The 56964-nt window shown below is 73.6% G+C and carries 54 protein-coding genes (1 of these 54 only partly in view); 24 read left to right on the top strand and 30 right to left on the bottom strand.

Translation table 11 applies throughout. The features are described from left to right. From M8C11_RS25015 to M8C11_RS25005, 3 genes are all read right to left on the bottom strand, one after another. On the bottom strand, nucleotides 1–44 hold the 5' end (the start) of the coding sequence (locus tag M8C11_RS25015; protein ID WP_252453693.1) for an SRPBCC domain-containing protein. Its footprint begins 1021 nt before the window's first position; 44 of the gene's 1065 nt are visible here — the first part of the coding sequence; it begins with the start codon at nucleotides 42–44; the stop codon falls past the left edge of the window. Nucleotides 45–65: 21 nt separating this feature from the next. Further along, nucleotides 66–1397: a low temperature requirement protein A gene (locus M8C11_RS25010; protein WP_252453691.1), complete on the bottom strand. Its 1332-nt coding sequence runs from the start codon at nucleotides 1395–1397 to the stop codon at nucleotides 66–68. Between the two features lie 90 nt (nucleotides 1398–1487). Further along, nucleotides 1488–2078, bottom strand: coding sequence for a TetR/AcrR family transcriptional regulator (locus M8C11_RS25005; protein WP_252453689.1), 591 nt, complete (start codon nucleotides 2076–2078; stop codon nucleotides 1488–1490). A gap of 122 nt (nucleotides 2079–2200) precedes the next feature. Here M8C11_RS25005 and M8C11_RS25000 point away from each other — a divergent pair, with 122 nt between their 5' ends. Both M8C11_RS25000 and M8C11_RS24995 read left to right on the top strand, forming a co-directional pair. After that, nucleotides 2201–3841 carry an MDR family MFS transporter gene (locus tag M8C11_RS25000; protein ID WP_252453687.1) on the top strand — a complete coding sequence of 547 codons (1641 nt, stop codon included), beginning with the start codon at nucleotides 2201–2203 and terminating at the stop codon, nucleotides 3839–3841. A gap of 74 nt (nucleotides 3842–3915) precedes the next feature. Next, entirely contained in the window at nucleotides 3916–4779 is an 864-nt protein-coding gene (locus M8C11_RS24995; protein ID WP_252453685.1) for a phosphatase PAP2 family protein, read from the top strand. Between the two features lie 7 nt (nucleotides 4780–4786). On the opposite strand, the gene M8C11_RS24990 is transcribed toward M8C11_RS24995, so the two are convergent. Further along, on the bottom strand, nucleotides 4787–6844 hold the full coding sequence (locus M8C11_RS24990) for a cellulose binding domain-containing protein (protein ID WP_252453682.1): 2058 nt from the start codon (nucleotides 6842–6844) through the stop codon (nucleotides 4787–4789). Nucleotides 6845–7088: 244 nt separating this feature from the next. Here M8C11_RS24990 and M8C11_RS24985 point away from each other — a divergent pair, with 244 nt between their 5' ends. The 5 genes from M8C11_RS24985 to M8C11_RS24965 all read left to right on the top strand — a co-directional run bounded on the left by M8C11_RS24985 (nucleotide 7089) and on the right by M8C11_RS24965 (nucleotide 11844). Then, a complete protein-coding gene (locus M8C11_RS24985) occupies nucleotides 7089–7856 on the top strand; it encodes a lytic polysaccharide monooxygenase (protein ID WP_252453679.1) in 768 nt (255 codons plus the stop codon). After that, the gene (locus M8C11_RS24980) at nucleotides 7841–8488 is read left to right on the top strand and encodes a DUF305 domain-containing protein (protein WP_252453677.1); all 648 of its coding nucleotides are present in this window, start codon (nucleotides 7841–7843) and stop codon (nucleotides 8486–8488) included. The genes M8C11_RS24985 and M8C11_RS24980 overlap by 16 nt, the downstream gene beginning before the upstream one ends. A gap of 318 nt (nucleotides 8489–8806) precedes the next feature. Further along, complete coding sequence (locus tag M8C11_RS24975; protein ID WP_120570030.1) at nucleotides 8807–10396, top strand: DHA2 family efflux MFS transporter permease subunit; 1590 nt, start codon at nucleotides 8807–8809, stop codon at nucleotides 10394–10396. Nucleotides 10397–10513: 117 nt separating this feature from the next. Further along, the gene (locus tag M8C11_RS24970) at nucleotides 10514–10738 is read left to right on the top strand and encodes a hypothetical protein (RefSeq protein WP_013286169.1); all 225 of its coding nucleotides are present in this window, start codon (nucleotides 10514–10516) and stop codon (nucleotides 10736–10738) included. Nucleotides 10739–10773: 35 nt separating this feature from the next. Beyond that, nucleotides 10774–11844, top strand: a complete 1071-nt coding sequence (locus M8C11_RS24965) for a PIN domain-containing protein (protein ID WP_252453675.1) — start codon at nucleotides 10774–10776, stop codon at nucleotides 11842–11844. 165 nt (nucleotides 11845–12009) lie between these two features. On the opposite strand, the gene M8C11_RS24960 is transcribed toward M8C11_RS24965, so the two are convergent. Further along, complete coding sequence (locus M8C11_RS24960; protein WP_252453672.1) at nucleotides 12010–13230, bottom strand: hypothetical protein; 1221 nt, start codon at nucleotides 13228–13230, stop codon at nucleotides 12010–12012. 90 nt (nucleotides 13231–13320) lie between these two features. On the opposite strand from M8C11_RS24960, the gene M8C11_RS24955 reads away from it, so the two are divergent. Further along, entirely contained in the window at nucleotides 13321–13794 is a 474-nt protein-coding gene (locus M8C11_RS24955) for a molybdenum cofactor biosysynthesis protein (protein WP_252453670.1), read from the top strand. Nucleotides 13795–13945: 151 nt separating this feature from the next. Beyond that, on the top strand, nucleotides 13946–14512 hold the full coding sequence (locus M8C11_RS24950; RefSeq protein ID WP_120570026.1) for a sigma-70 family RNA polymerase sigma factor: 567 nt from the start codon (nucleotides 13946–13948) through the stop codon (nucleotides 14510–14512). 49 nt (nucleotides 14513–14561) lie between these two features. On the opposite strand, the gene M8C11_RS24945 is transcribed toward M8C11_RS24950, so the two are convergent. Continuing rightward, complete coding sequence (locus M8C11_RS24945) at nucleotides 14562–15296, bottom strand: zf-HC2 domain-containing protein (RefSeq protein WP_252453667.1); 735 nt, start codon at nucleotides 15294–15296, stop codon at nucleotides 14562–14564. 49 nt (nucleotides 15297–15345) lie between these two features. Continuing rightward, nucleotides 15346–17172, bottom strand: coding sequence for a glycoside hydrolase family 15 protein (locus M8C11_RS30650; protein ID WP_252453664.1), 1827 nt, complete (start codon nucleotides 17170–17172; stop codon nucleotides 15346–15348). 51 nt (nucleotides 17173–17223) lie between these two features. Here M8C11_RS30650 and M8C11_RS30645 point away from each other — a divergent pair, with 51 nt between their 5' ends. The 3 genes from M8C11_RS30645 to M8C11_RS24925 are packed head-to-tail and all read left to right on the top strand — an operon-like array spanning nucleotide 17224 to nucleotide 19934. After that, nucleotides 17224–18426 carry a D-arabinono-1,4-lactone oxidase gene (locus tag M8C11_RS30645; RefSeq protein WP_252453661.1) on the top strand — a complete coding sequence of 401 codons (1203 nt, stop codon included), beginning with the start codon at nucleotides 17224–17226 and terminating at the stop codon, nucleotides 18424–18426. Continuing rightward, complete coding sequence (locus tag M8C11_RS24930) at nucleotides 18423–18800, top strand: sensory rhodopsin transducer (protein ID WP_120570023.1); 378 nt, start codon at nucleotides 18423–18425, stop codon at nucleotides 18798–18800. Before M8C11_RS30645 ends, M8C11_RS24930 begins: the two co-directional genes overlap by 4 nt. 33 nt (nucleotides 18801–18833) lie before the next feature. Further along, complete coding sequence (locus tag M8C11_RS24925) at nucleotides 18834–19934, top strand: FUSC family protein (RefSeq protein ID WP_252453658.1); 1101 nt, start codon at nucleotides 18834–18836, stop codon at nucleotides 19932–19934. Nucleotides 19935–19943: 9 nt separating this feature from the next. On the opposite strand, the gene M8C11_RS24920 is transcribed toward M8C11_RS24925, so the two are convergent. Continuing rightward, the gene (locus M8C11_RS24920; protein WP_252453655.1) at nucleotides 19944–21344 is read right to left on the bottom strand and encodes an acyl-CoA synthetase; all 1401 of its coding nucleotides are present in this window, start codon (nucleotides 21342–21344) and stop codon (nucleotides 19944–19946) included. 132 nt (nucleotides 21345–21476) lie between these two features. Here M8C11_RS24920 and M8C11_RS24915 point away from each other — a divergent pair, with 132 nt between their 5' ends. Further along, nucleotides 21477–22604, top strand: coding sequence for a CaiB/BaiF CoA-transferase family protein (locus tag M8C11_RS24915; protein WP_252453652.1), 1128 nt, complete (start codon nucleotides 21477–21479; stop codon nucleotides 22602–22604). Between the two features lie 25 nt (nucleotides 22605–22629). Here M8C11_RS24915 and M8C11_RS24910 read toward each other — a convergent pair whose 3' ends face one another. Beyond that, the gene (locus tag M8C11_RS24910) at nucleotides 22630–23046 is read right to left on the bottom strand and encodes an ASCH domain-containing protein (RefSeq protein ID WP_120573794.1); all 417 of its coding nucleotides are present in this window, start codon (nucleotides 23044–23046) and stop codon (nucleotides 22630–22632) included. A gap of 122 nt (nucleotides 23047–23168) precedes the next feature. Next, on the bottom strand, nucleotides 23169–24047 hold the full coding sequence (locus M8C11_RS24905) for a S9 family peptidase (protein WP_252453649.1): 879 nt from the start codon (nucleotides 24045–24047) through the stop codon (nucleotides 23169–23171). A gap of 108 nt (nucleotides 24048–24155) precedes the next feature. Between M8C11_RS24905 and M8C11_RS24900 the strand changes: the two genes are divergently transcribed. Continuing rightward, entirely contained in the window at nucleotides 24156–24692 is a 537-nt protein-coding gene (locus M8C11_RS24900) for a GNAT family N-acetyltransferase (RefSeq protein ID WP_252453646.1), read from the top strand. 1 nt (nucleotide 24693) lies between these two features. On the opposite strand, the gene M8C11_RS24895 is transcribed toward M8C11_RS24900, so the two are convergent. The 3 genes from M8C11_RS24895 to M8C11_RS24885 form a co-directional block, all read right to left on the bottom strand. Next, nucleotides 24694–26286: a hypothetical protein gene (locus M8C11_RS24895; RefSeq protein WP_252453643.1), complete on the bottom strand. Its 1593-nt coding sequence runs from the start codon at nucleotides 26284–26286 to the stop codon at nucleotides 24694–24696. After that, nucleotides 26283–27167, bottom strand: coding sequence for an ABC transporter ATP-binding protein (locus M8C11_RS24890; protein ID WP_252453640.1), 885 nt, complete (start codon nucleotides 27165–27167; stop codon nucleotides 26283–26285). Before M8C11_RS24890 ends, M8C11_RS24895 begins: the two co-directional genes overlap by 4 nt. Nucleotides 27168–27275: 108 nt before the next feature. Continuing rightward, nucleotides 27276–27692, bottom strand: coding sequence for an MmcQ/YjbR family DNA-binding protein (locus tag M8C11_RS24885; RefSeq protein ID WP_252453637.1), 417 nt, complete (start codon nucleotides 27690–27692; stop codon nucleotides 27276–27278). 165 nt (nucleotides 27693–27857) lie between these two features. Between M8C11_RS24885 and M8C11_RS24880 the strand changes: the two genes are divergently transcribed. The 4 genes from M8C11_RS24880 (at nucleotide 27858) to M8C11_RS24865 (ending at nucleotide 31812) form a co-directional block, all read left to right on the top strand. Then, complete coding sequence (locus M8C11_RS24880) at nucleotides 27858–28973, top strand: exo-alpha-sialidase (RefSeq protein WP_252453634.1); 1116 nt, start codon at nucleotides 27858–27860, stop codon at nucleotides 28971–28973. Beyond that, complete coding sequence (locus M8C11_RS24875) at nucleotides 28970–29266, top strand: MoaD/ThiS family protein (protein WP_018784437.1); 297 nt, start codon at nucleotides 28970–28972, stop codon at nucleotides 29264–29266. The genes M8C11_RS24880 and M8C11_RS24875 overlap by 4 nt, the downstream gene beginning before the upstream one ends. An 86-nt stretch (nucleotides 29267–29352) precedes the next feature. Further along, nucleotides 29353–31305, top strand: a complete 1953-nt coding sequence (locus M8C11_RS24870) for a beta-propeller domain-containing protein (protein ID WP_252453631.1) — start codon at nucleotides 29353–29355, stop codon at nucleotides 31303–31305. A gap of 81 nt (nucleotides 31306–31386) precedes the next feature. Beyond that, a complete protein-coding gene (locus tag M8C11_RS24865) occupies nucleotides 31387–31812 on the top strand; it encodes an integrase (protein ID WP_252453628.1) in 426 nt (141 codons plus the stop codon). Nucleotides 31813–31857: 45 nt separating this feature from the next. On the opposite strand, the gene M8C11_RS24860 is transcribed toward M8C11_RS24865, so the two are convergent. The 9 genes from M8C11_RS24860 to M8C11_RS24820 all read right to left on the bottom strand — a co-directional run bounded on the left by M8C11_RS24860 (nucleotide 31858) and on the right by M8C11_RS24820 (nucleotide 40530). Next, nucleotides 31858–32472 (bottom strand): hypothetical protein, encoded by a 615-nt coding sequence (locus M8C11_RS24860; protein WP_252453625.1) that lies wholly within the window; start codon nucleotides 32470–32472, stop codon nucleotides 31858–31860. Then, nucleotides 32469–33818, bottom strand: a complete 1350-nt coding sequence (locus tag M8C11_RS24855) for a hypothetical protein (RefSeq protein ID WP_252453622.1) — start codon at nucleotides 33816–33818, stop codon at nucleotides 32469–32471. Before M8C11_RS24855 ends, M8C11_RS24860 begins: the two co-directional genes overlap by 4 nt. Next, a complete protein-coding gene (locus M8C11_RS24850; protein ID WP_120570014.1) occupies nucleotides 33818–34612 on the bottom strand; it encodes an ABC transporter ATP-binding protein in 795 nt (264 codons plus the stop codon). The genes M8C11_RS24855 and M8C11_RS24850 overlap by 1 nt, the downstream gene beginning before the upstream one ends. A gap of 74 nt (nucleotides 34613–34686) precedes the next feature. Further along, complete coding sequence (locus tag M8C11_RS24845; RefSeq protein WP_252453618.1) at nucleotides 34687–35499, bottom strand: zf-HC2 domain-containing protein; 813 nt, start codon at nucleotides 35497–35499, stop codon at nucleotides 34687–34689. Next, complete coding sequence (locus M8C11_RS24840; protein ID WP_252453616.1) at nucleotides 35496–36080, bottom strand: RNA polymerase sigma factor; 585 nt, start codon at nucleotides 36078–36080, stop codon at nucleotides 35496–35498. Before M8C11_RS24840 ends, M8C11_RS24845 begins: the two co-directional genes overlap by 4 nt. Before the next feature lie 64 nt (nucleotides 36081–36144). After that, entirely contained in the window at nucleotides 36145–37308 is a 1164-nt protein-coding gene (locus M8C11_RS24835; RefSeq protein ID WP_252453614.1) for a GDSL-type esterase/lipase family protein, read from the bottom strand. A 74-nt stretch (nucleotides 37309–37382) separates the two neighbouring features. After that, nucleotides 37383–38222, bottom strand: a complete 840-nt coding sequence (locus M8C11_RS24830) for a sugar phosphate isomerase/epimerase (RefSeq protein WP_252453612.1) — start codon at nucleotides 38220–38222, stop codon at nucleotides 37383–37385. Further along, nucleotides 38219–39382 (bottom strand): dihydrodipicolinate synthase family protein, encoded by a 1164-nt coding sequence (locus M8C11_RS24825; RefSeq protein ID WP_252453610.1) that lies wholly within the window; start codon nucleotides 39380–39382, stop codon nucleotides 38219–38221. Before M8C11_RS24825 ends, M8C11_RS24830 begins: the two co-directional genes overlap by 4 nt. Next, nucleotides 39379–40530, bottom strand: coding sequence for a Gfo/Idh/MocA family protein (locus M8C11_RS24820; protein ID WP_252453608.1), 1152 nt, complete (start codon nucleotides 40528–40530; stop codon nucleotides 39379–39381). The genes M8C11_RS24825 and M8C11_RS24820 overlap by 4 nt, the downstream gene beginning before the upstream one ends. A gap of 103 nt (nucleotides 40531–40633) precedes the next feature. On the opposite strand from M8C11_RS24820, the gene M8C11_RS24815 reads away from it, so the two are divergent. After that, the gene (locus M8C11_RS24815; protein WP_252453606.1) at nucleotides 40634–41653 is read left to right on the top strand and encodes a LacI family DNA-binding transcriptional regulator; all 1020 of its coding nucleotides are present in this window, start codon (nucleotides 40634–40636) and stop codon (nucleotides 41651–41653) included. A 39-nt stretch (nucleotides 41654–41692) separates the two neighbouring features. Continuing rightward, nucleotides 41693–42202, top strand: coding sequence for a pyridoxamine 5'-phosphate oxidase family protein (locus M8C11_RS24810; RefSeq protein WP_091427041.1), 510 nt, complete (start codon nucleotides 41693–41695; stop codon nucleotides 42200–42202). 71 nt (nucleotides 42203–42273) lie between these two features. Here the strand turns inward: M8C11_RS24810 and M8C11_RS24805 are convergent, their stop codons facing one another. Further along, entirely contained in the window at nucleotides 42274–42894 is a 621-nt protein-coding gene (locus tag M8C11_RS24805) for a bifunctional 2-polyprenyl-6-hydroxyphenol methylase/3-demethylubiquinol 3-O-methyltransferase UbiG (protein WP_252453604.1), read from the bottom strand. A 75-nt stretch (nucleotides 42895–42969) separates the two neighbouring features. Beyond that, complete coding sequence (locus M8C11_RS24800) at nucleotides 42970–43914, bottom strand: sugar phosphate isomerase/epimerase (protein WP_252453602.1); 945 nt, start codon at nucleotides 43912–43914, stop codon at nucleotides 42970–42972. Nucleotides 43915–44060: 146 nt separating this feature from the next. Here M8C11_RS24800 and M8C11_RS24795 point away from each other — a divergent pair, with 146 nt between their 5' ends. After that, complete coding sequence (locus M8C11_RS24795; RefSeq protein ID WP_252453599.1) at nucleotides 44061–44474, top strand: NUDIX domain-containing protein; 414 nt, start codon at nucleotides 44061–44063, stop codon at nucleotides 44472–44474. Here M8C11_RS24795 and M8C11_RS24790 read toward each other — a convergent pair. Together M8C11_RS24790 and M8C11_RS24785 are read right to left on the bottom strand one after the other, a co-directional pair. Next, nucleotides 44471–45361: an arginase family protein gene (locus M8C11_RS24790; protein WP_252453596.1), complete on the bottom strand. Its 891-nt coding sequence runs from the start codon at nucleotides 45359–45361 to the stop codon at nucleotides 44471–44473. The genes M8C11_RS24795 and M8C11_RS24790 overlap by 4 nt on opposite strands. Before the next feature lie 38 nt (nucleotides 45362–45399). After that, the gene (locus tag M8C11_RS24785; RefSeq protein ID WP_252453594.1) at nucleotides 45400–46131 is read right to left on the bottom strand and encodes a class I SAM-dependent methyltransferase; all 732 of its coding nucleotides are present in this window, start codon (nucleotides 46129–46131) and stop codon (nucleotides 45400–45402) included. Between the two features lie 80 nt (nucleotides 46132–46211). On the opposite strand from M8C11_RS24785, the gene M8C11_RS24780 reads away from it, so the two are divergent. Then, nucleotides 46212–46679, top strand: coding sequence for a hypothetical protein (locus tag M8C11_RS24780; RefSeq protein WP_252453592.1), 468 nt, complete (start codon nucleotides 46212–46214; stop codon nucleotides 46677–46679). On the opposite strand, the gene M8C11_RS30745 is transcribed toward M8C11_RS24780, so the two are convergent. Continuing rightward, the gene (locus M8C11_RS30745) at nucleotides 46621–47286 is read right to left on the bottom strand and encodes a DUF6119 family protein (protein ID WP_350816621.1); all 666 of its coding nucleotides are present in this window, start codon (nucleotides 47284–47286) and stop codon (nucleotides 46621–46623) included. The two genes, M8C11_RS24780 and M8C11_RS30745, sit on opposite strands and share 59 nt — an antisense overlap. Before the next feature lie 227 nt (nucleotides 47287–47513). On the opposite strand from M8C11_RS30745, the gene M8C11_RS24775 reads away from it, so the two are divergent. Then, nucleotides 47514–48290 (top strand): inositol monophosphatase family protein, encoded by a 777-nt coding sequence (locus M8C11_RS24775; protein WP_252453589.1) that lies wholly within the window; start codon nucleotides 47514–47516, stop codon nucleotides 48288–48290. Here the strand turns inward: M8C11_RS24775 and M8C11_RS24770 are convergent. The 3 genes from M8C11_RS24770 to M8C11_RS24760 form a co-directional block, all read right to left on the bottom strand. Then, complete coding sequence (locus tag M8C11_RS24770; RefSeq protein ID WP_252453587.1) at nucleotides 48274–48759, bottom strand: GNAT family N-acetyltransferase; 486 nt, start codon at nucleotides 48757–48759, stop codon at nucleotides 48274–48276. The two genes, M8C11_RS24775 and M8C11_RS24770, sit on opposite strands and share 17 nt — an antisense overlap. Further along, a complete protein-coding gene (locus tag M8C11_RS30640; protein WP_252453584.1) occupies nucleotides 48756–52073 on the bottom strand; it encodes an orotidine 5'-phosphate decarboxylase / HUMPS family protein in 3318 nt (1105 codons plus the stop codon). The genes M8C11_RS24770 and M8C11_RS30640 overlap by 4 nt, the downstream gene beginning before the upstream one ends. A gap of 106 nt (nucleotides 52074–52179) precedes the next feature. Next, the gene (locus M8C11_RS24760) at nucleotides 52180–53598 is read right to left on the bottom strand and encodes a hypothetical protein (protein ID WP_252453581.1); all 1419 of its coding nucleotides are present in this window, start codon (nucleotides 53596–53598) and stop codon (nucleotides 52180–52182) included. Between the two features lie 574 nt (nucleotides 53599–54172). Here M8C11_RS24760 and M8C11_RS24755 point away from each other — a divergent pair. Next, nucleotides 54173–56692, top strand: a complete 2520-nt coding sequence (locus M8C11_RS24755) for a DUF262 domain-containing protein (protein WP_252453578.1) — start codon at nucleotides 54173–54175, stop codon at nucleotides 56690–56692. Nucleotides 56693–56964: the final 272 nt, after the last annotated feature.

Genomic DNA, 56964 nt, shown 5'->3' with positions numbered 1-56964 from the left:
GCGGGCGGGTGGAACAGGTCGACCTCGGTGACGATCTCGATCACGCGGAGACTCTAGGGCCTGTGTCAAGGTCGGTGCGGGGCGCCGTCGCCGCCGTCGCGCCAGCGGGCCCGCCAGGCGGCCTCGCTCTCCTCGGCGCTGGCCTTCTCCTCGTGCATCAGCCGGCGCAACGCGACCCGGGAATCGGCGAAGATCACCAGCTCGGCCGCCACCAGGGCCACGCAGATCGCGGTGAGCAGTCCCAGCGCGCCGAGCGCCGGCAGGTGCCGGCCGACCGGCAGCGCCGCGGCGAGCAGGGCCAGGGCCCCGACCCGGGTCCAGGACAGCGTCCCCAGCGCCCGCCACTGGAACGCGATGTTGGCGGCGAGATAGACGAGCACGCCACCGAAGAGCAGTGGCACCGCCGGCCCGTGGCCGCGCTCCATCGGGCCGCCCGCCGGGTCGGTGACGATCCGGACCAGTTCCTCGGCGCCGATCGCGAACAGGATCACCCCGGCGATCATCGGCAGGTAGAGGTAGGCGTACGCGTCGCGGGCCAGCGTCACCCGCGCGTGGCCCTGGGCGGCGTGCAGCGCGATCCGGGCGGCCGGGCCGATCATGTCGAAGTGCGCCCACCAGAGCGCCGCGGTGAACAGGATGCCGAAGATCGCCGCCGGGATCGCCGGCCAGGTCACGGCCTGGCCGAGCAGGTTGCCGCCGACGCCGACCGAGATGACCGACTCGCCGAGCGCGATGATCAGGATCAGGTCGTACCGTTCGGTCCAGTGCTCGGCCGAGGTGATCTTCCAGCCGTCGGTGCCGGCCAGCAGGCCGCTGCTGTACTGGATGGCCACCACCGCGATCCACAGCCCGTCGCGCAGCCACGGGCCGACCTCCGGCGGTACGCGCGGCGGCAGCAGCGCCGCCACCAGCAGCAGGGTGGCGGTGACCAGCGCCTCGGGCAGGAACAGCCGCAGCTTGCGCCGGGCCGGCGGATCGTCGCCGGTGGCGTACCAGTACAGCGCGGTGTGCACGACCCGGATCACCACGTAGCTGATCGTGACCAGGATCGGCCCGGCGCTGCCCTTGTCCAGGTCGCCGAAGGTCTGCGGCAGCGCGAGCGCGAACGTGAACAGCGCGATCATGCCGACCACCATGAGGATCGGCACGAAGCCCTCGCCGAGGCGCAGCCGGGCGGCGACCGCGCTGTGCACCACCCAGCACCACCAGAGCACGGCGAGCACCAGCAGCGCGTGCAGCAGCTGCCGCGGGGTCACGTTCGCGGCGGTGGCGCGCGTGATGATGAAGAAGGACACCACGAAGACGAGGTCGAAGAAGATCTCGAACCGGTCGACCCGGGTGGCGGGGGCGACGCCGGTCGCCGGCCCGAGCCCCTTGCGCCACCGGTCGCCACCCACCGGGCGAGTGTGTCAGCCCAGGTCAGACGGGGTGCCGCTTTCGCCGGCCATTCCACCGCTCCGACGGGGGAGCGGCGAGCCGGTGCCCGCTCAGCCGGCAGTCGGTGCGGCTTGGGCGAGCACGTCGCGCAGCACGTCGCGCAGCGACCGCCCCGGGTGCTCCAGCCACTCGTGCGCCGCGATCCGCAGGGACGCGAGGAACGTCGCGGCGACGATCCGGGCCCGCAGCGCCGCGTCGGGTCCGGTCAGCCGGCGGGTCAGCTCCGCGGCCATCTCCCGCTCCAGGGCCGCGTACGCTCCGACCTGGTGGGCGGCCAGGCTCGGGTGGCCGTGCAGCCGGCGGCGCCGGTTGAGCCACGGCTCGGCCGGGTCGTCGTAGCCGTCTTCGGCCTGGACCAGGGCGGCCCGGGTCAGCGCCGCCCACGGCGACAGCTCGGCCGGTTGTTCCGCGACGAGCGTGAGGAGCCGGCGCAGCCGCACCGTGTCGCCGTGGAAGAGGGCCTCCTCCTTGCCGCCGAAGTAGTTGGAGAACGTCCGCCGGGAGACGTTCGCGGCGTCGGCGATCGCCTCGACGGTGATCCGGTCCGGGCCGTGCTCGACGGCGAGGGACAGCGCCGCCTCGTGCAGCGCCAGGCGGGTGGCCGCCTTCTTCCGCTCCCGCAGCCCGGTGCACTCCTCCATGGGCCAAGCGTAGGTGACCCATTTCTCAATGGGCAAACTTGCCGACCGGGCAAGGTTTAGTGTTGATTGCTTGAGGCAACGAAGCGGCCACCCCCGTATCGACACACCTGGAGGACGCGCGCATGAGCGCACCCACCACGACGGCTGAGGCCGCCCCCATGAGCAAGCGGAAGACGCTGGAGGCGCTCAGCGGTCTGCTGCTGGTGCTCTTCGTGGCCATGCTGAGCAGCACCGTCGTCTCGACGGCCCTGCCGAAGATCATCGGAGCGCTCAACGGCTCGCAGACGCAGTACACCTGGGTGGTCACCGCCACCCTGCTCACCGCCACCGCGACCACCCCGATCTGGGGCAAGCTGGCCGACCTGTTCAACAAGAAGCTGCTGATCCAGATCGCCATCGTGGTGTTCCTGGTCGGGTCCGTCGCGGCCGGCTTCGCGCAGAGCGCCGGGCAGCTCATCGGCGCCCGCGCGTTCCAGGGCATCGGCGTCGGCGGCCTCCAGGCGCTCGTGCAGGTCGCCATCGCGGCCATGATCCCGCCGCGTGAGCGCGGCCGCTACAACGGCTACCTGGGTGGCGTCATGGCGCTGGCCACGGTCGGCGGCCCGCTGCTGGGCGGCCTGATCGTGGACACCTCCTGGCTCGGCTGGCGCTGGTGCTTCTTCGTCGGCGTACCGGTCGCGGCCGCCGCGCTGTTCCTGCTCCAGATCACCCTGAACCTGCCCACCGTGCGCCGCGCCAACGTCAAGATCGACTACCTGGGCGCCACGCTCATCGCCGCCGGCGTCAGCGTGCTGCTGATCTGGATCTCGTTCGTCGACGACTCGTTCGCCTGGCTCTCCTGGCAGACCGGCGCCATGGTCGGCGGCTCGGTGCTGCTGCTCGCGCTCGCCGTCTGGGTGGAGGCACGGGCCGCCGAGCCGGTGGTGCCGCTGCACATCGTCCGCGAGCGCACCACCGCCCTGGCGATCCTGGGCAGCCTCGCGGTCGGCATGGCCATGTTCGGCGGCGCGGTCTTCCTCGGCCAGTACTTCCAGATCGGCCGCGGCTACAGCCCGACCGAGGCCGGCCTGCTCACCATCCCGATGATGGCCGGCGTGCTGATCTCCTCGATCGTGACCGGCCGGATGATCACCACCACCGGGAAGATCAAGCCCTACATCGTCTTCGGGGCGGTCCTGCTGGTCATCGGGTTCGCCATGCTCGGCACCATCGACCACGAGACCTCGCTGGTCTTCGTCGGCCTCGCGATGTTCATCGTCGGCGTCGGCGTCGGCATGACCATGCAGAACCTGGTGCTCGCCGTGCAGAACACGGTCGCGCTCAAGGACATCGGCGCGGCCAGCGCCAGCGTCGCGTTCTTCCGCTCGCTCGGCGGCACCATCGGCGTGTCGGTGCTCGGCGCGGTGCTGGCCCGCCGGGTCACCGACCGGATCACACACGACCTCGCCGCGGCCGGCATCCCCACCTCCGGCGGAGGCGGCGGCAGCACGCTCAACCTCGACGCGCTGCCCGAGCCGGTCCGGCAGATCGTGCGGGCCGCGTACGGGGACGCAACGGGGCACATCTTCCTGATCTCGGCCGCCATCGCGGTGGTGGGTATCGTTGCGGCGCTGCTGCTGCGCCCGGTCACCCTGCGTTCCAGCCTCGACCTGCCGGACACCGGCCGTTCGGTGGCAGTGGGGGCGGACGCCGTCGACGGCGCGCCCGCCTTCGACGAGGTGAGCGTGGACTCGGCCGGCCGGGAGGAACGCGCCCGCCGCTGAGCCCGTACCCCCAGGGCCGTCGCCGACCCCGGCGGCGGCCCTGGTCCATGCGGGGACGAACCGAAGGAGGAGCCGTGGACGCCACGCGGACCGCGCCCGCCCGCCTCGCCACATGGCAGCGGGCCGCGCGCGAGCTGGCGCTCGTCGCCGTGCTCTTCCTGGCCTACAAGGCGGGCCGGCAGGTGGTCGCCGGGCACGCCGACGTGGCACTGGCCAACGGCGAGTGGGTCTGGCGGCTGGAGCGACTGCTGCGCCTGCCCGACGAGACGCTCGTGCAGGGGCCGCTGCTGTCGCACGAGCTGCTGGTGCGGCTGGCCAACTCCTACTACGCCTACGTGCACTTCCCAGCCACCGTGCTCTGCCTGGTCTGGCTGTGGCTGCGCCGCCCGGCCCACTACGTGCGGCTGCGGCGGGCCCTGGCGGCGCTCACAGCGGTGGCGCTCGTGCTGCACGTGTGCGTCCCGCTCGCGCCGCCGCGGCTGACCGAGCTCACCGGGATGGTCGACACCGGCACCCGGTTCGGCCCGAGCGTCTACGGGCCGCCCGACACCGACCAGCTCAGCAACCAGTACGCGGCCATGCCGTCGCTGCACGTGGGCTGGGCGCTGGCGATCGCGCTGGCGCTGATGGCGGTCACCACCGGGCGGCTGCGCCGGCTCTGGCTGCTCCATCCGCTGGCGACAGCGCTCGTGGTGGTGGTCACCGGCAACCACTACTGGCTCGACGGTGCCGTCGCGGTGGCGCTGCTCGTGGCGATCCTGGCCGTGCTGCCGCGGCCCGCGCCGGACCCGCCCGCGCCGGACCCGCCCGTGCCGGTCTCGCCGGCCGGACCGGTGCGCCCGCACGTGGTGCCGGCGCCGCGCCGGGCCGGCCACCGCCGGAACCCGAAGGTCCCGGCGGCGGCCGACGTGCGGCTGCGGCCACCCGGCCGGGGCTGACCGCCGCTCAGCGCAGCGTGCAGACAGTGCCGTTGAGGCGGAACGCCGCCGGCGGCACGTTCGGCCCGCTGTACGCGCCGACGAAGCCCACTGTCGTGCTCCCGCCGTCGGCGGCGAGCCGCCGGTTGTCGGCGGTGGGCGTCACCCGGACGTCGCGGCCCTGCTGGTCCCAGCCGGCGCTCCACCCGCTGCTCACCTGCTGCCAGCCCGTCGGCCAGGTCCAGGTCAGCGTCCAGCCGTCGACGGCCTTCGCGCCCGTGTTGATCACCTCGACGTTCGCCACGTACCCGTTGCCCCAGTCGTTGTCGGCGTCGAACCGCACCGCGCAGGAACTCTCGGCCGGGCTGCCGGTGGCGAACGTCAACGGCGGGGACGACCACGAGACCCGCCCGGCGGTGTCCCGGGCGAGCACGTTGACCGTGTAGCGGGCGCCCGGTTCGAGGTTGCCGACGGTCAGCGACGTGCCGGCGGTCTCGCCGAGCTGCTCGCTCACCGCGCCGTGCTGGCGGTGCACCTCGTACTTGGCGATCGGCGCGGCACCGGGCGTGGCCGCCAGCCAGGAGATGGTCGCCGCGCGGTCGGTCACCGCGCTCGCCGCCGGCCGGCCGGGGGCGCCGGGCCGCCCGGCCGAGCTGCCGGCCGGTCGCAGCACGAGCGTGGTGAGCGAGTACGGCGGCAGCGTCCGCGCGGTCGCGTCGCCCGAGCGGGCGGTGCTGATCCCGGTCGCGCCGTTGGCGAACGTGTGCACTGTCGGCGCCTCGTCGGCCGGGGTGAACCCGGCGTAGTCGAGCGCCACCGGGTGGGCGGTGTCCGGGTCTTTGTTGAGCAACAGGACCGCGACGCTGCCGTCCGGCCGGCGGACCGCGTGCGCGGCGACCAGCGGCTCGTCCGTCCCGGCGCGGACGAGCTGGTCACCGGGGCGGGCGAACAGGTTCATCATGGACAACGCGTGGTACGGCGCGAACGGGGTGTTGAACGCCGGCTGGCACACCTCGCCGTCGCTCGTGCAGTTGCCGCTGGACAGCAGCCCGAAGTCGCCGTAGTCGGTCTGCCCGGCCACCTCGGAGACGGTGCCGATGCCGTTGTGCACGTTCCACCACTGCACAGTGAACACGCCCTGCTCCAGCAGGCCGCTGTAGGCGTCGGCGAGGAACAGCGCGCCCGGTGCTGTGGTACGGCCGGCGTCCACGTTCAGCTCGGTGAAGCTGATTCCGATCCGGTCCGCGCCGGGGCCGGCGTACCGGGCGATCTGCTGGCGCAGCAGCCAGGCCGCGTCCGGCAGGTGGTTGGTGCGGGCCAGCGAGTCGGCCGCGCTGCCGCCCGGGTACCAGTGCACGTCCACGAAGTCGATCTTCGGACCGGCGAGGGAGAGCACCGTCTGGTTCCACGGACCCGGGTCGGACCCGGCGGTGATGCCGTCCGGCCAGTTGCCGGGCATGGTGAGCACCGCGCCGACCTTGATGCTCGGGTCGACCGCCTTCATCGCGTCGGCGTACTCGATCACCAGCCGCGCGTACTGGCTCGCGCTCTTGTCCGGGTGGTCGTCGGCCTCCCAGGCCGAGCCGTAGTGGCCGTTGCCGTAGTTCTCGTTGCCGACGGTCCACCACTTCGCGCCGTAGCCCTTGGTGACGTTGGCGTAGCGGACCCAGGCCGCCGCCTCGGCGGGCGTGCCGGTGCCGTAGTTCGCGATGATCATCGGCTCCGCGCCGACGCGGCGGGCGCCGGCCATGAACGTGTCGAAGTCGGTGTTCGGCGCGACGTAGCCGCCGGGCGCGGTGTGCGTCTCCCAGTGGTAGATGTCGGCGTACGAGCCGCCGGGGTAGCGCAGCATCTTCACGCCCGCGGCCTTGAGCAGGTCGGACGTCTCGGCGCTGCCGAGCTGCGCGTCCCAGATGGCGTGGTTGACGCCGAGCGCGGTGGCCGGGACGGTGGCCAGCCCGGCTCTGGTGTTCACGGTGACGGTGACCGGGTCCGTGGGGTCGGCGGCGGCGACCGGCCCGCCGGCGGTGCCGAGCGCGGTGGCGAGCAGCAGCAGGCCGGCCGCGAACGCAGTGGGTCTTCTCATCCGGGGATGTCCTTCGGGGGAGTGGGACGACGGGAGATGCCCGGTTCTGCGTCGTCCTCCCGGCGCCCTGACGGCGGCGGGATGCCCACGAACGACGATCGGCTCCGCGCGGCGAGCCATCGATCAGGATCATACGCCCGGAGCTGGGCGTGCAGGGCTTAATTTATAGACAGGAGTCTTTACTGTTAAGAATGTTTAATTTATGTTCGTGGCACCTTCCGATCCCCCCGAAGGAGTTGCCACCATGCGCCGAAGAATCACCCTCCCGCTGCTCACCGCCGGTGCGGTCACCGGCACGCTGGCGCTCGCCGCGCCCGCGCAGGCCCACGGCTACGTCTCCTCGCCCCCCAGCCGCCAGGCGCTCTGCGCGCAGAACCGGGTGCCCGACTGCGGGCAGATCAAGTACGAGCCGCAGAGCGTCGAAGGCCCCAAGGGCCTGCGCAGCTGCCACGCCGGCATCGCCCAGTTCGCGGTGCTCAACGACGACAGCCGCAACTGGCCGGCCACCTCGGTCGGCAGCACCGTCACGTTCACCTGGGTCAACACCGCCCGGCACGCCACCGCCAACTGGGAGTACTGGATCGGCGGCACCCGGGTCGCGGTCGTCGACGGCGGCGGCCGCCAGCCCGGCGCGACCGTGTCGCACACCGTCAACCTCGGCGGCTTCTCCGGCCGGCAGAAGCTGCTCGCCATCTGGAACATCTCCGACACCGCCAACGCGTTCTACTCCTGCGTCGACCTCCAGATCGGCGGTGGAGGCGGCAACCCGACCCCGTCGCCCACCCCGACGGCTGCGCCCACCCCGACCGCGGCGCCCACCACGCCCGCGCCCTCGCCCACGCCGACCCGGACCAGCACCCCGGCGCCGGGCGGCACCTGGACGGCCGGGCGGGCGTACCAGGTCGGTGACACGGTCACCTACGACGGCCGCAGCTACCGCTGCCGCCAGGCGCACACCGCGATCGCCGGCTGGGAGCCGCCGAACGTACCGGCGCTGTGGCAGCAGATCTGAGCCGGCGTACCCGCGCGGCGGAGCCGGCCGGTCCCCGGCTCCGCCGCGCGTCCGCCGCCGCCCGGCCGGTCGCGGTGGTGCTCGCCCTGGCGCTGGCCCTGACCGGGTGCGGCGGGCCGCCGGCCGCCGATCCGCCCCCGCCGGTCCCGTCCGCCACGGCCGCGGTCCCGTCCGGCGCGGACGCCACGACCAGCGGGATCGACGCGCTGTTCCTGGCCATGATGGTGGCGCACACCGAGCAGACGCTGGAGATCGTCGCGCTCGGCCTCGACCGCGCCACCGACCCGCGGATCCGTACGCTGATCGCCGCCGTCCGGGCCACCGAGACCGACGAGCTGGCCACCATGCGCGGATGGCTGCGCGACGCCGGCCCGTCGGCCGCCGCCGCGGCCGCCCGGCACGACCACTCCGGGCACAGCGACGCCGCCGCCGGACTGGCCCGGCTGCGGGCCGCCGCGCCCGCCGACGCCGACCGGGTGCTGCTCGACGTGCTCAGCCGGCACCAGCGCACCGCGGCCGACCTGGCCCGCGCCCAGGTCGCCGCCGGTACGAGCGAGCGGGTACGCGACCTCGCCCGCCGCATCGACCGTTCGCGTACTGCCGAGATCGACCTGATGGCCGGCCTGGGCTGAGCGACCGGCCCCACGAGGCGGCGGTGTGGGGCATGACCTTCGTCACGGTCGCGCCCGCCGGCCACGCCCCGACAAGGCTGGCGAATCGGCGCGCACCAGCCCTTTCCGCGAGCCGCCGGACCACTTGCGAGCCGGTTGCGGGGCCCGCTGCCGCCCCGCCGCGGTTCTCCCGTCGGCAAAACCGGCCGCGTCTCGTCCCAGGTCATGGCTACGCTGTCGCCCGGACGCCGCCCCGCCGCGCGTTCCGCCCGCGCTCCGCAGACGGCGCGCGGCGCCGCCACCGCCTCCCAGTGCCGGACCGGATCCAGGAGACCGTCAGTGACCCAGCAACCCGTAGCGACGTCGACGAAACTCGACGCCGCCGTACTCAAGGTGGCCGGCGTCGTCGTGCTCGGTGCGATCATGTCGATCCTCGACGTGACAGTCGTCAGCGTGGCGCTGCCGACGTTCCAGAGCGAGTTCGACGCCACGTACGCCCGCGTCGCGTGGACCATGACCGGTTACACGCTCGCGCTCGCCACGGTCATTCCGCTCAGCGGCTGGGCCGCCGACCGGTTCGGCACGAAACGCCTCTACATGGTGGCGTTGGCGCTGTTCACCATCGGCTCCGGGCTGTGCGCCACGGCCGACTCGATCGGCGAGCTGATCGCCTGGCGGGTCATCCAGGGCCTCGGCGGCGGCATGCTCATGCCGCTCGGCATGACGATCATGACCCGGGCCGCCGGCCCGCACCGCATCGGCCGCCTGATGGCCGTGCTCGGCATCCCGATGCTGCTCGGCCCGATCACCGGCCCGATCCTCGGCGGCTGGCTGATCGACGTCGCGAGCTGGCACTGGATCTTCCTGATCAACCTGCCGATCGGCGTGGTCGCCCTGGTCTACGCCCAGCTGGCGCTGCCCAAGGACAACGCGGAGCCGTCCGAGTCGTTCGACTTCCTCGGCATGCTCATGCTCTCGCCGGGTCTCGCGCTGTTCCTCTACGGCATCTCCACGCTGCCGGAGACCGGCACCGTCGCCGACACCAAGGTGTGGCTGCCGATGCTCGTCGGCGGCGCGCTCGTGGTCGCCTTCGTGCTCTACTCGTTCCGGCCCCGGCACCCGCTGCTGGACCTGCGGCTGTTCCGCAACCGCAACCTGACCATCGCCACCGTGACGATGTTCGTGTTCATCATCGCGTTCATGGGCGCGGGCCTGCTGTTCCCGAGCTACTTCCTCCAGGTGCGCGGCGAGTCCACCCTGACCGCGGGCCTGCTGATCGCGCCGCAGGGCATCGGCGCGATGCTGACCATGCCGATCGCCGGCATGCTCGCCGACCGCGTGCCGGTCGGCCGGACGGTGCCGTTCGCGCTGGTGCTCATCGCGGCCGGGTTCTTCACCTTCACCCAGCTCGGCACCGACACGTCGTACTGGCTGCTCTGCGGCTCGCTGTTCGTGATGGGCCTCGGCATGGGCGGCACGATGATGCCGATCATGACCTCGGCGCTGAAGACGCTCAGCGCGGCGGAGGTGGCGCGCGGGTCCACGCTCGTCAACATCCTCCAGCAGATCGGCGGTTCGGTGGGTGCCGCGGTCATGTCGGTCATCCTCACCAGCGAGCTGAACGGCTCGCGGCCGATCCCCGGCGTCACCGACCCGGCCACCGGCGCGCCGCTGACCGAGGCCCAGCTCGCCATCGCCTCGCAGCAGCAGCCCGAGCTGATCCAGCAGTTCCCGGTGCCGCCGTCGCTGATCGAGCGCGGGCTCGACTTCGCGGCGAACTCCTTCTCCACCACGTTCTGGGTGGCCTTCGGTCTGGTGCTGCTGACCTTCATCCCCGCGGCGTTCCTGCCCCGCCGCCGGGAACCGTCGCACCTGCTCGACGGCGACGCGGGCGACGACAAGCGTCAGGTGCCGGTCCCGATCCACTGACCGCCGCCGTGACCCGGGGCCGGACGCGTGTGCGTCCGGCCCCGGCTTCTTGATCCGCCACCCCGGCGACGGCCGGCGCCTAGGATCGGAGACGGAACCGGAGGAAGGCGGGCCAGCGTGAGCGCAGACGACGCGCAGCGGTCGGCGCGACGGCGGAACCGGCTGCTGCTGGCGGGCCTGCTCGCCGTCGTCGGGCTGATCCTGCTGCTGCTCGGTCTCACCGTCGCCACCGGCACCGTCGCCGGCGTCGAGGTGGTGCTCGCGCTGTTGCTGCTGGTGACCAGCTACGCGATCCAGCGTGTGGCCCGCCGCGAGACCGTCTACCGCGACGAGCGGCGCTGACCGGCTCGGCGCCCCGGCCGGGCTAGGCTGCCGGTGTGGATCACGAAGACCGGATTGCGCTGTTCCTCGACTACGAGAACCTGGCCCTGGGCGTACGCGACCATCACGGCGGCCGGCCGTTCGACTTCCGGCCGATCGCCGACGCGCTCGCCGAGCGGGGACGCGTGGTGGTGCGGCGGGCGTACGCGGACTGGTCGTACTTCGACGAGGACCGGCGGATGCTCACCCGCTCACACGTCGAGCTGATCGAGATACCGCAGCGGATGGGCGCCTCGCGCAAGAACGCGGCCGACATCAAGATGGCGGTGGACGCGGTCGAGCTGGCGTTCGAGCGCGGCTACATCTCCACGTTCGTGATCTGCACCGGGGACAGCGACTTCACCCCGCTGGTGCACAAGCTGCGCGAACTCAACAAGCGGGTGATCGGCGTCGGGGTGGAGAAGTCCACCTCCGCGCTGCTGCCGCCGGCCTGCGACGAGTTCCTCTACTACGACCGCCTCGAAGGCGTCGACGTACCGCCACCGGCCGTCCGCCGGGCGCGCCCGGCCCGTCCCTCACCGGTGGAGCCGGCGCCCGAGCCGGCGGTGGAGACCGCGGCCGAGGAGGAGTCCGCGCGGGACGTCGACACGCTCGCCGTGCAGCTCGTGCAGACAGTCGCCGGCATGCAGGGCAGCTCCAGCGGCGAGGTGACCGCCTCCGCGCTCAAGCGCGCGCTGCTCCGTAAGGACCCGACGTTCAGCGAGTCCGACTACGGCTTCCGTACCTTCGGGGAACTGCTGCGCCACCTCGCGGCGCACAACGTGGTCGAGCTGGCCTCCGGGCCCGCCAAGGGCGATCCGGAGGTGTCGCTTCCCGAGCAGGGCGACCGGGAGGTCGCGTTCGGGCTCCTCCGCTCCGTGGTGGTGGACCTCGCCGCGGACGGCGGCGCGGTGGCGTTGTCCGGCCTGAAGGACCAGCTCCGGCGCGCCCGGCCCGACTTCAGCGAGAAGAAGCTCGGCTACCGCAGCTTCCTCCAGTTCTGCAAGGCCGCCGCGACCGGCGGCGCGGTGGAGCTGCGCTGGAGCCCCGAAGACGGCGACTACCTCCTGACCCCCAAGACCCCCTGACCCACCCCCGCCACCCGCCCTGGCCCGCCCCGGTCCCGCGATCTTGCACTTACGGACCACCCGAACCGGATGAATCCGGACGCTCGTCGGGCGGCAAGTGCAAGATCGACGGCGTGGTGGGCGGGCCTCGGAGAGGAACCCGAGGGGTGGGGTTGCGGGGAGGGGTCAGGGTGTCGTGCCGGAACGGACGGCCCGGCCGATTCGTAGGCCGACCAGGTCCAGGAGGGGCGGCTCGGATGAGGTCGTGGGGCTCGGCTCGCCGGTGGGGCCGGGCTCGCCGGTCGGCGCCGGGTCGCCCGTCGGGCTCGCGGTCGGCGCCGGGGTCGTCTCGTCGGCAGGAGGGCTGGACGGTTCGACCGGTGCCGGCGGACGGTCGGCGGCGTGCGTCGGCGACTGCCCGGCGACAGGCGGTGCGGTGGTGAGGACCCGCTCGCCCGACCACTCGGCCGGATTCGACGGACGCTCCGGTCGCGGCGCGGGCCGGGTCGGCCGGGGCGCCGGGGGAGACGACGGCCCGACCGAAGTCACCACGGGCGGCGCCGAAGGCGCAGCCGTCGTGGCGGGAACCGCGGCCGGCCGGTGCGCCGGATCGGTCTGCCCGGCGGTGGCCGTCCAGGTGCCGGCCGAGGTGACGCCCAGCAGTACGGCCACCGCCGCGACGCCCGCCGCGGCCAGCCGCTGGGGGAGTGCCCGCTCGGCCGGGGCGTCCCACGGGCCGAGCGGCCGGGGTGGGCGGGGCCGGGCGGCCCGGTGGGCGGACCGCAGCGCCTCGACGTCCTCGACGACCGCCTGCCGCGTGCCGGTGGCGTCGGCGTGGGCCAGGGCGAGGTAGAAGCGGGCGTTCGCCGCGCCCGGGGCCGGCGCACGCAGGCCCGCCGGTGTGCCGCCGTCGGCGTCGTGCAGCAGGGTGACCGGACGGTCCGGGTGATGTCCGAGGCCGCGTAGATCCCGCAGTAGCCAGTCCCGCCGGGCGTCGTGCCCGGCGAAGGCCACCCGCCGGTCGGTCACCACTGCGGCGCCGCTGTCGACCACGCGCAGTCCCGCCGGCAGCGGACCGTCGGCCGGGTCGAGACAGCCGGCGAGCGTGCGGCCCGGCGCCGGCAGTCCGGGCAGGTGCCGGGCCGTGGCCTCGACCAGGTCGACGGTGGGCAGGATGCGGTAGACCACCTCGCCGTCGTCCAGCGGCACCGGGAGCGCGGTGCCGGGCAGCGCGCAGCCACGGAAGCCCGCCGCCTCCATCGACAGCCGGTCCAGGTGTTCGGCGCGGCGCCGCCAGATCCGGGCCGCGGCCTCGTACGCCTGACGCCGGCGCTCGTTCTCGCGCCGTGCCCAGGCCAGCCGCCGTTGCGGATGAGCGCCGATCGCATCGGGTCGCCTCGCCGTCACACCTGGTACAACGCTCTCCGGAAAGCGCGGATACGTGAGCGCGGCTATCGTCCGGTTTGGCGGTGGTATGCCCGCGATTAGACTTCGGGCATGCCGCGGATCGTCCAGTTGCTGGCCTCGCCCGGGCACCGGTACGTGGGCCGCCCGGCGGACGGACCCGCCCCCGCGCCACCGGGCGAACTGGTCGACCGGGTGGAGCTACGAGCCGGGCTCGGCATCGTCGGTGACCGCTACTTCGGCCGTCCCGCGCACCGGCAGGCGAGCGTCACGCTGATCGCGCGGGAGTCGCTGCCGCCCGGCGCGGACCTCACCCAGCTGCGGCGCAACGTGCTGACTGAGGGCATCCCGGTGGACGAGCTGGTCGGCCGCGTACTCACGCTCGACTCCGGCGACGGCCCGGTCCGGCTGCGCGTGCACCGGGCCGCGCCGCCCTGCGCCTGGCTCGACGTGGTGGTCGCCCCCGGCACCTGGAAGGCGATGCGCCGACGCGGCGGCGTCCGGTGCGCCCCGCTCACCGACGGCGTCCTGCGGGTCGGGCCGGTCACCGTGTCCGTAGACGATTGACCCGGTTCGGGAACTTTCCCCACCCGAGGGCCGACCAACCGGGGGCGACCGGCACTCCGGCGCCGGCAGGAGGGACGCCAGGAATGAACCGAGCGGGGCGCGCATCCGTACCGTCCGGCATGAGCAAGCCGGACCGGCGGGCCGGCCGCGGATGAGCCCGGACGCCGACGACGAGCAGGTGACCGGGTGGGCGCGCCGCGCCGCCCGGGGAGACCAGCTGGCCGCGGCCGCGTTCGTCCGGGCCCTCCAGGCACCGGTGTGGCGGTTCCTCGCCCACCTCGCCGGGCCCGCCGAGGCCGACGACCTCGCCCAGGAGACGTTCCTGCGCGCGCTGCGCAGCCTGCCCGGCTTCGCGGGCCGGTCGTCCGCGCGTACCTGGATCTTCACCATCGCCCGCCGGGTCGCGGTGGACCACGTGCGCGCGGCGACCGCCCGGCCCCGGGTGGCCGCGCTGCCGGACTGGCAGGCCGCCGCCGAGGCGGCCGGCGCGGTGACCGGCGGCGGGGACGACGGCGTCGTGCTGCGCGGCCTCATCGCCACGCTGGCGCCGGACCGGCGGGAGGCGTTCGTGGCCACCCAGGTGCTCGGCCTGTCCTACGCCGAGGCGGCCGAGGTGTGCGGCTGCCCGGTGGGCACCATCCGCTCCCGCGTGGCCCGCGCCCGGGAGGACCTGGTCGCCGCCTGGTCCGGCGACGCCCGCGACCGCCGGGCCCGCTGAGACCGTCACCACCGGGACCACGGCGAGGCGCAGGTCCGCGGGGGGACCGTCAGGCGGCCCGCCGGTCGCGGGCCTGTGCGGGGTACGGGCCGGGCGGCACCAGCCGCAGCGTCGGCGCGGCCGGTTCCTCGGTCCGCAGCGCCCACCGGGATCCCTCCGACCGGCGCTGACCGGGCGGGGTGTCGCCGGGGCGCCGGCCGAGGCGGGACAGCACCAGCATCACGGCCCAGCCGACCAGCAGGAAGCCGTGGCTGACCAGCCGGGTCATCGCCACCTGCCCGGTGATCAGGTCGTTCACCGACAGCAGGACGAGCGTGGCGACGAACGCGCTGAGCATCGGCAGCAGGCCGGACGGGGCGGACCGGCGCGCCGCCACGTAGAGGAACCCGGCGCCGACCGCCACGTTCCAGGCCGCCGACTCGTGCCACAGGTGCTGGCCGGAGGCGTGCGCGTGCGTGACGACCGCCTCCCGGCCGATCTGGGCCAGGCCGAGTACGAGCTGCACCGCGCCGAGCAGGCCGAGCGCCCCGCGCAGCCCGAGCGTGATCCGGTGGCGGCGGCTGGGCCGGGGCGGGGGAGCGGCCGCCAGGACCGCGTCGACCAGGTCGGGCACCCGCGGGGCGAGCTGCGTACGGGCCCGCCGGGTCACCGACGCGGCCGAGTCGAACCAGCCGCGGCAGCCGGCGCAGCCGGTCAGGTGCGCCTCGGCCGCCTCGATCTCCGACTCGGACGCCTCACCGTCCAGCTGTGCCGACAGGATCTCCCGCCACTGCTCACACACCATGTAGGGATAGTCGTCGGGACACCCCGCCTGGTTCCCGGCGGGGTGCGGGTCACGTCCGCGCGGCCGGTGACCGTTCCGCCCACGCGTGCAGCGCGTCCCGGTCGCCGGCGGAGTCGAGGTTCAGCGCCGCCTCGATGAGCGCCAGATGGGTGAACGCCTGCGGGAAGTTGCCCAGGGCGGTGCCGTCGGGCGCGCGTTCCTCCGAGTGCAGGCCGAGCGGCCCGGCCCGGCCGGCGAGCCGGTCGAAGATCTCCCGCGCCTCGCCGTGCCGGCCGGCCAGCACCAGCGCGGAGACCAGCTCGAAGGAGCAGAGCAGGAACGCGCCCTCGGTGCCGGGCAGCCCGTCGTCGACCCGGTAGCGCCGGATCAGGTCGGGCGCGACGGCGAGGTCGGCCCGGATCCGCTCGACGGTGGCGACCATCCGCGGGTCGTCGCCGGGCAGGAACCCGACGAGCGGCATCCGCAGCAGCGACGCGTCCGGCTCGGTGTCGCCGTACGCCGTGACGAAGCTGCCGGCGCGCTCGTCGTACCCGCGGTCGAGCACCTCGGCGTGCAGCGCGTCACGTTCCCGGTGCCACCGGTCCACCGGGGCGGTGCGGTCACCGAGCAGCCCGGCGAGGCGGATGCCCCGGTCCAGGCAGACCCAGGTCATCACCTTCGAGTTGACGTAGTGCCGGCACGGGCCGCGGATCTCCCACACCCCGTGGTCCGGTTCCCGCCAGCGCTCCGCCATGGTCTCGACGTGACGCCGCAGCAGCGCCCACTGCGGGCCGGTCAGCTCACCGGTGAGCTGCTGGTAGGCCAGCGCCGCGTCGAGGATGTGCCCGTACGTGTCGAACTGGATCTGGTGGGCCGCCTCGTTCCCGATCCGCACCGGCGCCGAGCCGGCGTAGCCGGACAGGTGCGGCAGCTCGCGCTCCTCGGTGAGGTGGCCGTGGATGCCGACGAGTGGGGCGAGCGGATGCTGCCGGGCGCAGACGCCGAGCAGGAAACGCAGGTAGCGGCGGCCCTCCTCGGCGTGGCCCAGGCGGAACAGCGCGAGCAGCAGCAGCGCCGCGTCCCGGTGCCAGGTGAAGCGGTAGTCCCAGTTGCGTACCCCGCCGATCTCCTCGGGCAGCGACGTGGTCGGGGCGGCCAGCAGCGCGCCGGTCTCGTCGTAGGACAGGCCGCGCAGCACCAGCGCGCTGTGCCGGACCGCGCCGGCCGCGAAGCCCGCGTAGTCGCCGCGCGCCGACCACGCCCGCCAGGTGCCGGCGGTCCGCTCGGTCAGCTCGCCGGCGTCGGCGAGCGCGGGCACCGGGCCGGCGTACCCGAGCAGCAGCGTGGCGTCCTGCCCGGCGCGCAGCTCCGCCTCGGCGACGAGCGTGCCACCCTCGACGCTGACCGGCAGGTCGGTGTACAGCCGCAGCGGCGTGCCGTCGGCGTGCCAGCCGGTACCGTCGCGCCGCCAGCGCACCGGACGTGCCCCGTACCCGGGGCGGGGCGTCAGCTCGGCGCGGACCCGCAGCAGGCCGTCGGTGACCCGCAGCCGGCGCACCAGCACCCGCTCGGCGTGGATCGGCCGGTCGGCGGCACCGGGCCGGACCGCGAGCAGGTCCTCGCCGGCCGCCGTGCCGGACGGGCCGGCCCAGTCGTTCTCCAGCACCAGCGTGTCCGGCCGGTAGCGGCGCCACGGCGCCGGGCAGCCGGCGACGGTGAGCGTGAACCGGCCGCCCGCGTCCCGGTCGAGCAGCCGGGCCGCCACCGCGTCGCCCGCCGCGTCCGGTACGCAGAACCACTCGACCGCCCCGTCCGGCGCGACGAGCGCCGTGGTGTGCGTGTCGGACAGGAACGCGTACGCGTCGATCGGCGGGAACGCCGGCGGCGACTCGGGCACGGCTGTGACTACCCGGGGCGGGCACGGGTAAGCGGGCCGGGGAGGGGCGCTGTGACACGCGAGTTCGTGAACTGGTCCGGCAGCCTCCGCTTCACGCCGGCGGACCGGGCCGAGCCCGCCGACGAGGCCGAGGTGTGCGCGCTGGTACGCCGTGCCCGGGAGAGCGGCGCCACCGTCCGGCCGGTCGGCTCCGGGCACTCGTCCAGCCCGCTGGTGCGTACCGACGGGATCCTGCTGAGCCTGGACCGGCTGTCCGGCGTGATCTCCGACGACGGGCGCCTCGCGACCGCGTGGGCCGGCACCAAGCTCAGGGCGCTCGGCGAAGGGCTCTACGACGCCGGGCTGGCCATGGACAACCTGGGTGACGTCGACTACCAGTCGATCGCCGGGGCGACCGCCACCGGCACCCACGGCACCGGCATCGGCTTCGGGAACCTGAGCACGCAGGTCACCGGCGTACGCCTGGTCACCGGCACCGGCGACGTGCTGGACGTGGACGCGCGCCGCAACCCGGAACTGCTGCCCGCCGTCCGTCTCTCCCTCGGCGCGCTGGGCGTGGTCACCCGGATCACGCTCGACGTGCAGCCGACCTATCAGCTGCACCGCCGCTCCTGGTGCGCGCACCTGGACTGGACCCTCGACCACCTCGCCGAGCTGCAGCACACCAACCGCAACATGGACTTCTACTGGTACCCGCGCAGCGACCGCACGCAGGTCCGGGTGATCAACCGCATCGACACGGACGCCGCGCCGGAGCGGGCGGAGGTCCGGTTGCCGGACGGCGAGCCCCGGCAGAGCCAGGTCGGGCCGACCCACCGCACCATTCCCCGAGACCGGGAGCTGCGCTTCGAGGAGATCGAGTACATGCTGCCGTCGGAGGCGTTCCCGGCCTGCTTCGCCGAGGTGCGCCGCCGGGTACGCGACCGGCACCGCCGGGTGGCCGCCTGGCGGGTGCTCGTGCGCACCATAGCCGCCGACGACATCTGGCTCAGCAACGCCTACGGCCGCCCCACCACCACGATCGCCTGCCTGCAGAACACCTCGCTGCCGTACGAGGAGTACTTCCGGGACGTGGAGGCGGTGTTCCGGCACTACGGCGGACGCCCGCACTGGGGCAAGAAGCACTGGCTCGGCGCGCGGGACCTGCGTCCCCTCTTTCCCCGCTGGGACGACTTCCAGGCGGTGCGCCGCCGGCTCGACCCGGACGGGGTGTTCCTCACCCCCGACCTGGCCCGGCTGCTGGAGGAGCAGTGAACGGGCCGGTCGGCGCCCGGATCTGGGTGGTGCCCGGCGGGCACGTGCCGTTCCCCGCGCACGGCCCGGAACCGGCGTTCACCGCCTTCGACCAGCTCTGCGTGCTCAACGCCGGCGACGAGGACGCCGAGCTGGAGCTGGACTTCTACTACCAGGACGCCGAACCGGCCGGACCGTACCGGATACGGGTCGGTGCCCGACGCATCCGGCACGTACGGGTGAACGACCTGATCGACCCGGAGGCGGTGCGGCTGGACCGCCCGTACGGCTGCGTGCTGCGCTCCCCGGTCCCGGTGGTGGTGCAGTTCCTGCGCCAGGACACCCGGCTGCCCGGGGTGGTGGCGCTGACCGGCACGATGGCGTACCCCGGGTGAGGTTCGAGCGGGTGACCGCGGGTACCCGGGCGCATGCGGGATGCCATCGACCGGGTACGCGACGCCGGGCGGTCGAGCCGCCGGAGGCTGCGCACGTACTTCCTCGTGGCGGTCCAGGCCGGCCTGGCCGCCGCGCTGGCCTGGACGGTGGCCCGCGAGGTGCTCGGCAACCCCGACCCGACGTTCGCGCCCGCCGCGGCGGTGAGCGTCATCGCCGCCTCGCTGGGCAACCGCACCCGGCGGACCGTGGAGCTGGTGGTCGGGGTGGTCCTCGGCATCGTCGTCGGCGACCTGCTGGTGCGTCTCTTCGGCACCGGCCCGTGGCAGACCGGCGTGATCGTGTTCCTGGCGGTCTCCGCGGCGGTGCTGGTCCGCGGCACCGGCGCGCTCGTCACCCAGGCCGGCGGTACGGCTGTCCTGGTCGCCACGCTGACCCCGGTGTCGCCCGACCTGGAGCTGCCCCGGACCGTCAACGCGCTCGTCGGCGGCGTCGTCGGCCTGCTCGTGGTGCTGCTGATCGCGCCGCTGAACCCGCTGCGGGCGGTCCGCCGCGTCGCCGACCCGGCGCTCGACACGTTCGCCAGCCAGATGACCGCCTCGGCGGAGGCGCTGGCCCACGCCGACGTGCGCGCCGCCGACGAGGTGCTGGCCCGGATGCGCGCCGCCGAGACGGAACTGGACCGCATCGACGAGATGGTCGGCGCCGCCGGCGAGGTGGTCCGCTTCTCGCCGGTGCGCTGGCGGCGACGGCGGGCCCTGGCCGCGTACCGGCGCGGCGCCGAGCACCTGGACCGGGCGTTCCGCAACAGCCGGGGCATGGTCCGCCGGATCGGCACCGCGTTGCGGGACCGGGAGCCGGTGCCGCCGGAGCTGCCCGCCGCGCTGGAACACTTCAGCGAGGCGATCCGGCTGCTGCACCGGGCGTTCCTGGCCGCCGACGAGCCGGTCGCCGCCCGGGAACGGGTGCTGCGCGCGGTCCGCGCCGCGGGCGAGGCGTGCCGGCAGGACATCGGCTTCTCCGGCACCATCGTGGTGTCGCAGCTGCGGACCGTCGCCAACGACCTGCTGCGCGCCACGGGCGTACCCGCGGACGAGGCCCGCCGCCAGGTCCGCCGCGCGGCGGCGGCCCGCTGAACGGGCCGCTCACACCTCGGTCAGGCGGGACTTCTGCACCTTGCCCATCGCGTTGCGGGGCAGCGCGCCGACCAGCCGCACCTGCCGGGGCCGCTTGTGCGCGGACAGGTGCCGCGCCACGAAGTCGATCAGCTCCGCCTCGGCCACGCCGTCGCCGACCACGTACGCGGTCACCTGCTGCCCCAGGTCGGGGTGGGGCGTGCCGACCACCGCCGCCTCCCGCACCCCCGGATGGGCCAGCAACGCGTCCTCCACCTCGCCGGCCCCGATCCGGTACCCGCCGCTCTTGATCAGGTCGGTGGCGGCCCGGCCGACGATCCGGTGGGCGCCGTCCGGGCCGACAGTCGCGACGTCGCCGGTGCGGAACCAGCCGTCCGCCGTGCGGGTGGCCGCGTCGGCGTCCGGCCGGTTCAGATAGCCGTCGAACAACGTGCCGCCGCGTACCTGGAGCTCACCCATCGCCTCGGCGGGCAGCGGGCCGCCGTGCTCGTCCACCACCCGCGTCAGCACGCCGGGCAGCGGCACGCCCACCGTACCGGGCCGCCGGGGACCGTCCGCGCGGGCGCTCACCGTCACGAGCGTCTCGGTCATCCCGTACCGCTCCAGCGGCCGGTGCCCGGTCAGCCCGGCCAGCGCCGCGAAGACCGGCTCCGGCAGTGCCGCGCTGCCGGACACCAGCAGCCGGGCGCTGCGCAGCGCCCGCGCCGCCGCCGGTCGCGCCGCGATCCGCGACCAGATCGTGGGTACGCCGAAGTACATCGAGGCGCCCGCCGCCGCGTACCGCTCGGGGTGGGGCCGGCCGACGTGGCGCAGCCGGCTGCCGACGCGCAGCGGGCCGAGCACGCCGAGCACCAGTCCGTGCACGTGGAACAGCGGCAGGCCGTGTGCCAGCACGTCGTCCGGCGTCCACGCCCACGCGTCGGCGAGCCCGTCCAGGCAGGCGGCGATCGCGCGGCGGGACAGCACGGCGCCCTTCGGCGCGCCGGTGGTGCCGGAGGTGTAGAGGATCAGCGCGGTGGCCGCCGGGTCGGGCTCGGGGTGCCGGGTGTCCGAGCGCCGGGCCGGGTCCAGCGACACGACCGGCGGCGAGCCGGCGTCGGCGTCCGGTGTGCCCGGCGCCGCCAGCAGCAGTTCCGCGCCGGAGTCGCGCAGGATGTGGTCGCGTTCCATCGGGCCGGCGTCCGGCGGCACCGGCACCACCGCCGCGCCTGCCAGCAGCCCGCCGACCACGCCGACCACCGTCTCCAGGCTCGCCGTGGCGGGCACCGCCACCCGGGCCGCGCCGCGCAGGTCGTCGGCGACGGCGGTGGCCGCCCGGCGCAGCTCCACCCAGGACAGCGACCGGTCTCCCACGCGCACCGCGCCCGGGCGGTCGTCGGTGGCCTCGGCGAGCCGGCTCAGCAGCGACACGGGCACCCCTCTCACCGGTACGTCCGCCCGGTGTGCCGGCGGACCCACCGTGACCGTAGCCGGGGCGGACACCCCGGCCCGGCGCGCCGTCAGGAATGTGTCATCGTGGTCGGCGGCGAGGGAGGGATGGGCGTGTCGGGTCCGTTGCGCGGGGTGCTGGTCGCCGACTTCTCCAGGATCCTCGCCGGGCCGTACGCCACGATGCTGCTGGCCGACCTCGGCGCGGACGTGGTCAAGGTGGAGGCGCCCGGCGGCGACGACACCCGCGGCTGGCGGCCGCCGGTGCGCGACGACGTCTCCACCTACTACCTCGCGGTCAACCGCAACAAGCGTTCGCTGGTGCTCGACCTGACCGACCCCGGCGACCGGACGCTGGCGCACCGGCTGGCCGACCGGGCCGACGTGCTGATCCAGAACTTCCGCCCGGGCGCGCTGCGCCGCTTCGGCCTCGACCACGACACGGTCACCGCCCGCAACGCCCGCCTGGTGTACGCCTCGATCAGCGGCTTCGGCGCCGCCGGGGGCGCCGACCTGCCCGGGTACGACCTCATGGTGCAGGCCGCGGCCGGGCTGATGAGCCTCACCGGGGACGCCGACGGCCCGCCCTACAAGGCCGGGGTGGCGGTGTTCGACGTGATCGCCGGGCTGCACGCGGCGGTCGGGATCCTGGCCGCGCTGCGGCACCGCCAGGAGACCGGGCGCGGGCAGCACGTCACAGTGGACCTGCTGTCCTCGGCGCTGTCCGGGCTGGTCAACCACACCGGCGCGCACGTCGCGGGGGGAGCGGCGCCGCACCGGATGGGCAACGCGCATCCGAGCATCGTGCCGTACGAGCCGCTGCCCACCGCCGACGGCGAGCTGGTGGTGATCGCCGGGAACGACGGCCAGTTCCGTACCCTCTGCCGGGTGCTCGGCGTGCCGGAGCTGGCCGGCGACGCGCGGTTCCGCCGCAACGCCGACCGCACCGCGCACCGAGACGAACTGCGCCCGCTGCTGGTGGCGGCGCTGTCCCGGCGCGGCAGCGCGGAGTGGTTCGCCGAGCTGCGCGCCGCGGGCGTGCCGTGCAGCCCGATCAACTCGGTCGCCGAGGGGGTCGCGCTGGCGCAGGGGCTCGGCCTGGATCCGGTGGTGACGGCCGGCGGCGTGCCGGGCATCCGGAACCCGATCGGCCTGTCCGAGGCGCCGCCCCGCTACGAGCTGCCGCCGCCGGGCCTCGACGAGCACGGCGCGGAACTGCGCGCCTGGCTCGCCGCGGAGTGAGCCCGGCCGCCCGCCGGGCGGCCCGTCAGAGCGTCTCGACCAGGCGGAAGCGTTCCAGCACGGCCGGCGTGTCGTCGTCCACCGTGAAACCGGGGTCGCCGAGCCAGCCGCGGTAGTCCTCGCCGTGCCAGAACCGCTCGTGGCCGGCCCGCCAGGCGGCGACCGTGTCGAACCCCTCGCCCTCGTCGCGCGCGTGGTCGAGATCGACGTCGCCGAGGCGGGCGACGCGCACCTCGACCAGCTCGATCACCGCCACCGGCCGGCCGTCGGAGTCGATCACCGCCGAGCGGGTGCCGACTGCGGGCAGCGGCTCGCCGTCGATCTCGTAGTCCTGGACCAGACCCGTGGTGGTGGTCTTGCTCCCGTCGAGCACGGCGGCGACGAGCTGGTCGCGCAGCGGTCCCGGGAAGGCGAACTCGAAGGTGGGCAGGTCGGCGTCCATGCGCGGCAGCGTAGCCGGGCCACGCGGGGCGGGCGCCCGGCCACCCAGCCCGGCCACCCAGCCCGGCCACCCAGCCCGGCCACCCAGCCCGGCCACCCAGCCCGCCCACTCAGCCCGGCCACTCAGCCCGGCGGCGGCAGCGTCCGGTCGAGCCAGTCGAGCAGGACCCGCTCGTACTGCGGGCTGACGCCGTCCAGGTCCTCGCGCTCCCCGAGCGTGGGGGCGTGGTCGCAACCGGCCAGCCGGGCCACCGTCAGCTCGACGTCGCGGGCGCTCCGCCGCCACACCGCGAGGCTCTCCTCGATCGGGACCCACGCGTCCGTCTCGCCGTGACAGAGCAGCACCGGGCCGGTCAGCCGCGCCAGGACCGGCGCCGGGTCGTAGTCCATGTCGGTCCAGGTGCCGGGCGTGGCGGGCAGCTCCTCGGGCAGGAACGCCAGCGGGAACCACTGGCGCCGCGCCGCCGCGTCGATCGCCGCCTGCGCCACCGGGCGGGTCACGTCGCCGCGCAGGTAGTCCTCGGCGAGCGCGCGCAACTCGACCAGCTCAGCCACGTCGGCCGGGCCGTACCCGTTGCGGCGCAACTGCTCGGCGGTGCCGTAGCGCATCTGCCTCGCGGGGCTCACGCCGCTGCACCCGACCAGGACCAGGAAGCCGACCGGACAGCGGGTGGCGGTGAGCGCCGCCGCCCACGCGCCCTGGCTGAAACCCCAGAGCCCGACCGGGGCCGCCCCGACGTGCCGGCGCAGCTCGGTCACCGCGGCCGACGCGTCCTCGGCCTGGTCGGCCAGCGGCACGTCGTGCCCGTCGATCCGGGGGCGGCGGTCGTAGCGCAGCACCGCGATCCCGGCCGGAGGCAGCAGCCGGGCCAGGTGCGCGTAGAGGAAGTGGGAGCGTTGCCCGGCGTGCGAGCCGTGCAGCACGACGAGGCCGCCGCGTACCGGCCCGGCCGGCAGGTCGACGACCGCCGGCAGTCCCGCCGCGCCGACCGTCGTCTCCATGCCGGGCAGTGAACCACGAGCCGTCCCGGCCGGTGGTCCCGGCCGCCGTCCGGGACACCCGCGTGCGTACGCTGACCAGGTACGTCGCCGCGACCGTGGAGAACCGCCATGACCAGCCCCGCACCCCGTGCCGTCCGGGTCGCCCGCCCCGAGGACGTGGCCGCCCTCGTCGACCTGATCGAGTCGGCGTACCGGGGCGAGCGCAGCCGCCAGGGCTGGACCCACGAGGCGGACCTGCTGGCCGGGCAGCGCACCGACCCGGAGATGGTGACCGCGGCGGTCACCGGCCCGGGCGGCGTGGTGCTGGTCGCCGAGCAGGACGGCGCCCTGGTGGCCTGCTGCCAGCTCGAACGCCGCGACGACCACGTCTACTTCGGCATGTTCGCGGTGGCCCCCGGCCGGCAGGGCGGCGGCCTGGGCCGGGAGCTGCTGGCCGAGGCCGAGCGCTACGCGGCCGAGCAGTGGCACGCCGGCGAGATGCGGATGACAGTGATCGTCCAGCGTGACGACCTGATCGCCTGGTACGAGCGGCGCGGCTACGTGCGCACCGGCGAGCTGAGCCCGTTCCCGTACGGCGACGAGCGCTTCGGCGTGCCGCTGCGGCCGGACCTGGCGTTCGAGACGCTACGCAAGAAGCTCGGCTGACTCAGCCCGCCACATCCCGGCGGCCGTAGGCCCAGCCGCCCAGGGCCGCCAGGGCGAACGCCGCCGCAACCAGCACGCCCTGAGCCGTCCAGTTCGGCTCCGCGTCGGGCACGGCGGCGAGATGCGCGTACGGGGACAGCGCGCCGATCCAGGCGGGCGCGCGCACGCTCTCCGTCACCACCGTCAGCAGGAAACCACCCGCTGTGGGCAGCATGCCCAGCACGGGAACGAGCCGGGGCGCCGCGCCGACGGCGAGGGTGGCCGCCCCGGCGCCGAGCAACGCCAGCGGCAGCACGTTGAGCGTGCCCGCCAGGGCGGCGGTGAGCGGCAGGCCGGCGCCGACCACCGTGGTGCCCAGCCACGTCGCGAGACCGGCCGCGATCGCCAGCGCCACCGCCCCGGCGGACGCGCTGCCCACCTCGGCGGCGAGCAGCCGGACCCGGCTGACCGGGCCGGCCCGCAGCAGCGTGAGCCGGCCGGCGACCTCGGCGGCGACGAAGGCGTTCAACCGCGCGGTGGCGAACGCGCCGATCGGCACCGCCAGCAGCGCGAACAGCGTGGCCACGTACCCCCGGACCCGGTCGAGCCCGCCGAAGCCCGCCCGCGCGGCGAGGTCGGCGAAGGCGGGGTTCTGCTCCAGGAAGCCGGTCAGCGACGTGGCGAGCACGCCGATCAGCAGGAAGTAGGCGGTGACACCGGCGGCCCAGCCGGCGAGCGGACGCAGGGCGCGCCGCATCGCGAAGGCCGGCACCGAGTGCAGCAGGTGGCGTCGCGGTGCCCGGCCGGCCGGTGGGCGCAGCAGCCCGGCGCCCACGTCGCGCCGGGCGCACAGGGCCAGCGCCGCCCCGGTCAGCACGACGACGGCGGCCAGCGACACGAGCAGCGGCGCCCACCGGTTCTCGTGGTACGGGCGGGTGAGCGCGAGCGGACCGTACGGCGGCAGCCACCGCAGCCACGCCGCCGCCGGCCCGGAGTCGCCGGCCATCCGCGCCAGCAGGCCGGCCCCGAGCACGGCGAGGCCGCTACCGGCCGCCCCCGCCCGGGTCGGCTGGACCTGCACGACGACCGCGCCCACCGCGACCGCGAACGCCCCGGCCGAGGCGAGACCGGCCCCGTGCAGCAGCGCACCCTGCCACGGCGTGCCGGCCGCCGTCAGCGCGGCCGCGAGCAGCGAACCGGCCACCGCCGACGTCGCCGTCAGCGGCGCCAGGTGACGCCGCAGCACCGCCGCGGGTGTCAGCCGGCCGGCGAGCAGCAACCCCCACCGGCCGGCCTCCTCCTCGCCCCGGGTCACCCGGACGGTCGCCAGCAGGCTCCACACGCTGACCAGCACGGCCAGCACCGTGCCGGTGCGCCACACGGTGAACCCACCGGCGGTGTCCAGGGCGACGGGCTCGCCGAACAACGTACGGATCGCCGGGTTGTGCGCCAGCGCCTCCAGGGCGGCGACGTCCATGCCCTCGCCGACGGCGCCGGCGTAGGTGGCCACCACCAGGGCGGACATGCCGACGGTCAGACCGGTCACGACGAGGGCCGGCCGCCAGATGCCGCGGGCGGCGAGCAGGCTGACCGCTGTGCCGGCCGGGCGGGTCACGACTGCTCCCCGTAGTAGTCGAGGAAGATCTCCTCCAGGCTCGGCTCGCGTACGGTCAGCGAGGTGATCTCCGCGCCGGACAGGGCGCGCAGCGCGGCGGCGGGCGGGCCGGCGAGGGTGAAGCGCAGCAGTCCCTGCCGCTCCTCGACCGCTTCGACGCCGGGCACGCCGGCCAGGCCGGGTGCGGGGCCGGTGAACCCTACCGTCACCTCGCTGCGGTGCAGCCGCCGCAACTGCGGCACCGGGGCGATGTCGACGAGCCGGCCGGCCCGCAGGATCGCCACCCGGTCGCAGACCGCCTCCGCCTCGGCGAGCTGGTGCGAGCAGAGCAGCACGCTCTGCCCGTTGTCCCGCGCCTCGCCCACCGCGCGGCGGAACTGCAGCTCCATCAGCGGATCCAGCCCGCTCGTCGGCTCGTCGAGGACGAGCAGCGGCGCCCGGGTGGCGAACGCGGCGACCAGCGCGACCTTCTGCCGGTTGCCGGTCGAGTAGGTGCCGGCCGGGCGGGACGGGTCGAGCGCGAACCGCTCGACGAGGTCGGCCCGGTAGCCGGCGTCCACGCCGGGACCGGTCGCGGCGAGCAGGTCGAGGATCTCCGCGCCGGTGAGGTGCGGCCAGAGCGCCACGTCGGCGGGCACGTACGCCAGCAGCCGGTGCGCCGCCCGCACGTCAGCGGCGTCCGCCTCGAAGATCCGGGCGACACCCCGGGTGGGACGGGCGAGGCCGAGCAGCAACCGGATCGTGGTGGACTTGCCGGCGCCGTTGGGGCCGAGGAGACCGACCACCTCACCGGCTTCGACTGTCAGGTCCAGGCCGTCGAGGGCCACCAGGCGGCCGTAGTGCTTCGTCAGATCACGGGTGCGGACGGCGGGGACTCCCATGGCGCGGCTCCTGGAGACGGCGGGACGACGACCGCCGACCAGGCTTCCCGGCACACCGCGTTCACCGTACTGCCGATGTCCCGCCCCGGGGAAGCCCCGCCCGTGTCGTCATGGCCCCACCGGCCGGTCGACCAGCGCCACCAGCTTCTTCGGGGCCAGCACGCAGTAGCTCTCGGTGAGCAGTTCGGCGACCTCGGTCCAGTCCGTGTCCGCGTCCAGCCGCAGCCCGACCACGTCGGCGGCCCAGTCCGGCTTGAAGAAGTGCGGCCCGGCCGCGAGCAGCCCGGCGATCTCGTCACCGGGGGAGCGGAACGTCATCACGCAGACCGGCTCGTCGGTCGCCGCGGCCCGCGCGTACGCCGCCTGGTGGCCCGGGTCGACGGTGAGCACGTGGGCGAACGTCCGGCCGCGGACGCGCCATCGCACGCCCACCCAGGCCGCTTCCTCGTAGGTCTCCGGCAGGCCGAGGCAGACCGGCCGCAGGCGGGCGAGGTGCTCGGGTGGGACGTCTCCGGGGCCGGTCATGCGCGCAGGCTAGCCGCAGCCCCCGACAATCCGGCCGCACCGGCGTGGCGGCCCGCCGCCGCGCGTCCGGGAAGGAAATGTCGTAGCCGGGGAGTACGACAGCGATGAGTTTCGGTGAGCCGCACGGTCATTGCGGGGAGAACCCCTCGGACGAGAGGACGAGACATGAGCGGCGTACGAGTACTTGTCGGCACGCGCAAGGGCGCGTTCATCCTGACCTCGGACGGCAGGCGCGACGACTGGACCGTCGACGGGCCGCACTTCGGCGGCTGGGAGATCTACCACCTGACCGGTTCACCCGTCGAACCGGACCGGCTGTACGCGTCCCAGTCCGGCGGCTGGTTCGGGCAGTTGATCCAGCGCTCGGACGACGGCGGCCGGACCTGGGCGACTGTCGGCAACGACTTCGCCTACAGCGGCGAGGTGGGGCAGCACCTCTGGTACGACGGCACCCCACGGCCGTGGGAGTTCAAGCGGATCTGGCACCTGGAGCCGTCCCGCCACGACCCCGACACCGTGTACGCGGGCGGCGAGGACGCCGCCCTCTACCTGTCCACCGACGGCGGTCAGAAGTGGTCCGAGCTGACCGCGCTGCGGCAGCACCCGACCGGCCCGTCCTGGCAGCCCGGCGCGGGCGGGATGTGCCTGCACACGATCATCCTCGACGCGGCCGACCAGGACCGGATCTACGTCGCGATCTCGGCGGCGGGCGCGTTCCGCAGCGACGACGGCGGCGCGAGCTGGCTGCCGATCAACAAGGGCCTGCGTTCCGGCGAGATCCCCGACACCGACTCCGAGGTCGGGCACTGCGTGCACCGTCTCGCCCAGCACCCGTCCCGGCCGGACACGCTGTTCATGCAGAAGCACTGGGACGTCATGCGCACCGACGACGCGGGCGCCAACTGGCGGGAGGTCAGCGGCGACCTGCCGACGGACTTCGGCTTCCCGATCGCGGTGCACGCGCACGAGCCGGAGACGGTCTACGTGGTGCCGATCACCAGCGACTCGCTGCACTACCCGCCGGAGGGCAAGCTGCGCGTCTACCGCAGCCGTACCGGCGGTGAGCACTGGGAGCCGCTGACCGAGGGGCTGCCGCAGTCGCACTGCTACGTCAACGTGCTGCGCGACGCGATGGCCGTCGACACGCTCGACCCGTGCGGCATCTACTTCGGCACCACCGGCGGTCAGGTCTACCACTCGGCCGACGGCGGCGACACGTGGGCGCCGATCGTGCGGGACCTGCCGGGCGTGCTCTCGGTCGAGGTCCAGGTGCTGCCGTGATCCGGGTGGTGCTGCCGGCGCACCTGAAGAACCTGGCGCACGTCACCGGCGAGGTACGCGTCGAGGTGGCCGGGCCGCCCACCCAGCGGGAGGTGCTCGACGCGCTGGAGGCCGCGTACCCGATGCTGCTCGGCACGATCCGTGACCGGCACAGCGGGAAGCGCCGGCCGTTCGTCCGCTTCTACGCCTGCGAGCTGGACCTCTCCAACGAGTCCCCGGACGACCCGCTGCCGGAGGAGGTGGTCGCCGGCAAGGAGCCGTTCATCGTGCTCGGCGCGATGGCGGGCGGTTGAGCGCCACGGCCGGCCGTTGAGCGGCACCACCGGCGGTTGAGCGGCACGACCGGGAACCGCGCTCGCCAGCGCCACGTCTGACCGGCATGACCCGTCACGGATACCGGACGCTCGGATGCACGCTGACCGTCACGCTGGCTCTCGCCGGCTGCACCGCGTCACCGCCGGCCGCCGACCCGCCACCCACCGGGCGGGTCGTACCGGCCGGCGGGCTGCGGCTGGTGGCGTTCGACGGCTGCGACGAGGCGCTGCGGCAGCTCCGCACGGCCGCGAAGGCGGCGGTCGGCCCGTGGGGATTCGGCGCGGACGACCTCCGGCAGTTCAGCGCGGAACGGGCGACGGCGCTCGGCGGCGTCGCCAAGGACGCGAGCGGGGCGTCCGCGGCGGGCTACTCCGGCACCAACGTGCACGAGGCCGGCGTGGACGAACCGGACCTGGTCAAGACCGACGGGAAGCGGATCGTCACGGTCACCCGGGGCGTGCTGTCAGTGGTCGACCCGGCGAGCCGTCGCGTGACCGGCCGGCTGGCGCTCGATCCCGACGCCGAGCGGTTCTCCGGCGGCGAGGCGAGCCTGCTGCTGCACGGCGACCGGGCGCTCGTGCTGCTGCGCGCCGGACGGACCGTCAAGGGCCCCGTACCGGGCAGGCAGACGCGCCCGGGCACGACCCCGCAGGCCCGGCTGGTCCTGCTGGACCTCGCCGGACCGCCGCGCGTGGTCGGGGAGTACCGGATCGACGGCCTCCTGGTCGACGCCCGGCAGTCCGGCGCGACCGCCCGCGTGGTGATCCGGTCCGCGCCACGGCTCGACTTCCCCTACCGGTCCGATCGCAAGACGGACGCCCAGCGGATCGCCGCCAACCGCGCGGTCATCGACAAGGCCACGCTCGACGACTGGCTGCCCCGCTACGAGATCCGCGACGACGTGCGGACCGTCGGCACCGGACGGGTCGGCTGCGACCGGGTCAGCCGGCCGGCGGGCTTCTCCGGCGCGTCGATGGTGACTGTGCTCAGCTTCGACCTGGGCGCGTCCGCGCTCGGCGCCGGTGACCCGGTCACCGTGGCCGCCGACGGCGACACCGTCTACAGCAACGGCGCACGCCTCTACGTCGCCAACGACCAGCGCTGGCGGACGTGGCGTGGCGGGCCGTCCGCGGCACGCGACACCAACACCGAGATCTACCAGTTCGACACCGCGGCGGGCACGCCCCGCTTCGTCGCCGCCGGGTCCGTGCCCGGCTGGCTGATCGACCAGTACGCGCTGTCCGAGTGGGACGGTCACCTGCGTGTGGCGACCACGACGGGTGACACCTGGGGCCGGCGGACCACCTCGCAGTCCGGCGTCTACGTGCTGCGCACCGACGGCGCCACGCTGACGCGGGTCGGCGCGGTCACCGGTCTGGGCAAGGGCGAGCGGATCTTCGCGGTGCGGTTCGTCGGCGGCACCGGATACGTGGTCACGTTCCGGCAGACCGACCCGCTGTACGGTGTGGACCTGCGTGACCCGGCCGCGCCCCGGGTCACCGGCGAGTTGAAGATCAACGGGTATTCGTCGTACCTGCACCCGGCCGGCGACGGCCGCCTGATCGGGGTCGGCCAGGACGCGACCGACCAGGGGCGGGTGACGGGCACGCAGGTGTCGCTGTTCGACGTGGCCGACCCGGCCCGGCCGGCGCGGATCGCCCAGCACCACGTCGCGGGCGGCTGGTCCGAGGCGGAGAACGACCCGCACGCGTTCCTGTACTGGGCGCCGGAGCGCCTGGTGGTGATCCCGGTGCAGCGGCCGGGCGTGGTGACCGACCGGGCCGAGAGCGTCAAGGGCACGCCGTCCGGTGGTGTGCTGGCGCTGCGCATGGGCGACAAGGGCTTCACGGTCGCCGGCGCCGTCGACCATCCGGGCGCGCTCACCGACGGCGGCGAGTGGACCCCGATCCGCCGCTCGCTGATGGTCGACGGTGTGCTCTGGACGGTCTCCGACGCCGGTCTCAAGGCGACCGCCCTGTCCGGCATGACCACCCTGGCCTGGGTGCCGCTGACCTGACGCCGACCGAAGGAAGCCACTGGTCTGACGCCGGCCGGGAAACCCGTCGCGGCGGCGGGCGGCGTCCCGGATGATCGGGCCGTGCGGATCCGGCTGCGACGACTGTGCATCGACGGGCGCACCTTCACCTGGCGGGCGGAGATCCGGGAGGTGCGGGGCGACACCGACTGCCACCGCTGCGTCCGGCTTCGGATCTGGGGCGGCGGGAAGACGAGCCGGGCGCTCCAGGCGGATCTGCTGTCGACCACGTGGGGCACACCATGGCCGCCCTGTGCCGTCGACGACGTCTATCCGACCTCGGCCGACGTACGCGCCGTCATCGAGTACGCCCTGCGGCACGGATGGCAGCCCGATCGGCGCGGAGGCACGTACCCGCTCACGGAGCGGGAGCACGCCGCCCGGTTCCGGCTGCCCGGCTTCCTGCTCACCGACCGGCTGCGCGGACCGGAGGGCGGCGACCCGACGCGGCGCGTCGAGTCGGCGTGGACCGCCACGAACGGCGGCTGACCGGGCCTCGCCGCGCCCACGAGTGCGCGACGAGGCCCGGTTCCCTCACTGTTCCAGCGCCGCCTCGGCCGCCGCCACCTGCGGTCCCACCCGCAGCGCGTGTGCGACGACGCCGCCGAGGAGGAACGTCGCGGCGGTGACCGCGGCGATCCGGTTGCCCGGCTCCTGCGCCATCCACAGCGCCGCCTGCCGCCATTGCGGCCCGCCCGGGACGGCCAGGAACGCCCCCAGGGCGGCCCAGGCGGTCGGCACCTGCCAGGCGGCCCGCGCGCCTGCGAGCGCGGCGCCGAGCCCGACCAGCCCGATCAGCCCGGCCGTGTTGCGGGCCAGCGCGGCCGGCGGACCGAAGTCCGCGCCGAGAACGCGGGCGGCGGCCAGCATCCCGACCACCGCCGCGCCGTACGTGAGCAGGTGCCCGGCCCGGCGCGGCGGCCAGGACCACGCGGCGGTCCGCTCCAGCGCCGGGTCGGTGCCGGCCAGCGTCGGCCCGAGCGGCGCCACCGCCAGCGCGGTGGTGAGCACGGCGAGGCCGGCGGGCACCTCGGGGCGATCGGTGAAGCCGGACCAGGCGGCGGCCATCACGGCGACCGCGACAGCGGATCCGGCCAGGGCGGCGGGTAGCCGGCGGGACCGCACGTACAGCGGCAGCCAGCGGCTCACGGCGCGGCCCGTCCGGTGAGCGCCGGCATCAGGTCCGGCTCGCACCGCGCGGCCGCGTCCCGCAGCGCGGTGACCCGCCGCATCTGCTCCGGCTCGGGCAGCGCGCGCAGTTGCCGCACCCCGGCCCGGATCTCCTCCTGCTGCTCGTCGGCGTACCGGTATCCGGTCCAGGAGTCCCACAGCCGTACGGTCTCGGTGTCCAGCAGCCAGGCCGCGACGATCGCCGGGGCGATGTCGTCGCCGCTGCGGCCGCAGCCGGACCACATGGTGCCGCCGCCCAGGGCGATGCGCTCGGCCACGTCCGCGGCCCGGCCGGTGTCCGGGTCGACCTCGAGGAGGAACTGGACGGTGCCGGGTGCGGGCTTGGGCCGGTGCCACTGCTCGCTGTCGTTGCTGCCGATGGTGTCCAGCCGCAACTCCGCCGCGCGGGTCGGTGCGTCCGGCAGCTTCGCCAGCGCGCGCAGCCCTCGGTGGGCCTCGGTGGTGACCTCGGGCAGCAGGTGCGCGTTGACGGCGGTGACGCACACCTGCGGCGCGCCGTCGGCGCAGACGTAGCGGCGCGCTCCCGGGTCGAGCTGCCAGATCCCGGCCGGGCCGGGCACGCCGATCAGCACGAGACCCGCCACGCCGCCGGCCAGGCCCGCGAGCGCGCCGGCCCGGGTCAGCCACGACCCGCCCGCCGCCAGGAGCAGGCCGGCGAGCACCAGCCCGGCCCCCAGCGCCAGCCGGCTCAGCAGCAGCCGGTCCGACAGCGTCTCCCAGGGCGTGTCCGGCGGCCAGTTGATCATGAGGGACACGTTCGACACCTTGCTGTCCGCACCCGCGAGCATGGACGTGCCCTCCTGCGCGACCAGCGCGGCGGCGGCCAGCAGCGGGGGCAGCAGCGGTGAGGGCCACAGGCGCCCGACGGCCGTGCCGCACCAGGCCGCGCCGACGAGCACCAGCACGTCGACCAGGGGCCCGGCGAGCCCGCGTACGCCGACGTAGGCGCCGCCGGTGGCGACCAGCGCCGCACCGCCGGCGAGCACGAGCAGGTGCGCGGCCGCGACGGCGACGCCGAGCGCGGTCATCGCCGGCAGCGTGCGCTGCCAGCGGGGCCGGCCGGTGCTGTTCATCAGCTCGTCGGCGCGGGTGCGCCGGTCCCGGCGGCCGAGCACCGCGCCGCCGGCCAGCGCCAGGGGCATCAGGAGGAACATGGCCGAGGAGTGCACGTAGCCCAGCCGCAGCCACTGTCCCTGCCAGAAGCTGTACATGCTGGCGACGCCGAGGATCCCGATGACGAGGAGCAGCACCGCCACGGCCGGCGCGTTCGAGCGGCGCAGTTCGATACGGACCTGTCGGATCATCACGCGCCCCGGTGCTGCTGGAGGAGGTACGAGTAGCCGCGCTCCGCTGCGCTGTCGCCGACGCCGCCGGTCTCGCCGTGGCGGACCAGGTCGGCGGGCAGGCCCTGGAACACGCGGGCGCCGTCGTCCATCAGGATGACGTCGGAGCAGGCCGCCACCACGTCCTCCACCAGGTGGGTCGAGACCAGCACGCACGCGTCCGCGCCGAGTTCGCGGATCAGCTCGCGGAACTGCACCCGCTGCTCCGGGTCCAGGCCGACAGTCGGTTCGTCGAGCAGCAGCAGCTCCGGTTCGTTCACGATCGCCTGGGCGATGCCGGCCCGGCGCAGCATGCCGCCGGACAGCGACTTGAGCTTGGCGTCGGCCCGGTCGGTGAGGCGTACCCGGTCGATTGCCCGCTGGGCGGCGCCCGGCACCGCGGAGGCGGGCATCTCCCGCAGCCAGGCCACGTACTCGACGTACTCCCGGACCGTGAACCGGGGGTAGTAGCCGAACTGCTGCGGCAGGTAGCCGAGGCGGCGGCGCACCGGGCGCAGCTCACGGGTCGTGGCGGCGTCCGCGCCGAGCAGCCGCAGCACGCCGGCGTGCGGCTTGACCACAGTGGCGAGCGCGCGCATCAGCGTGCTCTTGCCGGCGCCGTTCGGGCCGAGCAGCCCGTGCACGCCGGTGCCGAGCGTCAGGCCGAGGTTGTCGACGGCCAGGTGCCGCCCGGCCTTCACCGACAGTCCCACCGCCTCGATCCGCCAGGCGTGCCGGGTCGGCGCCACCTCGTCGGCGCTCACTGCGCGTACCAATGTCGTCTCCTTCTCGGGGCAGGGTGGTCCGCGGCGCCGTCGGGGCGCCGTGGCGTGGTTCCGGGGGGCCGGCGTCAGCCGGCGGGCCGCCGCAGGTGTTCGGCGCGCAGCGCGGTCAGCAGAGTGAGCACGACGGCGGCCGCCGCCCAGGCGGGCATGGTGGCGGGCCGGAGCAGGGCGTCGGTCGCGGCGGCGGCGCGGGCCGGGTCGGCGCCGCCGATGATCGACACGGCCGCGACCGCCGCGAGCCAGCCGCCGCCGAGGACGGCGGCGGCCAGCGGCACGCCGACGCGGCTGCCGAGCAGCAGCGTCGCCGCGGTGAACGTCAGGCAGGGCAGCAGCCACAGCGCGGGGTTGCGGCCGACCGCCAGCCCGGCCACCGCGAGCACCGGCGCCACCAGGAGCAGAACCGCGAGGGTACGGCGCAGCAGCAGTTCCAGCCCGGCGCGGGCGGTGCCGGCGACCACCTCCCAGTTCGGGTTGGCGCGTCGCGACCAGGCCACCGCGAGCCCGGCCAGCGGCGCCACCGGCGCCAGCAGCAGCACCGCCGACGGCTGGTCCGGGTAGTTGCGGTCCAGCAGCACCGCGGCGAGGATCGCCGTGCAGGTCATGGCCGCCCAGGCCAGCAGCGACCAGTCGGTCCAGCGCAGCCACCACCGCCGCAGCGGACGCCGGCGCACCGGCCGTGGCCCGGTGCGCGCCTGTTCCAGGATCGCCTCCCGGGTGTCGCCGAGCAGGGCCCGCAGCGGCGGGGCGGCCAGCTCGCCGAGCCGGTCCCGGCACTCGGCGCAGCCCTCCAGGTGCACCTCGATCGTCCAGGCGGCGGCGTCGTCGGGGCTGCCCGCGGCGTACGCGGTCAGGGCCGAGGGGGGAACGTGAGCGGTCATGCCAGCGCCTCCCGTAGCGCGTTGCGGGCACGCCGCGCCCGGCTCTTCACGGTGCCTTCCGGCACCCCCAGCAGGACGGAGGTCTCCCGGACGGTCAGCCCGTCCAGGACCATCGCGGCGAGCACCGCCCGCAGCTCCGGTGCGAGGGCGTCCAGCGCGGCGCCCACCTCCGAGCCGAGCGACCCGGCGAGCGCCTCGTCCTCGGCGGCCGGCGCGCTGCGTACCGGCAGCACGTCGGTCGGCACCTCCTGCACCCGGGCGCGGCGGCGCAGCGCGTCGACCAGGCGCCGGGCCGCGATGGTCCAGATCCAGCCGGCGGCCGAGCCACCCGGCGCGTCCGCGCCGCCGGAGGGCCGGATCCCGCTGAACGAGCCGGCGGCCCGCCACACCGTCAGGTACGTGTCCTGGAGGACCTCGGCGACGATGCCGTCGTCGGCGCACCGCCGCCGCAGCCGGATCGCGAGCCACGGCGACGTACGCCGGTACAGCTCGTCGAACGCGTCCAGGTCGGCGCGCGCGACCCGCCGCAGCAGCCGCTCCTCGTCCTGTTGGCTTCCTCCCACGCCTAGATGGTCGTTCACGGCACCTCCGACGGATCACGGCGCGGCGTGACCTGGGTCACACCGCGCCGTGGGTGGGTGTCCGTCACTCCGGTGCGGCGAACGGTCCCTTCGGTCCGAACGCCAGCGCGGCGAACCGCTCGCCGATGCGCCGGTCGGCGGCCGGGTCGGGGTGCAGCTCGTCGGGCAGCGGCAGTTCGGCGTAGTCGGCCTCGCCGTACAGCTCCAGGCCGTCGAGGTAGTGCAGGTTCGGGTCCGCGGCCCGGGACGCCACGATCCGGGCCAGCTCGGCGCGGATGACGCGCAGCGTGAGCCGGCCGGACGCCACCTCGGCCGGGTCGCCGGTGGCCCGGAACCGCACCCGCCCGTCGACGAACTCGACCGCGCCCGGGCCGGGCGTGTCCTCCTGGATCGGGCACAGGATCGACGACACGACCAGCAGCGGGGTGTCCGGATGCCCCTCCCGGAGGGTGTCCAGGAAGCCGTGCACGGCGGGGCCGAACGCGCGCAGCCGCATCAGGTCGCTGTTCACCACGTTGATGCCGATCTTGACGCTGATCAGGTCGGCCGGGGTGTCCCGCATGGCCCGCGCGGTGAACGGGTCGAGCAGAGCGCTGCCGCTGAACCCGAGGTTGACCAGCTCCACGCCGGCGAGCGTGGCGGCGATCGCCGGCCAGGTGCCGGTGGGGCTCTCCGCGTCCGAGCCGTGGCTGATCGAGCTGCCGTGGTGCAGCCACACCCGGCGGCCACCCGTGTCGGCCGGCTCGACCGGCGCGTCGGTGCGCAGCGCGACCAGCTCGGTGATCTCCCGGTGCGGCAGCCAGATCACCACCTCCTTGTCGGTGGCGGGCAGGTCGGTGAAGCGCACCGTGCCGACCGGACCGGCCTCGACGCCGGACGTGCCGGTGGCGAGGTCGATGGTGAGCACCTTGCCGCCGTCGGCGGTGGCCTGACCGGCGAGGCGGCCGTCGACGACCAGGTCGTAGCGGCCGTCGGGTCGCGGCCCGGTGCCCCGGTAGACCATCTTCGTGGGCAGCACGTCCAGCTCGACTGTGGTGGCGCGGGTACGGAACACCAGCCTTACGCCCGAGGGCATCGCCTCCGCCGTCATCAGCTGCGGGTCGACGTTCTGCGCCCGGGCCCACGCGGGCAGCCGGTGCGGCAGCACGCCGTCCGCTGTGTGTTCCAGGTCGAGCGCGCCGCGCAGCAGGTCGGAGGTGATCGGGGTGGTGATGTGCGGGGATGCCATGATCCCGATCCTGCCCCCGGAGCCGGGGGAGCGGCCACCTGATTCATCCGACAGGCCGGACTCGTCACGCCGGGTCAGTCGGCGAGCACCCGATCCACGTACCGGGCGGTCATGGTGGCGAGTACCCGGTCCGGGTCGGTGTCCCACACCTCGGCGTTGAAGATCTCCACCTCGATGTCGCCTGAGTACCCGGCGGCCTCCACCGCGCGGCGCAGCGGCGGGAAGTCGATGTGCCCGTCGCCCATCATGCCGCGCCCGAGCAGCACGTCGGCCGGCAGCGGGGTGAGGAAGTCGCACACCTGGAAGCTCGCGATCCGCGTTCCGGCGCGGGCGATCTGCCGCCACACGTCCGGATCCCACCAGACGTGGAACGTGTCCACCACGACGCCGACCTGCTCGGCCGGGAACGCCTCGGCCAGGTCGAGCGCCTGCCCGAGCGTGGACAGCACCGCCCGGTCGGCGCAGTACATCGGGTGCAGCGGCTCCAGCGCGAGCCGTACCCCGCGCTCGGCGGCGTACGGCGCCAGCTCGGCCAGCGCGTCGGCGACCCGCCGCCGGGCACCGGGCAGGTCGCGGGAGCCGGGCGGCAGGCCGCCGACGACCAGCACCAGGCAGGCGGCACGCAGCGCGGCGGCCTCGTCGATCGCGCGCCGGTTGTCCGCCAGGGCCTCGATTCGTCCGGCCTCGTCGGCGGCGGTGAGGAACCCGCCCCGGCACAGCGACGACACCCGCAGCCCGGCGCCGGTGACGAGCCGCGCGGCGGCCGGTACGCCGATCTCGGCCACCGGCTCGCGCCACAGCCCGATCGCCGGGATGCCGGCGCGCACACACCCGTCGACCGCCTCCGCCACCGACCAGCGCCGCGTGGTGCGCTGGTTGAGCGACAGCCGGGCCAGCCGGGGGTCGGCGGTCATCCGGCCACGCCCGCGACGTCGAGGTACGCGCGCATCCGCCGCGCCGCCAGTTCCGGGTCGCGCAGCAGCCCGGCGGCGTCGGCCAGCCGGAACGCCTCGACCAGGTGCGGTACGCCGCGCCCGCCGTGCAGGCCGCCGACCATGGTGAAGCCCGGCTGCTGCCCGTTCAGCCAGGACAGGAACGCGATGCCGGTCTTGTAGTACGGCGTGGGCGGGGCGAACAGGTGCCGGGACAGCGGCACCGTCGGGTCGAGGACGGCGCGGAACCCGGCCGGGTCGTCCGCGTCGAGGCGTCCCAGTGCCGCCGACGCGGCCGGGGCGATCGCCGCGAACGCGCCGAGCAGGGCGTGGCTGAACCGCTTCCCGTCGCCCTCGATCAGCTCCGGGTAGTGGTAGTCGTCGCCGGTGTAGACCTTCACGGCCGGCGGCAGCAGCTCCCGCAGCCGCACCTCCCGGCCCGCGTCGAGCAGCGACACCTTCACCCCGTCGACCAGGTCGGCGTGGGCGTGCACCAGCGCCGCGAACGTCGCGGTGGCCTCGTCCAGGTCGGTCGAGCCCCAGTAGCCGGTCAGCGCCGGGTCGAACATGTCGCCGAGCCAGTGCAGCACCACGGGCGCGCCTGCCTCCCGCAGCACCCGTTCGTAGACGCGCAGGTAGTCCTCCGGGCCGGTGGCGAGCGCGGCGAGGTGCCGGCTGGCCATCAGCACCGGCGTGGCACCGCACTCCTGGACCACTGTGACCTGCTCGGCGTACGCGGCGACCACCTCGTCGAGCGTGGCGGGCGGGCCGGTGAGCTGGTCGGTGCCGGCCCCGGCCACGATGCGCCCGCTGCAGGCGGCGGCCTCGGCGGCGCTGCGCCGGATCAGCTCGCGGGTGGCCGCCCAGTCCAGCCCCATCCCGCGCTGCGCCGTGTCCATCGCCTCGGCCACACCCAGGCCCCACGACCACAGGTCGCGCCGCACCGCGAGCGTCGTGTCCCAGTCCAGCCGCGCCGGGCGGCCGGGGGAGTTGTCGGCGTACGGGTCGGCGACGACGTGCGCCGCCGCGTACGCGATCCGGCCGGCCGGCGGCGCGGACGGCCGGTGCCAGGCGGGCGGTTCCCGCAGCGTCAGCTTCTCGGTGCCACCGCCCGGAACCGGCAGCGTGATCCGCGTGCTCACCGGGGGATCTCCTCGATCGGCACCCGCCGCCCCTCCCGCGCCGAGCGCAGCCCGGCCTCGGCCAGTTGCACGCCCCGGGCGCCGGCGAGGAAGTCCCACGGGAACGGTTCGTCGTCGACGACGTGCCGCAGGAACGCCTCCCACTGCACCTTGAACGCGTTGTCGTGCTCGCCGTTGTCCGGCACGGTCTGCCACTGCGCGCGGAACGGCTCGGTGGCCGGCAGGTCGGGGTTCCACACCGGCATCGGGGTGGCGCCCCGGTGCTGGATGCGGCAGTCGCGCAGCCCGGCGACAGCGCTGCCGTGCGTGCCGTCGACCTGGAACTCGACCAGCTCGTCCCGGTGCACGCGGACCGCCCAGGAGGAGTTGACCTGCGCGATGATGCCGCCGGCCAGCTCGAAGATGCCGTACGCGGCGTCGTCGGCGGTGGCCCGGTAGCGGGCGCCGGTCTCGTCGACGCGCTCGGGGATGTGGGTGGCGGTGACGGCGGTGACGGCGGTGACCGGGGCGATGATCTGCTCCAGCACGTAGTGCCAGTGCGGGAACATGTCCAGCGTGATGCCGCCGCCGTCCTCGGCGCGGTAGTTCCAGCTCGGGCGCTGCGCGGTCTGCCAGTCGCCCTCGAACACCCAGTAGCCGAACTCGCCGCGCACGGACAGGATCCGGCCGAAGAAGCCGCCGTCCACGAGCCGCTTGAGCTTGCGCAGGCCGGGCAGGAACAGCTTGTCCTGCACGACGCCGTTGCGGACGCCCCTGGCGGCGGCGAGCCGGGCCAGCTCCAGCGAGGCGAGGAACCCCTCGGCGAGCGGCTTCTCGGTGTAGACGTGCTTGCCGGCCTCGATCGCCGCCCGGATCGCCTTCTCCCGCGCGGTGGTCACCTGCGCGTCGAAGTAGATCCGGTGGGCGTCGTCGGCGAGCGCCGCGTCCAGGTCGGTGGTGTACGCCGACAGCCCGTGCCGCTCGGCGATCTCGGCGAGCCGGTTCTCGTCGCGGCCGACCAGGGTCAGCTCGGGCCAGATGCGGCTGCCGTCGCGGGCCGGGACGCCGCCCTGTTCGCGGATGGCGAGCAGGGACCGGACGAGGTGCTGCCGGTAGCCCATCCGGCCGGTGACGCCGTTGAGGATGATGCCGACGGACGTGCGTTCCACTGGGCCTCCCCGCAGGTGAATGCGCTTTCAGTAAGCGCTTTCAGGGTGCTACCGTAGCCACGCCGGAACACCGGGTCAAGACGTTCCGCAGGGAGACGCATCGATGTCGCACGTGACGCTGGAAGACGTGGCCAGGGCGGCCGACGTATCCCTGGCCACCGCCTCCCGGGCGCTCAACGGGCGGCGCGTCACCCCGCACCTGCACGACCGGGTCCTGGCCGCCGCCGCGCGCCTCGCGTACACCCCGAACGCCCACGCCCGCGCGCTGGCCGGCGCGTCCCGCCGCAGCGTCGGCGTCGTCTGCCACGACGTCACCGACCCCTACTTCGCCGCCGTCGCCGGCGGCGTCATGCGCGTCGCCGCCGACAACGACCTGCTGGTCATGCTCGCCAGCACGTTCCGCGACCCGGAACGCGAGATCGCGTACGTGTCGATGCTGCGCGCCGAACGCGCCCCGGCCATCCTGCTCATCGGCTCCGGATTCGAGGACCCCCGCTGGGAGCGGGCCATGGCCGCCGAGCTGGCGCCCTACCTCGACGGCGGCGGCCGGGTCGCGGTGGTCAGCCGGCACCGCACCCTGAAGGTCGACAGCGTCCTGCCGGAGAACCGGGCCGGCGCCGCCGAGCTGGCCCGCGCGCTGCTCGGCCTGGGGCACCGCCGCTTCGCGGTGCTCTCCGGCCCGCCCGAGCTGACCACAGTCGCCGACCGGCTCGGCGGGTTCCGCGACGAGCTGACCGCCGCCGGTGTGACGCTCGCCCCGGGCGCGGTGGCCGAGGCGGCGTTCACCCGCGACGGCGGCTACCGGGCGATGACCGAGCTGCTCGACCGCGGGCTCGACGCCACCTGCGTGTTCGCGTGCACCGACGTGATGGCCGTCGGCGCGTACGCGGCGCTGCGCGACCGCGGGCTGTCGGTGCCCGGCGACGTCTCGGTCGCCGGCTTCGACGACATCCCGGTCGTACGCGACCTCACCCCGCCGCTGACCACAGTGGCGTTGCCGCTGCACCGGCTCGGCGAGGAGGCGATGAAGCTGGCCCTGACCGAGAACGCCGGTCGGCGCCGCCGGATCGTGCGGCTGCCCGGCGAGGTGGTGCTGCGGGCCAGCACGGCCCCGGTCGCCTGAGCCCGGCCGGTAGGGTGCCGTCATGATCGAGGACGCCACGTGCCGCTGACGAACCCCTGGCTGACCGGGCCGACGCCGACGAGGAAGCTGGACCGGGACCGCCTCGCCGAACGCATCCTCAACCTGCTGTCGTCGCAGAACATGTGCGTGCTCGCCACCGCCGGGCCGGACGGGCCGCTGGCCACGCCGGTGCGCTACTACCCGCTCGACTTCACGCTGATGTTCACCGCCGCGCCGCGCTCACCGAAGATGCGCAACATCGCCGCCGACCCGCGCGTGTCGGTCGGCGTCTTCGCGCCGCTGGTCGGGCTCGCCAGCAGCCGCGGCGCCCAGGTGTTCGGCACCGCCCGGGTGCTCGGACCGGAGCACCCCGACCGGGCCCGCCACTGGGCCGCGTTCCGCTGGGAGAACGAACACGCCGAGCGGGGCCGGTCGCTGTCCGAGCCGCCCGAGGACCCTCTCGTCGTGATCGAGGCCGACCGCATCGTCTACACCGAACACTGGCTGCGCCGCGAGGGCTACGCCCCACGCCAGCACTGGCGTCGCTGACGCCGCTCACCGTTCGCCGGTGGTGTCGCGGCGGGCGTCGCCCGCGGCCCGCCACCTGCGGCCGAGGCGCGCTACGGACCGGCGGGGGAGCGGGTGGCGCGGAGCAGGTTGCCGGCCAGGTGCAGGTCCCCGCCACCGACCTGGGCGAGCACGTCGATCGGCTCGACAGTCACCTGCGTCCAGAGCGGGTCGGGGAAGGCCGCGCGCAGGGCGTCGGCGTCCAGGCCCCAGCCCTCGCCCGCGTCCGGCGACACCGCCAGGACGAACACCGCACCGCCGGGCGCGGTCAGCCGTGGCAGCAGCGCCAAATAGTCGCGCACGGCAGCGCCCCGCCGGTCCAGCGAGTGCAGCAGCCCGGAGTCGAACACCGAGTCGTACGGCACCGGCGGCACCGGGATCGCCGTCGCGTCGCACACCTCGAAGCGCACCGGCAGGCCCGCCGCTGACGCCTTGGCCCGGGCCTGGTCGATCGCCACCGGCGAGATGTCGACGCCTGTCACGTCGTGTCCGCGGCGGGCCAGCGCGAGCGCCAGCTCACCGGTGCCGCAGCCGACGTCGAGCACGCGCGGGCCGCGTACCCCGGTGTCGAGGACCTCGGCGAGCGCCGGCTGCGGCCCGCCGATCTCCCACGGCGGCTGGTCGGCGTCGCGGTAGAGGCGGTCGTAGTGGACGTCGTCCGGCTCGTCGGTCATCGCGTACCCCCTCGGTCGGTGCCGGCCCACCCCCGAGCGTGTCACGTCCGGCGGCGATCAGTGCCCCGCCGGAGGTCAGAACCGCAGGCGGCGCAGGTAGCGGTAGCCGACGGCGGCGGTCTGCTGCGGCGTCACATCCGGGGTGTCGTTCTCCACGATGTACTCCATCACCTGGTGCCCCCGGAAGATCCGCGCGAAGTCGATCATCCCGGTGCCCAGGTCGGCCATGTCGCCGGTGGCCGGGTCGCGGTCCTTGACGTGGTACTGCAACACCCGCTGCGGCGCCGAGCGGATCACGTCGAGCGTGAAGCCCTCCGGGTCGTCGACGCCCTCGCCGGAGTTGATGCCGCCGGTGACCGCCCAGTAGATGTCGATCTCCAGGTGCACCAGGCGCGGGTCGAGTTCCTCGGTCAGCACGTCCCACGGCCGCCGGCCGTTGCCGAAGTCGATGGTGAACTCGTGCGCGTGGTTGTGGTAGCCGTACCGCAGGCCCGCCTTGCGCGCCGCGGCGGCCTCGACGTTCATCTGCTCCGCCCAGCGCTTCCAGTCGTCCTCGCGGTCGGAGTTCAGGTACGGCACCACCATGAACCGCTGGCCCAGCGTACGGGCGTTCGTGATCTTCTCCTCCAGCGCGGTGGCGTCGGCGGCGATGCCGTCGTGGCTGGAACTGGCCTTGATGCCGATACCGTCCAGGAACCGGCGCAGCTCCCAAGCGGTACGGCCGAAGTAGCCGAGTGCCAGCTCGACCCGCGGGTAGCCGATCCGGGCCAGGTGCGCCAGCGTCGCGTCGTAGCCGGGAGAGCCGTTCAGAGCGTCGCGGACGGTCCAGAGCTGGAGGCTGATCAGCTCCTTCGGCACCGGGCGCCGGCCGTGATGGTGCCCGCCGCCCGCCTGGGCCGCAGTCGCGCCGAGCCCGGTGGCGAGCCCGATCCCGGCCAGCACGGCCAGGGAGCCGCGCAGCAGGTCGCGCCGGTCCAGCGACTGCCGCAGCACGGCGTGTCCGTCGAATCCGTAGCACATGGTCGCACTCCTTCGTCGCCTGTGACCGACGCTACAAAAGGCATGTCGATATGTCTATGGCTTTCGGTGCTGTGAATAGAACTTTCGATCGGAGTGGCGGAAAGTCGGTGCTACGCGTTGTCGGTACCGCGTGGCAGGCTCGGGACGTGGCCGCATACGACGTCGCTCTCGTCCTGCTCGTCGACCCGACCGGCGCGATCCTCATGCAGCACCGCGACGGCAACGCGCCGGTGTCGCCGTACCAGTGGAGCCTGCCCGGCGGCAGCATCGAGCCCGGCGAGACCCCGGAGCAGGCCGCCCGCCGCGAGCTACGCGAGGAGACCGGGCTGACCGCCGGTGAACTGCACCTGCTGTGGAGCGGCCCCCGCCCGCACGAGGACGGCTTCGCGCACGCCGTCACCGTGTACGTCTTCCGTGGCGCCACCGACGCACGGCAGGAGGACGTGGTGCTCGGCGAAGGGCAGGCCATGGTCTTCGTGCCCCGCGACCAGGTGCTCGACCGGGATCTGGCGGTCAGCGCGGCGAAGGTGCTGCCGCTGCACCTCGCGGAAACCGTCTAGCGCCCGGTCAACGCCCCGGCCAGCACGCCGGCGAACCGGGGGAGCAGCTCGTCGTCGGGCAGATGATCCGGGTTGATCTCGGTGACGGACAGCCCGGCGAACCGCGGGCTCGCCACCAGCTCGGCCAGCGTCGCCGCCGCCTCGTCGAGCCTGAGCCCGAACGGCTCCGGCACGTCCGCCAGCGGCGCGTCCACGAAACTCAGCACGTCCACGTCGAAGTGCACCACGAACCGGTCGGCCGCTCCCTCGGCCACCGACCGGGCCCGGCGCGCCGCCGCCCGCGCGTCGGCGTGCACCTCCTCGGCCGGCACGTACGCCAGCCCCAGCTCCGCCACCAGCTCCCGCTCGTGGTCACCCCGGGGCAGCGAGTCCCCGTACACCACCACGCGCTCCGGCGACAGCAGCGGCACCGCCGGCCCGACACCCGCCACCTCGGGCAGCGTCCCCGGCAACCCGAGCATGTGCGCCAATCCCATGGCGTCCAGGTTGCCGTTCGCGCGGGTCTCCGGCGTGTAGAGATCCGGCCCGCCGTCCACGTACACCAGCGCGGGCGACAGCCCGGCCCGCGCGCAACCCGCGACCAGGCCGACAGTCACCGTGCAGTCGCCGCCGAGCACCAGCGGCGCGCGCCCCCGGCCCAGCGCCGCCGCGACCCGGTCGGCCACCGCCGAGGCGACCGCGGCCACCGCGCCCGCGTTCTGACCCCTGGGGTACGCCGGATCCGGTCGCCACCGGAAGCCCGGCACGTCACCGGCGTCCTCGACGTCGGCGCCCAGCAGGTCGAGCAGACCGGCGGCGCGCAAGGCGGCGGGTGCGCGCTCGATGCCCGGGGTGTGGGCACCGGCGCTCGACGGCGCCCCGATGATCGTCCACTGACGATGATCCATCGCCCCACCCTAACCTCGGGTGGGGCCCGACACCGGGATCAGCGCAGCACCAGCAGGTCCAGCGCGTCGATCACCGGGCCGCTGTGCACATGCGCTGCCTCGCGCAGCCGCCGGACGCCGGCGGCGTACTCCGCATCGGTGATCAGCTGAAGCGGAGTGTGCGCCTCCCGTCGCAGGCCGGCCGCCGCCTCCCGCAGCGACGGCGCGGTGACCTGCGGAACCTGCTCGACCGCCGCGGTGGCGAAGCCGGCGGCCGCGAAGGCGGCCTCGACGTCGGCGATGCCGGGATACGTGTCCAGCACGCGAACGGCCTCGGGGAAGTAGTCGAACAGCGTGATCGCCTCGTGCCGTCCGGCGAACGCGGACCGGATGAGCACCGGGGCGCCGGGCCGCAGCACCCGGCGCAGCTCGCGCGCCGCGACGGCCAGGTCGGGCACGTGATGAATGACTGTGGACAGCCACGCGCCGTCGACGCTGCCGCTCGCGAGTGGGATGCGTTCGGCGTCACCCGCGATCAGCGGGGCGAACGCGCACCGGGCGCGCATCGCCGCCGACGGCTCGACGGCGACCACCTCGACGCCGGGGAACCAGTCGATGAGCGAGCGTGCCCAGGTGCCGGTCCCGGCGCCCAGGTCGAGCAGCCGCATGCCGGGATGCGGAGCGAGGTGGCGGGTGACGGCGGCCCGCCAGGCCGTGAGACCGTCCTCGGTGAGGTGCCGGGTCGCGGCGAACGCCTCGGCGTCGGCGTCGTGGTACGCGATGCGGGCCATACACGACAGCCAACTCCCCGGCGGGCTGCCGGGGCAAGCACTGTGACGCGTTACCTGCGGACCTCGGAGAGGGGCAGAGAGTGCGGTATCGGATCCACTTCGACGCCGAGCTACCGGCGGATGCCCTGCGCGCGTTCCTGTTGTTGCAGTACGGCGTCGCGCCGGAAGCCGTGTACGTCGGGCGGATCGAGGACCGGGCCGTCGACGATCCGCGACCGGTGGCGATGCTCAACCCGCCCGACCAAGACAAGGGCTTCGGGTGGATCCTCACCGGCGACACCGAACTGGCCGACGCCACCGGTCTGCGCGAACATGATTTCGCGGTCACCCTCACCCGCGCGTTCGGCGTACGGGCGCTCGTCGACGACGGCGGCATCCATCCTGACCGGTGGGTGCTGGTGAGCGCCGACGGCAGCAGCGGCCGGGTGCTGACCGACTGCGACGCCGCCGCCGACGGGGACCTGCGGATCGTGCACGCGCTCGAACCGATCAGTGGGGAGCCGCAGCTCGTCGTCGTACCGCCGCCGGACTGGGCCCGAGACTGGTGACCCGTCGGGTCCACCGCCCGGTCGCGTACCCGATGCCGCCGGTGCGGGGTCGCCGCCTGGCACCGGTCGCGGCGACGACTAACGCGGGCGCCACCGTACATCGGACAGGCAGGCCATGGCCGCGTGACGGATCCGGTCGATGCCACGTGGGTGCTGCCCCGTGCGGAGGAGCTTCCTGTCCAGCAGCACCAGACCCTGGTGCTGCTGGCTGACTCGCGGTTGTGGCAGTCCTCGTCCGCCAGGTCCTTCTCCACGGCGGCAACACGACGCCGGGCGGCCGGTTCAGGATGCGGGTCACCTCCCGACGCAGAAACTCGCTGTGGCGGTCACCGATCTCGTACCACTGCCCCTCGTGCGGCAGCATGTGCCCGCCCTCGACGTCGACCTCGGCGGTGACCCAGCGGCGCACCGGCGTCAACGCCGTCTCCTCGGTATCGGCGTAGAGCGTCAGCGTGCCGTTACGCAACCCGGTCCACCGGTCACCGCCGAGGGCGTGGACGGTGTGCGACAGGATGGTCGCCAGGTCCAGGTCCGTGGTCAGGCTCGGGCGTTGCCCGGAGCGGGGTACGCGAACCCGGTACGAACCGACGTGCTCGACGTCGGCCACCAGGCTGCCCGCGCTCCCTACCCCGACCGGACGGCGGAGCTGACCGTGTACGAGCAGGGCTGGGCCAGCCCTGACACATTGGTCACCAGTCCCGGCGGCTCATCGGCAAGATCCTGGAGGGGGTGCACCACGGTCGAACCGATCTGGACCGCGGATGATCGAGGATCTGGCACCGGTCGGGCGAGCGGTGCGACGATCCTGACCGACATCGAGGCAAGGAGACCCGAATGGACGACGACGCCGGGAAACTGCGTGACCTCGCCCGGGAGATGGCCCACCTCGGCGGGACGGAGCTGCTGCGCCGCTTCGGCGATCACGGTCGGGTCGACTACAAGTCCTCACCGACCGACCCGGTCAGTGAGGCCGACCGGGCGGCGGAAAAGGCGATTGTGGAAGTCATTCACCGGCGGCGGCCCGGCGACGGCATCCTCGCCGAGGAGGGCAGCGACCAGGCCAGCGGCACCGGACTGCGCTGGGTGATCGACCCGCTGGACGGCACCGTCAATTACATCAGCGGCATCCCGTTCTGGTGCGTCAGCGTCGCCTGCGAGCGGGCGAGCACGGGCGGCTGGACGCCGCTGCTCGGGGTGGTCCACGACCCGGTGCACGACGAGACGTTCCATGCCGTCACGGGTAACGGCGCCTGGCTGGGAGAGCGGCCGTTGCACAGGCCCGGCCGCAGTGAGTTGGGCGAGATCATCCTTGCCACCGGCTATGCCTACGACGTTGCGCATCGCAAGCACCAGTCCGAGGTCATCGCCGACCTCGCCGCCGACGTGCGGGGCGTACGGATGCTCGGCTCCACCGCCCTGGCGCTGGCGTGGATTGCGGCCGGCCGGATCGACGCTTACGTAGAGGACCGCGCCTCCCAGTGGGACTGGGCGGCCGGTCGGGTGATTGCCGCCGAGGCGGGCGCCTCGGTGGAGCCGCTCGACAGTGGTGTGCTCGCTGCGCCGCCGGAACTGGTCGGCCAGTTGCGGTCCCGCGTCAGGACCGAGGGCTGACCGGCAACTCGTAGACGGCGCGGTCCTTGCCAGCGCCCTTGAAATCCGTCAGCACCTGCACGCCGCCGACATTCCGGTTGCCGGGGACATTGTGAAAACCGAGCGTGAGCCACGTCCGGTGTGCCGCGCGGTTCTCCGGCTCCGAGGTCAGGTAGAGCCGGTGGCAGCCCCAGTCGGCCGCACGGGTTCGCACCGAGTCGAGCAGCAGCCCGGCGACACCCCGCCGGCGGAAGTCCGGATGGACCATCACGTCCTGCACGTAGACGTCAGCCGGGTCGTCCTGGCTACGGAATGCGATCACCGCACCGGCCAGGGTGCCGTCCTCCAACGCCACCGGGCACGTCGACGAGAAGAGCCGCGCATACAGCCAGTAGTCCGACGAGGTGCGTGGCCGCACGAAAGGCTCACCCAGCGCCATCAACCGTTCCACATCGCCGGTCAGCTCCGACCGCAACGGGCTGACGATCACTGCGCCTCCTCATCCGGGCGGCGCACCGCCGCGACCAGTTGCTGTGCGACCAACTCGGGATCCAGTGCTTCGGTGACGCTACGGCCCACAATCAGGATGTCCCAGTTCGTGCTGGCCAGCACATCCTGGTCGCTCGGACCGAAGCCACCCGACACGGCCACCGGCAGCCGAGTCCACGACCGGATGGCCTGCACTCGGGCCAATGGCCGGCGAGTGCCGACGCCGATGTCGATGTTGGTGGTAATCGCGAAGGCGTCCACCCCGGCACGTTCCATGTCTCGTACCCAGGACTCCGACAGCGCGGTGCCCGGCACGTCCAGCATCAACGGGACGCCGAGCCGGTGTCCCGCCTCGGCGGCGGCCGCCACGCTGGCGACGCTCGCCGGCCCGATCAGGAACACGATGTCTGCGCCGGCGCCGGCCGCCAACACGACCTGTTCTCGCCCCCAGTCCGCCGACATCATCTCCGCGACGACCACGACCTGCGGAACGTCGCGCTTGATGCGTTCGATCGCGTGGACCCCGTATTGCTTCACCAGCGGGTCACCGATTTCGACGAAATCGACACCGGCGCGACCGGCCGCGCGAGCCACCGCGACGGCCTCGTCGAGATCGGCCAGGTCCAGCGCCACCTGGAGCGTCCGGCCACCCCTCAGCCGCCGGAACGCCTCGCGCAGCACCGGCGCGTCCCAGGGCACCTCGGGTGCCCGGTCCCGCGCAGGATCGAGCGCCTCCGCTTCCCGTCGTACCAACCACGAGTCGGACTGTTGCCCCCGGCCGACGAGGCGTCGCCGTTGATCCGGGTTCATCGCCGTCCACCCGGTACGCAACTCCCGCAACAGACCGAACAGCGCCTGCTCCGCCACCGGCGTCACCGACGCCGGCCCAAGCGCCGGCACCAGAAGCCGTAGCCGCTCCACCAGCACCCCGATGTGCCGGGGTGGTGCCGTCCACGTCGGATCCGCCGCCATCACTCGGGCCGCCCGCCCCGTCAACTCGCTTCCTGGTTCCGCCAGGAGCGCGTGCAACACGCCTTCCCGGACGTGCCAGTTCGGGTCGGCCAACAGTCGCTCCGTGAGATCGGCACCCGCGGGCGCCTGCACCGCCGGCAGCGCCCGGGCGGCTGCCGCCCGCACCTTGTAATCCGTGTCGTCACAAAGGTGTTCCAGCACCTGCGCAACCGCAGACGGAAACGGCGCGTCCTTGTCACGCGCGCCGTCGGCCAAAGCGGCACGCACCCGCCAGTCCCGCGACGCCAACAGGTCCGCCAACCGGTCATCCTCGCCGGTGGAAAAGAGGTGCCAATGGCGGGCCACGAACGCGGCAAGCTCACCGGAGACAGAGCCACCCGGTACGAGCCACCGGTCCGGTTCCGCCTCGCCGGGGTGAGCGTCAATCGCCGACCGCACCTGCTGCCAGAGCTGCGAGCCGTACCGGTCGAGAACGTGCAGCAGCCATGGCCGGAAGCCGGCGCCAAGCGCGGTCGCCGTACGGTCCATGCCGAGCAAACTGCCGGCGAGGTCCACGTCGTCCTCCCGGAGCACCCGCTCCGCGGTGCGACGCAGCACATTGTCGGTGACGAATCGGGCATCGGGAAGCGCGAGCAGCAGTGGCACGGTGACCCGGCCGTCCACCGTCGGAGCGTTGAGGACCGCCGTGACCGTGGCCGGCGCGACTCGGTCCAGCGCGAGTGCGGTCAGCTCGCAGACCGACCGGGCCGTCGCCGATGTCACCGCCTGCGCGGCGAGCGTGTTGAAGGCCGCAGTCACCAGCGAGACGGATCGGGACTCACGCATGCGCCGGCTGATCACCGTGGCCAGGGCGAATTCCCGGATCACATCGTGGCCGAACTCGATCCGCCCACTGACTGGCGAGCGGACCAGCAGAGGCGCCGGCACCGCCAGGGAGCCGTCCGGCGGAGGGTCACTCCGGAGCCCTGGGGGCACCAGATCCGGACGTTCGCGTTCCGCCGCGCGCGCGAGCTCGTCCACCGCGCCTTCGCCGGGCGCGATGGCCCGCACACACCTGTCGATCAGGTCGTACGCGTTGATCTGAGCCCAGCCGATCTCGCCGCCGGCCCGAAGCAGCCGCAGATGCAGCGGTGTCCGCACCAGTTCGCGCACGGCCGGGGGTAGCTCCGAGAACGCCGGGTCACCCGGTTGTCGGGATGCCTCCCAGGCCCGTCCCGCCTCCGCCATGCTCCAGCGTGACAGGTGGTAGGAGGCGGTCGCTCCCCGCGGCGCGTATACCGAGGCGGCCAACACGGGAAATGGGCTCACGTCTATCTCAGGCGGTGTCCGGACGACCAGCATGAAGCGAAGCTGTGACTCCACCACTTCGCGCAGCAGCGTGTCGATGTCCTGGGCCACGGCCGTCAACTGTCCGGTGTCGCGGATTCCGTCGACCACGATCACACAGCACCTTCCTGCGCTTCGCGCCGCAGCCTCGACCGCCAATGACGGGTCACCGGAGGCGGGCAACGACGCGTACCGCAGGATGCGGGCCGCCGGCGATCCCTGCTGAGCCAACCAGTGATCAGCCACGTGGAGCTGGAAGTCCGCTGTGTCTACCACTGCGGCGACATGCTCGACGAGCCGGGACTTACCGCATCCGCCGGCTCCGACGAGCAGGTGGACCCGCGCACTGGAGCCGAGGAAGTTGGTCACGCTGCGCACGGCGTCCACCGGCACCTGGTACGGCGGCGTCCGGTCGCGATCGGCGCTCAATGCCGCCAGCAGCGCCTCCGTTCGGCGGCGGGAGCCTGGTCCGAGGGCGTCGGCGGTTTCTTCGGCAGTGGCCTGGACGCTGATATGCTGAGCGATCAGGTCGACCTGCTGCTCGATGAAGGCGAGCCGCAACTGTTGCACGAGCGGGCCGAGGCTGCTGCCCGGGGCGAGCGAATGGGCGACCATCGCCTCCCACAGCGCGGAGCTGAACGCGACGGCGAACGCGACCGGATCGACCGCCACCGTCGCAAGCGTCTCGTCCTGAGGGAGACGGCTGCGGAAGCGACCGGCCCAACGGTCCAGGCTCACCGACCGTCCCGTCCCGGCTCGCACTAGACCCGGCTGCACGATCCACCGCGGCACACCGTTCTCCGCGAAGAAGTCCAGGCAAACCAGCTCAAGCAGCTCCCGAGCGGAATCATCGGTGTCTGGTGTGACCACCGTCAACGCCTGGCGCAGCGCGGCGCGGCAGACCTTCTCGAGATCCCGGTCGAGAGCGGGGGAGCGGACAGCGGCGGTTGCTCGCCGACCGGCGGCGATACTGAGGCTGGTCAGTATCTCGGCGGCGAACTCAGCGATGAGCGACACACCACCCCCGATGGCTGAGGCTCCTTGCGTTCGACCTGGACCCTAATGTCCATCTCGGACGAGGTCCATGGATCGGTAGCGTCGATGTCAGCCGCCACTCGCTGCCTCAGTCGCGCCGATCAGTGACGCGGATGGTGAGGATCGTGCCGTCCCGGCCGAGCGACACGACGCCGTCGCGCGGCCGGGATCGCAGCCACCGGCGGCGGACCAGCGGTGCCGTCCGGAGGTACGCGGCGATCTGGCCGTCCGCGAGCTGGCGGTACAGGCCGCTCTCCACGCCGCGGAACACCTCCAGAACCTTGCCGTTTGGCAGCGGTGCGCGATAGACGGTGCCCCGAGCATGCAGGTCGTTCGCCACCTCGCGGGACGTGGCGGTGCTCGCGGCCCACGACGGGTCCAACTCGAACAGCCTCAGTTGGCCGTTGGAGGGCTCCTCGTCGCCACGTTGTCGAGGTGTCGCGTAGTCACGTGCGGTGGCGCTGTCGCCGGCGAACAGCAGCGCGGTGGCCGCCACCGCCCGGGTCAGGACTCGCGTGAACCAGCCGCGCTCCTCCTCGGGTACGTCGAACACCTCCGGTGCTCCCGGCAGCAGTTCGTCCACCGGCACCGGGCCGGTGGCGTCGGGTGGCCCAGCGTTCTCATCCACCGCCGGCCAGGTCCGTGCCTCATCGGCGTCGGCGGGCCGGGTGCGCCAGCGGTGGTCCTCCGGGCGATCGCGCAGCATTCCCTCGAAGTCGTCGGGATCGCCGTCCCACAGCTCGTCGTCGCCGGGCGGGTCGAGGACGTATGAGGTGATCCGCCGCTCGGTCAGGTGCGAGGCCACCATCAGGGCCGGTGGGCGCCGTCCACCAACGGCGAGGGTCCGCACCTGCACAGCGGCTCGGGCGAGCTGGCCGTAGGCGAAGCCGGGCGACTGGTGGGTACCCTTGCATTCCAGCACCACGATCTTCATTCGGCTGTGGCGGCCCGAACTGTGGTGCCCCACCAGGAAATAGTCCGGGCGCTTCTGACTCTTCGAGGTGCGCGCCACCACGCCGGCCCCGTCGATGAAGCCCGCCTTCAGGGCCACCTCCGCGTCCACGGCGAAGAAGGTCCAGCGAGGGTGTTGCCGTTGCAGCACCCTCTTTGCCACCACCAGGGCCAAGCCGATGCCCAACTGCTCGGACTGGGTCACCTTGTGGTGGTAGACGAGGCTCTGGGCCGACGGAGTCAGGCCGAGGAAACCGCGCTGCCGGTTTAACGTCGCGCAGTAACGGACGTGCGCCCAGTGCCGGGCGACCTGGGCCAACGGCGATGCGGTCAACAGCGTGGTCGCTACCCCGAGTTCGTGCAGCACCTGCGCCGGGCTGGTTCTCACGGTCGGGCCGATCGTCACGATGGTGGACGCCTTGCCGTAGCGGTACGCGTCGTTTGTCCTGGAAGCTTCCTTGGCGTACTTCTCGACGGCGTCGACAACGCGGAAGGAGGATTCGACGACCAGTCTCGACGGCTCGCTGAGGGATCGTACGAGGGATTCGATGTCCACGCCCACCCCCGGTGCTGACGTACCGCTAGAGGTTGAGCACTCAGGGTCATCGAATGGTTTCGAAGTGTCAATAGCGTGACCGAGCCCCACGTCGGATCGCTCAAGTGACGAGAGCGTCTGCCTAGGATCGCTGCCGGCGCGACCGTCTTGAGGGAGGGAACCGACATGGCCGATGCGCACTATGCCGCCTGCAGATTCAGCGCGACAGTCCAGATCAACAAGAAGTGGTGCTGCACCTGCTCAGGGCGTTGTCGCAATACTGTGAATCCGGACGGCACAAAAGCAGATTGCCCGGGGCGGGACGAAGGCCAAGGACTGGCGGGCGAGGGAGGGAGTCGCGACGTTCCGCTTCAGCGCGCCGACCGATCGAAGCAGGTTTCTCGACGAGGCGGAGCGGCTTCTGCCTGCAAAATCCTGGCGATTGATCTCCACCAGTGACAGCGACCCCGCGACAAGGCAGAGGTAGGCGAATCGTGGCGGGTTGCTGACGAGTCGCGTTCGCGACTGAAGAGCAGATCCACTCCGAGCGTCTGGTTGGCTGGCGGGATTACGCCTGAGACGATGGGAGCAACACATGGTTGCGGCGCACGAGACGACGCTGCGGGAGTTACTCGAGGGTGCCAAGCAGTATCGGGTGCCGCTCTACCAGCGGACATACTCGTGGGCCGACTCCCAGCTCAAGCGCCTCTGGGACGACATCCGCAAGCTCGCCGAGGAGCGCGTCGAGAACCCGAGCCTCACCCATTTCATCGGCTCCCTCGTGCTCGCTCCCAGCCCCACGCTCGGGCCTTCCGTCTCCGAGTTCCTGGTGGTGGACGGCCAGCAGCGGTTGACCACCCTGTCGATCCTGCTCTGCGCCATTCGCGACCACCGCGCGAAGCACGAGGATCCGGACCATCGGGATCGCATCGACCAGGAATATCTGATCAACAAGTACAAGCCGGCTCACCGATTGAAGCTCGTCCCCACCCAGGCGGACCGTGCCGCCTACGAGGCGTGCCTGGAGGCCACCCCGCAGGCCGGCGGCAGCGATCAGGTGGGCGCGGCGTACCGGTTCTTCGCGGCCCAACTCGTCGCCGTCGACGATCCGGACGACCCCATGGACATCGAACGCATCGAGGACGCGGTCATCTCGGGCATGGCGCTGGTCTCGGTCGTGGCCGGCGGCGGCGACAACGTCTATCGCATCTTCGAGTCGCTCAACAACACGGGCCTGAAGCTCACGCAGGCCGACCTGCTGCGCAACTACCTGTTCATGCGGTTGCCGACCCGAGGGGATGCGGTCTACGACTCGCTGTGGTTCCCACTGCAGAAGCAGCTGGACTCCGGAGAACTGGAGCAGTTGTTCTGGCTCGACCTGGTGCATCGGAACCCCGAGGTGAAGCAGACTGACACCTACGTCGGCCAGCAGGAGCGGCTCAACGGCCTCCACACCGAAGCCGAGATCGAGGCCGAGGTACGCCGCCTCTGTCGCCTCGGCGCCCTCCTACGGACCATCCTGCACCCCGACGAAGAGCAGGACTTGGAGGTACGGCGGCGTCTGGCCCGGCTCAACACGTGGGACACCACCACCGTGTTGCCGTTGCTGCTTCACCTGCTTGACCGCCGCAAAGAGGGCACGGCCACCTCCGACCAGATCGCCTCAGCGATGCTGTACGTCGAGAGCTACTTCGTCCGACGGTTGCTGATCGGCCGCGCCACCGCGAGCATCAATCGGGTGATGCTTCGCAGCGTGACCGACATGCGGAAGGACCTTCCGGTCGACGAAGCGGTGCGGACCTACCTGTCGGTCGGCCGGAAGTACTACGCCACCGACGCCAGCCTGCGGGAAGCGGTGCGGTCCATTCCGTTCTATCTGAACGGGCGCGCCACGCAGCGCAAGCTGGTCCTGCAGTGGCTGGAGGAGTCGTACGGCAGCAAGGAGCCGGTCGCGCCGGCATCCTTGACCATCGAACATGTGATGCCGCAAAGCCCGACCGCAGAGTGGCGGCAGATGCTGAGCGAGGACCTGCAGGGCGAGGAGAGCTTCGCCGAGGTGCACGAAGCCCTGGTTCACACGCTGGGCAACCTCACACTGACCGGCTACAACGCGGAACTGAGCAACAGCTCCTTCTTGGTCAAGCGCGCGCAGTTGGGCAAGAGTGGGGTCGCACTCAGTCGAGAGATCGCTGACCAGAAGCGCTGGGGACGCCCAGAGATCCATGCGCGTGCTGATGCGCTTGCAGAACAGATCATCACCACCTGGCCCGGGCCCACCGAGGCAGCCGGCAACAGGTCCGAGGTGCCATGGGATGTCATGAACACGGCGCTCGCTGCTCTGCCCGCCGGCTCCTGGACCTCGTACGGTGACCTGGCCGCGCTGATCGGCAGCCACCCCGTCGCCGTCGGCGCGCGACTGTCCAACCATCCCGCGCCCAACGTGCACCGGGTGCTGCAGGCTGAGGGCGTGGTCGCGCCCAACTTCCACTGGGCCGACCCGACCCGCACCGACGCCCCGCAGGACCTGCTGCGTGCCGAAGGCGTCGAGTTCGACAAGTACGGCCGGGCCAGTCAGGCCCAGCGCATCGGCGTCGAGGAACTGGCCCAGCTCGCCGGCATGCCGCAGCAGGACGATCCCGGCCAGCTTCTCCGGCCCAGATCGCGCCGGAGCAACTCGCTGGACGACCGGTTCCTCGAACAACTGACCGACCTCCAGGACCCGCAGGTCGCCCACGGCACCGTTGCGGTGCTCGAAGCCTGGGCCAGCATGGGCGGCACGCTTCTCTACGGCTCCGGCGGCGAGACATCATGTTTCCTGATGGCGCGCGGAAAGGACCACGAACTCGGCAACATCTGGCCTGCCACTATCTATCCGAGCGGGAAGTTCGAGATCGTGTTCCAGCATCTGAGCACCCGACCGCCGTTCGACGACATCACGCTCCGGGAGCAGTTCCGTCAGCGGCTGGACGCGCTGCCGGGGGTGAAGATCGCCCCCGCCAAGCTCGCCCTCCGCCCCGGCTTCCCACTCGACGTCCTCGTCGACCTGCGGGCGCGGGAGGCGCTGATCGAGCATCTCCGCTGGTTTTACGGACAGATCACTCACGCCGAGGGCTGAGGCTGGTTCTATCACTCGGCCTCATCCCTTACACCGCGCGCCACCCGTGGAGACCCCTTGTGCCCCCAGCTCGCCTTCGCCAACACCTTCTGGTGTTCCACGCGGAGCTGTCCGCGGCCGGTTCCGCTACGTACCTGCAGATCTGCCCCGTTACCTTTTTGATCGTCCCCAGCCGGGGACTCCTCGGTCGCCCGGCCCGGTATGACTTCCTGCCCCTGTCGTTCGGATGATCCGGGGGGTGTTGTCGCCGGGTCGGGTGGCGTCGGCGGACC

The organism is Micromonospora sp. CPM1 (assembly GCF_023896895.1).
GTDB lineage: Bacteria > Actinomycetota > Actinomycetes > Mycobacteriales > Micromonosporaceae > Micromonospora > Micromonospora tulbaghiae.
This window is presented reverse-complemented; position numbering and strand designations above follow the sequence as displayed.

Excerpts from the sequence above, each read along its gene's own strand:
- M8C11_RS24775 (WP_252453589.1), top strand. The coding sequence starts at position 47,514 with ATGGACGACGACGCCGGGAAACTGCGTGACCTCGCCCGGGAGATGGCC.
- M8C11_RS24955 (WP_252453670.1), top strand. The coding sequence starts at position 13,321 with ATGCCGCGGATCGTCCAGTTGCTGGCCTCGCCCGGGCACCGGTACGTG.
- M8C11_RS24805 (WP_252453604.1), bottom strand. The coding sequence starts at position 42,894 with ATGACCGACGAGCCGGACGACGTCCACTACGACCGCCTCTACCGCGAC.
- M8C11_RS24785 (WP_252453594.1), bottom strand. The coding sequence starts at position 46,131 with ATGGCCCGCATCGCGTACCACGACGCCGACGCCGAGGCGTTCGCCGCG.
- M8C11_RS24835 (WP_252453614.1), bottom strand. The coding sequence starts at position 37,308 with ATGGCATCCCCGCACATCACCACCCCGATCACCTCCGACCTGCTGCGC.
- M8C11_RS24855 (WP_252453622.1), bottom strand. The coding sequence starts at position 33,818 with ATGATCCGACAGGTCCGTATCGAACTGCGCCGCTCGAACGCGCCGGCC.
- M8C11_RS24885 (WP_252453637.1), bottom strand. The coding sequence starts at position 27,692 with ATGACCGGCCCCGGAGACGTCCCACCCGAGCACCTCGCCCGCCTGCGG.
- M8C11_RS24900 (WP_252453646.1), top strand. The coding sequence starts at position 24,156 with ATGACCAGCCCCGCACCCCGTGCCGTCCGGGTCGCCCGCCCCGAGGAC.
- M8C11_RS24830 (WP_252453612.1), bottom strand. The coding sequence starts at position 38,222 with ATGACCGCCGACCCCCGGCTGGCCCGGCTGTCGCTCAACCAGCGCACC.
- M8C11_RS24985 (WP_252453679.1), top strand. The coding sequence starts at position 7,089 with ATGCGCCGAAGAATCACCCTCCCGCTGCTCACCGCCGGTGCGGTCACC.
- M8C11_RS24945 (WP_252453667.1), bottom strand. The coding sequence starts at position 15,296 with ATGGTGTGTGAGCAGTGGCGGGAGATCCTGTCGGCACAGCTGGACGGT.
- M8C11_RS24990 (WP_252453682.1), bottom strand. The coding sequence starts at position 6,844 with ATGAGAAGACCCACTGCGTTCGCGGCCGGCCTGCTGCTGCTCGCCACC.
- M8C11_RS25005 (WP_252453689.1), bottom strand. The coding sequence starts at position 2,078 with ATGGAGGAGTGCACCGGGCTGCGGGAGCGGAAGAAGGCGGCCACCCGC.
- M8C11_RS24755 (WP_252453578.1), top strand. The coding sequence starts at position 54,173 with ATGGTTGCGGCGCACGAGACGACGCTGCGGGAGTTACTCGAGGGTGCC.
- M8C11_RS24870 (WP_252453631.1), top strand. The coding sequence starts at position 29,353 with ATGACCCGTCACGGATACCGGACGCTCGGATGCACGCTGACCGTCACG.
- M8C11_RS24910 (WP_120573794.1), bottom strand. The coding sequence starts at position 23,046 with ATGGACGCCGACCTGCCCACCTTCGAGTTCGCCTTCCCGGGACCGCTG.
- M8C11_RS24880 (WP_252453634.1), top strand. The coding sequence starts at position 27,858 with ATGAGCGGCGTACGAGTACTTGTCGGCACGCGCAAGGGCGCGTTCATC.
- M8C11_RS24815 (WP_252453606.1), top strand. The coding sequence starts at position 40,634 with ATGTCGCACGTGACGCTGGAAGACGTGGCCAGGGCGGCCGACGTATCC.
- M8C11_RS24890 (WP_252453640.1), bottom strand. The coding sequence starts at position 27,167 with ATGGGAGTCCCCGCCGTCCGCACCCGTGATCTGACGAAGCACTACGGC.
- M8C11_RS25000 (WP_252453687.1), top strand. The coding sequence starts at position 2,201 with ATGAGCGCACCCACCACGACGGCTGAGGCCGCCCCCATGAGCAAGCGG.
- M8C11_RS24905 (WP_252453649.1), bottom strand. The coding sequence starts at position 24,047 with ATGGAGACGACGGTCGGCGCGGCGGGACTGCCGGCGGTCGTCGACCTG.
- M8C11_RS24790 (WP_252453596.1), bottom strand. The coding sequence starts at position 45,361 with ATGGATCATCGTCAGTGGACGATCATCGGGGCGCCGTCGAGCGCCGGT.
- M8C11_RS24950 (WP_120570026.1), top strand. The coding sequence starts at position 13,946 with ATGAGCCCGGACGCCGACGACGAGCAGGTGACCGGGTGGGCGCGCCGC.
- M8C11_RS24800 (WP_252453602.1), bottom strand. The coding sequence starts at position 43,914 with ATGTGCTACGGATTCGACGGACACGCCGTGCTGCGGCAGTCGCTGGAC.
- M8C11_RS24925 (WP_252453658.1), top strand. The coding sequence starts at position 18,834 with ATGCGGGATGCCATCGACCGGGTACGCGACGCCGGGCGGTCGAGCCGC.
- M8C11_RS24845 (WP_252453618.1), bottom strand. The coding sequence starts at position 35,499 with ATGACCGCTCACGTTCCCCCCTCGGCCCTGACCGCGTACGCCGCGGGC.